Annotated in this window: 60 protein-coding genes (2 of these 60 cut by a window edge); 24 read left to right on the forward strand and 36 right to left on the reverse strand. The window is 66.4% G+C overall.

Annotated elements, in window-relative coordinates:
* From EDE12_RS03925 to moaA, 6 genes are all read right to left on the reverse strand, one after another.
* On the reverse strand, positions 1-745 hold the 5' portion of the coding sequence (locus EDE12_RS03925; RefSeq protein WP_026599621.1) for a DNA-binding domain-containing protein. Its footprint begins 47 nt before the window's first position; only the first 745 of its 792 coding nucleotides appear in the window; the start codon lies at positions 743-745; its stop codon lies off the left edge, out of view.
* Positions 742-1587, reverse strand: a complete 846-nt coding sequence (locus EDE12_RS03930; protein ID WP_024881443.1) for a DUF692 domain-containing protein — start codon at positions 1585-1587, stop codon at positions 742-744. Before EDE12_RS03930 ends, EDE12_RS03925 begins: the two co-directional genes overlap by 4 nt.
* 89 nt (positions 1588-1676) lie before the next feature.
* Complete coding sequence (locus EDE12_RS03935; RefSeq protein ID WP_018267602.1) at positions 1677-1907, reverse strand: hypothetical protein; 231 nt, start codon at positions 1905-1907, stop codon at positions 1677-1679.
* Between the two features lie 173 nt (positions 1908-2080).
* Positions 2081-2956, reverse strand: coding sequence for an NAD(P)-dependent oxidoreductase (locus EDE12_RS03940; RefSeq protein ID WP_026599620.1), 876 nt, complete (start codon positions 2954-2956; stop codon positions 2081-2083).
* 65 nt (positions 2957-3021) lie between these two features.
* The gene (locus tag EDE12_RS03945) at positions 3022-3789 is read right to left on the reverse strand and encodes a transporter substrate-binding domain-containing protein (RefSeq protein WP_026599619.1); all 768 of its coding nucleotides are present in this window, start codon (positions 3787-3789) and stop codon (positions 3022-3024) included.
* Positions 3786-4826 carry a GTP 3',8-cyclase MoaA gene (moaA, locus tag EDE12_RS03950; protein ID WP_051592582.1) on the reverse strand — a complete coding sequence of 347 codons (1041 nt, stop codon included), beginning with the start codon at positions 4824-4826 and terminating at the stop codon, positions 3786-3788. Before moaA ends, EDE12_RS03945 begins: the two co-directional genes overlap by 4 nt.
* 140 nt (positions 4827-4966) lie before the next feature.
* Here moaA and EDE12_RS03955 point away from each other — a divergent pair, with 140 nt between their 5' ends.
* Positions 4967-5344 (forward strand): DUF971 domain-containing protein, encoded by a 378-nt coding sequence (locus EDE12_RS03955; protein ID WP_026599617.1) that lies wholly within the window; start codon positions 4967-4969, stop codon positions 5342-5344.
* A 56-nt stretch (positions 5345-5400) separates the two neighbouring features.
* Here EDE12_RS03955 and EDE12_RS03960 read toward each other — a convergent pair whose 3' ends face one another.
* The 4 genes from EDE12_RS03960 to EDE12_RS03980 form a co-directional block, all read right to left on the reverse strand.
* Positions 5401-5985, reverse strand: a complete 585-nt coding sequence (locus EDE12_RS03960; protein ID WP_024881438.1) for a L,D-transpeptidase — start codon at positions 5983-5985, stop codon at positions 5401-5403.
* 229 nt (positions 5986-6214) lie between these two features.
* Positions 6215-6625, reverse strand: a complete 411-nt coding sequence (locus EDE12_RS03970; protein WP_024881437.1) for a MucR family transcriptional regulator — start codon at positions 6623-6625, stop codon at positions 6215-6217.
* Positions 6626-7003: 378 nt separating this feature from the next.
* The gene (locus tag EDE12_RS03975; RefSeq protein ID WP_026599616.1) at positions 7004-8533 is read right to left on the reverse strand and encodes an FAD-dependent oxidoreductase; all 1530 of its coding nucleotides are present in this window, start codon (positions 8531-8533) and stop codon (positions 7004-7006) included.
* A 94-nt stretch (positions 8534-8627) separates the two neighbouring features.
* Entirely contained in the window at positions 8628-8828 is a 201-nt protein-coding gene (locus tag EDE12_RS03980; RefSeq protein ID WP_026599615.1) for a hypothetical protein, read from the reverse strand.
* A gap of 196 nt (positions 8829-9024) precedes the next feature.
* Between EDE12_RS03980 and EDE12_RS03985 the strand changes: the two genes are divergently transcribed.
* Positions 9025-9513: a CDP-archaeol synthase gene (locus EDE12_RS03985; RefSeq protein WP_026599614.1), complete on the forward strand. Its 489-nt coding sequence runs from the start codon at positions 9025-9027 to the stop codon at positions 9511-9513.
* 100 nt (positions 9514-9613) lie between these two features.
* Positions 9614-10492, forward strand: a complete 879-nt coding sequence (locus EDE12_RS03990) for a c-type cytochrome (RefSeq protein ID WP_245267417.1) — start codon at positions 9614-9616, stop codon at positions 10490-10492.
* Positions 10493-10510: 18 nt separating this feature from the next.
* Here EDE12_RS03990 and EDE12_RS03995 read toward each other — a convergent pair whose 3' ends face one another.
* Together EDE12_RS03995 and EDE12_RS04000 are read right to left on the reverse strand one after the other, a co-directional pair.
* Complete coding sequence (locus tag EDE12_RS03995) at positions 10511-11332, reverse strand: serine protease (RefSeq protein ID WP_024881432.1); 822 nt, start codon at positions 11330-11332, stop codon at positions 10511-10513.
* 81 nt (positions 11333-11413) lie between these two features.
* Positions 11414-12373: a metallophosphoesterase gene (locus tag EDE12_RS04000; RefSeq protein ID WP_036291940.1), complete on the reverse strand. Its 960-nt coding sequence runs from the start codon at positions 12371-12373 to the stop codon at positions 11414-11416.
* 225 nt (positions 12374-12598) lie between these two features.
* Between EDE12_RS04000 and EDE12_RS04005 the strand changes: the two genes are divergently transcribed.
* Both EDE12_RS04005 and EDE12_RS04010 read left to right on the forward strand, forming a co-directional pair.
* Positions 12599-13120, forward strand: a complete 522-nt coding sequence (locus EDE12_RS04005) for an Hsp20/alpha crystallin family protein (RefSeq protein WP_024881430.1) — start codon at positions 12599-12601, stop codon at positions 13118-13120.
* 64 nt (positions 13121-13184) lie between these two features.
* Entirely contained in the window at positions 13185-14135 is a 951-nt protein-coding gene (locus tag EDE12_RS04010; protein ID WP_026599612.1) for an endonuclease/exonuclease/phosphatase family protein, read from the forward strand.
* 2 nt (positions 14136-14137) lie between these two features.
* Here the strand turns inward: EDE12_RS04010 and EDE12_RS04015 are convergent, their stop codons facing one another.
* On the reverse strand, positions 14138-14539 hold the full coding sequence (locus EDE12_RS04015; RefSeq protein ID WP_026599611.1) for a DUF3775 domain-containing protein: 402 nt from the start codon (positions 14537-14539) through the stop codon (positions 14138-14140).
* Positions 14540-14542: 3 nt separating this feature from the next.
* The gene (locus EDE12_RS04020; protein ID WP_026599610.1) at positions 14543-15154 is read right to left on the reverse strand and encodes a nicotinamidase; all 612 of its coding nucleotides are present in this window, start codon (positions 15152-15154) and stop codon (positions 14543-14545) included.
* A 26-nt stretch (positions 15155-15180) separates the two neighbouring features.
* Here EDE12_RS04020 and EDE12_RS04025 point away from each other — a divergent pair, with 26 nt between their 5' ends.
* Positions 15181-16194: a hypothetical protein gene (locus EDE12_RS04025; protein WP_036291937.1), complete on the forward strand. Its 1014-nt coding sequence runs from the start codon at positions 15181-15183 to the stop codon at positions 16192-16194.
* Here EDE12_RS04025 and EDE12_RS04030 read toward each other — a convergent pair.
* From EDE12_RS04030 to EDE12_RS04040, 3 genes are read right to left on the reverse strand one after another with little or no spacing between them, the layout of a single operon-like run.
* Positions 16178-17548, reverse strand: coding sequence for a nicotinate phosphoribosyltransferase (locus EDE12_RS04030; protein WP_026599608.1), 1371 nt, complete (start codon positions 17546-17548; stop codon positions 16178-16180). The two genes, EDE12_RS04025 and EDE12_RS04030, sit on opposite strands and share 17 nt — an antisense overlap.
* Positions 17545-19062 carry a ribose-phosphate diphosphokinase gene (gene prs / locus EDE12_RS04035; protein ID WP_084768589.1) on the reverse strand — a complete coding sequence of 506 codons (1518 nt, stop codon included), beginning with the start codon at positions 19060-19062 and terminating at the stop codon, positions 17545-17547. Before prs ends, EDE12_RS04030 begins: the two co-directional genes overlap by 4 nt.
* Positions 19059-19724, reverse strand: coding sequence for a dienelactone hydrolase family protein (locus EDE12_RS04040; RefSeq protein ID WP_348630675.1), 666 nt, complete (start codon positions 19722-19724; stop codon positions 19059-19061). The genes prs and EDE12_RS04040 overlap by 4 nt, the downstream gene beginning before the upstream one ends.
* A gap of 111 nt (positions 19725-19835) precedes the next feature.
* Between EDE12_RS04040 and EDE12_RS04045 the strand changes: the two genes are divergently transcribed.
* From EDE12_RS04045 to EDE12_RS04060, 4 genes are all read left to right on the forward strand, one after another.
* Entirely contained in the window at positions 19836-20402 is a 567-nt protein-coding gene (locus tag EDE12_RS04045) for a cold shock domain-containing protein (protein ID WP_024881422.1), read from the forward strand.
* Positions 20403-20474: 72 nt separating this feature from the next.
* Positions 20475-21122 carry a phosphoribosyltransferase family protein gene (locus EDE12_RS04050; protein WP_024881421.1) on the forward strand — a complete coding sequence of 216 codons (648 nt, stop codon included), beginning with the start codon at positions 20475-20477 and terminating at the stop codon, positions 21120-21122.
* A 12-nt stretch (positions 21123-21134) separates the two neighbouring features.
* Positions 21135-22253: an alanine dehydrogenase gene (gene ald / locus EDE12_RS04055; protein WP_024881420.1), complete on the forward strand. Its 1119-nt coding sequence runs from the start codon at positions 21135-21137 to the stop codon at positions 22251-22253.
* 1 nt (position 22254) lies between these two features.
* Positions 22255-22716 (forward strand): YbhB/YbcL family Raf kinase inhibitor-like protein, encoded by a 462-nt coding sequence (locus EDE12_RS04060; RefSeq protein ID WP_024881419.1) that lies wholly within the window; start codon positions 22255-22257, stop codon positions 22714-22716.
* Between the two features lie 6 nt (positions 22717-22722).
* Here the strand turns inward: EDE12_RS04060 and EDE12_RS04065 are convergent, their stop codons facing one another.
* The 5 genes from EDE12_RS04065 to EDE12_RS04085 all read right to left on the reverse strand — a co-directional run bounded on the left by EDE12_RS04065 (position 22723) and on the right by EDE12_RS04085 (position 26004).
* The gene (locus tag EDE12_RS04065) at positions 22723-23343 is read right to left on the reverse strand and encodes an LptA/OstA family protein (protein ID WP_051592581.1); all 621 of its coding nucleotides are present in this window, start codon (positions 23341-23343) and stop codon (positions 22723-22725) included.
* Entirely contained in the window at positions 23340-24038 is a 699-nt protein-coding gene (gene lptC / locus EDE12_RS04070) for an LPS export ABC transporter periplasmic protein LptC (RefSeq protein ID WP_024881417.1), read from the reverse strand. Before lptC ends, EDE12_RS04065 begins: the two co-directional genes overlap by 4 nt.
* A 187-nt stretch (positions 24039-24225) precedes the next feature.
* The gene (locus tag EDE12_RS04075) at positions 24226-24840 is read right to left on the reverse strand and encodes a ribonuclease D (protein ID WP_024881416.1); all 615 of its coding nucleotides are present in this window, start codon (positions 24838-24840) and stop codon (positions 24226-24228) included.
* Between the two features lie 80 nt (positions 24841-24920).
* Complete coding sequence (locus EDE12_RS04080) at positions 24921-25394, reverse strand: CYTH domain-containing protein (protein ID WP_024881415.1); 474 nt, start codon at positions 25392-25394, stop codon at positions 24921-24923.
* A gap of 16 nt (positions 25395-25410) precedes the next feature.
* Positions 25411-26004, reverse strand: a complete 594-nt coding sequence (locus EDE12_RS04085; protein WP_024881414.1) for a hypothetical protein — start codon at positions 26002-26004, stop codon at positions 25411-25413.
* 227 nt (positions 26005-26231) lie between these two features.
* Between EDE12_RS04085 and EDE12_RS04090 the strand changes: the two genes are divergently transcribed.
* Positions 26232-28451, forward strand: a complete 2220-nt coding sequence (locus tag EDE12_RS04090; RefSeq protein ID WP_026599604.1) for a tetratricopeptide repeat protein — start codon at positions 26232-26234, stop codon at positions 28449-28451.
* A gap of 33 nt (positions 28452-28484) precedes the next feature.
* On the opposite strand, the gene EDE12_RS04095 is transcribed toward EDE12_RS04090, so the two are convergent.
* Entirely contained in the window at positions 28485-28763 is a 279-nt protein-coding gene (locus EDE12_RS04095) for a hypothetical protein (RefSeq protein ID WP_051592580.1), read from the reverse strand.
* A gap of 293 nt (positions 28764-29056) precedes the next feature.
* Here EDE12_RS04095 and EDE12_RS04100 point away from each other — a divergent pair, with 293 nt between their 5' ends.
* From EDE12_RS04100 to EDE12_RS04110, 3 genes are all read left to right on the forward strand, one after another.
* Entirely contained in the window at positions 29057-29743 is a 687-nt protein-coding gene (locus EDE12_RS04100; protein WP_024881411.1) for a TetR/AcrR family transcriptional regulator, read from the forward strand.
* Between the two features lie 248 nt (positions 29744-29991).
* Positions 29992-31887: an ATP-dependent zinc metalloprotease FtsH gene (gene ftsH, locus EDE12_RS04105; RefSeq protein WP_026599603.1), complete on the forward strand. Its 1896-nt coding sequence runs from the start codon at positions 29992-29994 to the stop codon at positions 31885-31887.
* A gap of 223 nt (positions 31888-32110) precedes the next feature.
* Positions 32111-32305 carry a type II toxin-antitoxin system HicA family toxin gene (locus EDE12_RS04110; protein WP_024881409.1) on the forward strand — a complete coding sequence of 65 codons (195 nt, stop codon included), beginning with the start codon at positions 32111-32113 and terminating at the stop codon, positions 32303-32305.
* Here the strand turns inward: EDE12_RS04110 and EDE12_RS04115 are convergent, their stop codons facing one another.
* On the reverse strand, positions 32306-32602 hold the full coding sequence (locus EDE12_RS04115; protein WP_026599602.1) for a type II toxin-antitoxin system HicB family antitoxin: 297 nt from the start codon (positions 32600-32602) through the stop codon (positions 32306-32308).
* 136 nt (positions 32603-32738) lie between these two features.
* On the reverse strand, positions 32739-33851 hold the full coding sequence (leuB, locus tag EDE12_RS04120; RefSeq protein WP_026599601.1) for a 3-isopropylmalate dehydrogenase: 1113 nt from the start codon (positions 33849-33851) through the stop codon (positions 32739-32741).
* Positions 33852-34084: 233 nt separating this feature from the next.
* Between leuB and EDE12_RS04125 the strand changes: the two genes are divergently transcribed.
* The 3 genes from EDE12_RS04125 to EDE12_RS04135 all read left to right on the forward strand — a co-directional run bounded on the left by EDE12_RS04125 (position 34085) and on the right by EDE12_RS04135 (position 36916).
* On the forward strand, positions 34085-34552 hold the full coding sequence (locus EDE12_RS04125) for a hypothetical protein (protein WP_026599600.1): 468 nt from the start codon (positions 34085-34087) through the stop codon (positions 34550-34552).
* 117 nt (positions 34553-34669) lie between these two features.
* Positions 34670-35164 carry a preprotein translocase subunit SecG gene (gene secG, locus EDE12_RS04130; protein ID WP_026599599.1) on the forward strand — a complete coding sequence of 165 codons (495 nt, stop codon included), beginning with the start codon at positions 34670-34672 and terminating at the stop codon, positions 35162-35164.
* Positions 35165-35287: 123 nt separating this feature from the next.
* Positions 35288-36916, forward strand: a complete 1629-nt coding sequence (locus EDE12_RS04135) for a CTP synthase (RefSeq protein WP_026599598.1) — start codon at positions 35288-35290, stop codon at positions 36914-36916.
* 86 nt (positions 36917-37002) lie between these two features.
* Here EDE12_RS04135 and EDE12_RS04140 read toward each other — a convergent pair whose 3' ends face one another.
* Positions 37003-37512, reverse strand: coding sequence for a hypothetical protein (locus tag EDE12_RS04140; protein WP_026599597.1), 510 nt, complete (start codon positions 37510-37512; stop codon positions 37003-37005).
* A gap of 204 nt (positions 37513-37716) precedes the next feature.
* Here EDE12_RS04140 and EDE12_RS04145 point away from each other — a divergent pair, with 204 nt between their 5' ends.
* Together EDE12_RS04145 and EDE12_RS04150 are read left to right on the forward strand one after the other, a co-directional pair.
* Entirely contained in the window at positions 37717-39117 is a 1401-nt protein-coding gene (locus EDE12_RS04145; protein WP_024881401.1) for an ATP-binding protein, read from the forward strand.
* Positions 39114-39767, forward strand: coding sequence for a response regulator transcription factor (locus EDE12_RS04150; protein WP_026599596.1), 654 nt, complete (start codon positions 39114-39116; stop codon positions 39765-39767). The genes EDE12_RS04145 and EDE12_RS04150 overlap by 4 nt, the downstream gene beginning before the upstream one ends.
* Before the next feature lie 90 nt (positions 39768-39857).
* On the opposite strand, the gene EDE12_RS04155 is transcribed toward EDE12_RS04150, so the two are convergent.
* Positions 39858-40514 (reverse strand): DsbA family protein, encoded by a 657-nt coding sequence (locus tag EDE12_RS04155; protein ID WP_024881399.1) that lies wholly within the window; start codon positions 40512-40514, stop codon positions 39858-39860.
* A gap of 98 nt (positions 40515-40612) precedes the next feature.
* Positions 40613-41302, reverse strand: a complete 690-nt coding sequence (locus tag EDE12_RS04160) for a fumarylacetoacetate hydrolase family protein (RefSeq protein WP_024881398.1) — start codon at positions 41300-41302, stop codon at positions 40613-40615.
* Positions 41303-41430: 128 nt separating this feature from the next.
* On the opposite strand from EDE12_RS04160, the gene EDE12_RS04165 reads away from it, so the two are divergent.
* Positions 41431-42681 carry a glycerophosphodiester phosphodiesterase gene (locus EDE12_RS04165; protein WP_083967181.1) on the forward strand — a complete coding sequence of 417 codons (1251 nt, stop codon included), beginning with the start codon at positions 41431-41433 and terminating at the stop codon, positions 42679-42681.
* Positions 42682-42720: 39 nt separating this feature from the next.
* Here the strand turns inward: EDE12_RS04165 and EDE12_RS04170 are convergent, their stop codons facing one another.
* The 4 genes from EDE12_RS04170 to EDE12_RS04185 all read right to left on the reverse strand — a co-directional run bounded on the left by EDE12_RS04170 (position 42721) and on the right by EDE12_RS04185 (position 47198).
* On the reverse strand, positions 42721-43914 hold the full coding sequence (locus tag EDE12_RS04170) for a heparan-alpha-glucosaminide N-acetyltransferase domain-containing protein (protein ID WP_026599594.1): 1194 nt from the start codon (positions 43912-43914) through the stop codon (positions 42721-42723).
* A gap of 147 nt (positions 43915-44061) precedes the next feature.
* Positions 44062-45027, reverse strand: coding sequence for an Hsp33 family molecular chaperone (locus EDE12_RS04175; RefSeq protein WP_026599593.1), 966 nt, complete (start codon positions 45025-45027; stop codon positions 44062-44064).
* A gap of 36 nt (positions 45028-45063) precedes the next feature.
* Positions 45064-46014, reverse strand: coding sequence for an ornithine carbamoyltransferase (gene argF / locus EDE12_RS04180; protein ID WP_026599592.1), 951 nt, complete (start codon positions 46012-46014; stop codon positions 45064-45066).
* On the reverse strand, positions 46011-47198 hold the full coding sequence (locus tag EDE12_RS04185) for an aspartate aminotransferase family protein (RefSeq protein ID WP_026599591.1): 1188 nt from the start codon (positions 47196-47198) through the stop codon (positions 46011-46013). Before EDE12_RS04185 ends, argF begins: the two co-directional genes overlap by 4 nt.
* Positions 47199-47801: 603 nt before the next feature.
* On the opposite strand from EDE12_RS04185, the gene EDE12_RS04190 reads away from it, so the two are divergent.
* Entirely contained in the window at positions 47802-48341 is a 540-nt protein-coding gene (locus EDE12_RS04190; RefSeq protein WP_024881391.1) for a GcrA family cell cycle regulator, read from the forward strand.
* Positions 48342-48389: 48 nt separating this feature from the next.
* Here the strand turns inward: EDE12_RS04190 and EDE12_RS04195 are convergent, their stop codons facing one another.
* From EDE12_RS04195 to pdxH, 4 genes are all read right to left on the reverse strand, one after another.
* Complete coding sequence (locus tag EDE12_RS04195) at positions 48390-48896, reverse strand: hypothetical protein (RefSeq protein ID WP_245275817.1); 507 nt, start codon at positions 48894-48896, stop codon at positions 48390-48392.
* Between the two features lie 22 nt (positions 48897-48918).
* Positions 48919-49176: a hypothetical protein gene (locus EDE12_RS04200; protein WP_024881389.1), complete on the reverse strand. Its 258-nt coding sequence runs from the start codon at positions 49174-49176 to the stop codon at positions 48919-48921.
* Between the two features lie 80 nt (positions 49177-49256).
* On the reverse strand, positions 49257-49769 hold the full coding sequence (locus EDE12_RS04205; protein ID WP_036291918.1) for a TIGR02301 family protein: 513 nt from the start codon (positions 49767-49769) through the stop codon (positions 49257-49259).
* A gap of 290 nt (positions 49770-50059) precedes the next feature.
* Positions 50060-50668 carry a pyridoxamine 5'-phosphate oxidase gene (gene pdxH / locus EDE12_RS04210; RefSeq protein ID WP_024881387.1) on the reverse strand — a complete coding sequence of 203 codons (609 nt, stop codon included), beginning with the start codon at positions 50666-50668 and terminating at the stop codon, positions 50060-50062.
* 59 nt (positions 50669-50727) lie between these two features.
* On the opposite strand from pdxH, the gene EDE12_RS04215 reads away from it, so the two are divergent.
* The 3 genes from EDE12_RS04215 to EDE12_RS04225 form a co-directional block, all read left to right on the forward strand.
* Positions 50728-51222, forward strand: coding sequence for an RT0821/Lpp0805 family surface protein (locus EDE12_RS04215; RefSeq protein WP_026599588.1), 495 nt, complete (start codon positions 50728-50730; stop codon positions 51220-51222).
* 144 nt (positions 51223-51366) lie between these two features.
* Positions 51367-52338: a J domain-containing protein gene (locus tag EDE12_RS04220; protein ID WP_026599587.1), complete on the forward strand. Its 972-nt coding sequence runs from the start codon at positions 51367-51369 to the stop codon at positions 52336-52338.
* Positions 52339-52454: 116 nt separating this feature from the next.
* Positions 52455-53627: the 5' portion of a cation:proton antiporter gene (locus tag EDE12_RS04225; protein ID WP_134187991.1), read on the forward strand. The gene runs 675 nt beyond the window's last position; 1173 of the gene's 1848 nt are visible here — the first part of the coding sequence; it begins with the start codon at positions 52455-52457; the stop codon falls past the right edge of the window.

The raw sequence follows: 53627 nt of genomic DNA on the forward strand, positions 1-53627 counted from the left end.
ACCAGCCGGTGAGCATTTGCGCCAGGCGCTCGGGCGAGGCGTCGGAGTGATCGCGGAAGGCGGCCATTTGGCAAATGTCGCCGAAAGCGTGACCCTCCATCGCCAGAGACAGCGCCATGAACTCGTCCGCCTCCAATTCGCAATGAACGGAGTCGAGATCGGCGCGCCATAGGGCGACATGGCCGCGGCCTTCGCCGCGCGGCGGCAGCTCTTGCTGCTCCATCGCCGCCTCATGCGTCGCGATCGTGCCGGTCTCGAGCTCCAGCAATATGAGGCTCGGGTGAAAGGCGAAGGAGAGGCGCGGCCATTGCTCGGGCGCGAAGGCGGCCAGCTCCTCGATCGGCAGAGCTTCGGCGTCGGGCGCGTCGAAAGCGTCGGTGAGCGCGCGCTCGAACAGCGCGAGGTCGATCGCGCGCGCATCGTCGCGCCACGCTTCGCTCTCGCGCAGAAAATCCGGCAGGCGCGTCGTGTACCAGCGGGCGTTGCGCTCGCGCGAGGGCTGCGCGCCGATATAGGCGTCGGCGAGCGCGTCGAAGGCTTCCTCGCCGATGAGCGCGCGCAGGGCGGGGAAGTCCGCCGCCAGGAACTCCGCGAGCCGCGCGTGATAGGCGTTCACATAGACGCCGAAGAGCGTGGTGCGGTCGGCTTGGCGCGAATTCTTCACCGATTCGAGAATTTGCGCGCCATCCTCGGCGCCGGCGAGCACGCCGGCCTGGAACATGGCCTGCAGCTCTGCGAGCCTCATGCGGCGCTCCGTGCGCTCTCGGCGTCTATGTGCGCGGCGATCTCGCGCATATGGCCGAGCTCGGCGAGCAATTCCTCGAAGGGCGGGAAATTATCGTCGCGCTCGATCATGGTCGAGACCGCGCCGAAGCGCCGCCGCGCGCGCTCATAGAGCGCCCACACCTCGTCGCAGACCGGCTGGTCATGCGTGTCGATGCGATGCGTGCCATTGTCGGTATGGCCGGCCATATGGAATTGCGCCACGCGATCCGGGTCTATGGCGTCGATGAACGCATTGGCGTCGAAGCCGTGATTGAAGCTGGAGACGAAGACATTGTTGACGTCGAGCAGCAGCAGGCAGTCGGCGCGCCGCGCCAGCTCATTGACGAAGGCCCATTCGCTCATCTCAGATTCGCGAAAGGCGACATAGGTGGAGGCGTTCTCGACGACGAGGCGCCGGCCGAGAAAATCCTGCACACGCATCACGCGCTCGGCGACATGGGCGAGCGCTTCCTCCGTATAGGGAATCGGCAAGAGATCGTGCAGCGTCACGCCATGCACGCCGGTCCAGGCGAGATGGTCGGAGACGAAGGCCGGCTCCACGCGCTCGGCCAGCGTCTTCAGCTCGCGCAGATAATCGAAGTCGAGCGGATCGGTGGAGGCGAGCGACATTGCGACGCCATGCATCACGATCGGATAATCGGCGCGCACGCGCTCCAGCATGGCGGTGGGTCGGCCGCCGCCGGTCATGTAATTTTCCGAGATGATCTCGAACCAGTCGACGGCAGGGCGCGTCGAGAGAATTTCATCATAATAGATCGGCCTCAGTCCGAGGCCGTGTCCCAATGGGGCGGGTCTGCTCATCTCTCGCGCTCCAAATGCTCTTTCGCGTCGCCCCCGCCGCGAGAATCGATCGCGCCCCGAATGGCGCGCGATCGACGGCTTCGATCGGCTCAGCGGCCGGCGCAGGAACCCTTGGCGCTGCAGGAGGCCTTATGCCCCTTATGATGCTTGCAGACGCCCTTTTTGGTCATGCACTTCGTCTTGCCGCCGCACTGGCCTTTTTCCATATTGCAGACATGTTTGGAATGCTTGGCGGAGGCCTGCGTCGAAACGCCGCCCGCGAGCGCCAGAGCGATCGCCGCCGCGGCGATGGTCGAGCCCGAAACGATCTTGGCTTTCATTTTTTTCTCCCATCATCGCTCTCCGCCCCAGGGGACTAAAGAGCGCGACCTGGACCTCCCCAGGCCCGGCGCGACCATAACACTCACCGAACGATTTGAAAGCGCGCTCCGATTCGCGCATCCGCCTCCGGTTGGCAGCCGCGCTCGCGCTTTCCATTCTCGCCGTCTGCGCCCTATCTGCGCAGGCGCGCCATGAGGCTCGACGTGTCCCAGCGTCGGCCTCCCATATTCTCCACCTCGGCGTAGAATTGATCGACCAGCGCGGCGACCGGCAGGCTCGCGCCATTGCGGCGGGCCTCGGCGAAGCATATGCCGAGGTCCTTGCGCATCCATTCGACCGCGAAGCCGAAATCATATTCGCCGGCGAGCATGGTCTTGTGGCGATTCTCCATCTGCCAGGATTGCGCCGCGCCATTCTTGATGAGATCGACGACCGCGGCGCCGTCCAGCCCGGCGCGGCTGGCGAAATCCAGCGCCTCGGCGAGGCCCTGGACGAGGCCGGCGATGCAGATCTGATTGACCATTTTGGTGAGCTGCCCGGCGCCGGACGGCCCCATCAGCCGGCTGGCGCGCGCATAGGCCGCGAGCACGGGCTCGACGCGGGCGAAATCCTCCGCGTCGCCGCCGCACATCACCGTGAGCGCGCCATTCTCGGCGCCGGACTGGCCGCCGGAGATCGGCGCGTCGAGAAAGCCGAAGCCGCCCTTTTTCGCATGCGCGTAGAGCTCGCGCGCGACCTCCGCCGAGGCGGTGGTGTGATCGACGAAGACCGCGCCGGCTTTCAGCGCGCGAAAGGCGCCGTCCTCGCCGATCGTCACCTGGCGCAGATCATCGTCATTGCCGACGCAGGAGAAGACGAAATCCGCGCCTTCGGCGGCGAGGCGCGGCGTCGGCGCCGTCTTCGCGGAAAATTGCGCGGCGAAGCGCTCGGCTTTCTCCGGCGTGCGATTGTAGACGACGACTTTGTGCGCGCCGCGCGTGACGAGATGGCCGGCCATCGGATAGCCCATCACGCCCAATCCGATGAAGGCGACGGTCAGCTCGGTCATTGGTCGGTCCTCTGCGGGTGAGATGCGAGAGCGAGGAAGCAAGGCCGAGGCCGGCCGTCCCCGTTTCAGCGTATGTCAAAATCGAAATATTTGCTGCGGATCGTGCGATAGGTTCCGTCGGCGACGATCGCGTCGATCGCCGCGTCGATCGCGCTCTTCAGCGCCGTGGCGCCTTTGCGCAGGCCATAGCCGAAGCCGCCGCCGAAATAGGCCGCGTCCTGCGGCAGATCGGCGATGATGCGGCAGCAGCGCCCTTCCTTGCGCTCGCGCAGAAAATCCATGGCCGCGAGCTTTTCCTCCGCGACGACGTCCACGCGGCCCTCGGCGAGGTCCAGCATGGCGGCCTCGAGCGTCGCATAGCGCTGCACTTCGCTCTCCTTGAGCTTGTCCTCCGCATAGGCCTGCTGCGGCCCATCCGCGACGACGCCGATGCGCGCGCCCTGCAGCGTTTTCGGATCGGCGTTCGCGAGCGCCGATTGCCGCTGTGCGATCAGCGCTGAGGGCGTATGCGCATAGGGCTTGGAGAAGTCGATTTTGCGCAGCCGCTCCTCGTTTATCTCCATGGCCGAGACGACGAGATCATATTGCCGATTCTCGAGCCCGAAGACGAGGCTCTCCCATTCCTGGGTGATGAAGACGCAATCGGCCTCGATGCGGCGGCATATCTCGCGCGTCAGATCGATCTCGAATCCGGCGAGCTGATTATTGGCGTCGAGATAGTTGAAGGGCGGCCGCGCGCCTTCGCTGGCGATGCGCAAATGGCGTGGCTCGGCGGCGGCCGGGCAGAGAAGAAGGGCGATGGTCGCCGCGACGGTGGCGAGGCGCCGGATCATCCCCCGGTCGTGCTCATATGCCGCGCGACGGCCGGCGCTCGCGTCGAGCGGTCGATGATGAAATCATGGCCCTTGGGCTTACGGGCGATCGCCTCGTCTATAGCGGCGTTGAGCGAGGCGTCGGTCGGATCGGCGCGCAGCGGCGCGCGCAGATCGGCGGCGTCCTCCTGGCCGAGGCACATGAACAGAGTGCCGGTGCAGGTGACGCGCACGCGATTGCAGGATTCGCAGAAATTATGCGAGAGCGGCGTGATGAAGCCGACACGCCCGCCGGTCTCGGCGACGCGCATGTAGCGGGCAGGCCCGCCGCTGCGATAGTCGATCTCCTCGAGCGTGAAGCGCTCGGCCAGACGCTCGCGGACCAAAGTCAGCGGGATATATTGATCGACGCGCTCGCCGCCGTCGATCTCGCCGAGCGGCATCACCTCGATGAAGGTCATATCCATGCCGCGCTCATGGGCGAAGCGCGTCAGCGCGACGAACTCGTCCTCATTGACGCCTTTCAGCGCCACGGCGTTGAGCTTCACCTCGAGGCCGGCGCGTAGCGCCGCGTCGACGCCGGCGAGAACGCGCTCATGGTCGCCGGTGCGCGTCAATTGTCGGAAACGCTCCCGATCCAGCGTGTCGAGCGAGACATTGACGCGCTTGACGCCGCAATCGACCAGCGCCTGCGCGAAGCGCTCGAGCTGCGAGCCATTCGTGGTGAGCGTCAGCTCCTCCAGCCGGCCGGAAATCAGATGACGCGAGAGACGCTCGAACAGCGAGAGAATATCGCGGCGCATCAAGGGCTCACCGCCGGTGATGCGCAGCTTGCGCGTGCCCCGCTCGATGAAGGCCGTGCAGAGCCGGTCGAGCTCCTCCAGCGTCAGCAGATCGCGGCGGGGCAAAAATTGCATGTGCTCGGACATGCAGTAGACGCAGCGGAAATCGCAACGATCCGTCACCGAGACGCGCAGGTAGGAAACGGCCCGTCCGAACGGGTCGACGAGCGGCGCGGGGGCCGTGGGATCATAGGCGATTTTCGGATGCGGATTCATATAGTCGACCGTTTGCGGCGTCCCGTCCTGCGTATAGGCTCCAAAGGAGGTTCCTATATATTGACGGAATGGCCGCGCGTGAAGCCCCAAGCAATGGGTGCGCCGGGGCGGACGGCCGACCAGACGATCGGGAGAAGACCATGGCCGACGCGGATATTTGGCCGAGCGAAATACGCCTGATGGAAGAGGGGCGGAAGCTCAAAGTGAGCTTCGAGAATGGGGCGAGCTATGATCTTTCGGCCGAGCATTTGCGGGTGCGCAGCCCCTCGGCCGAGGTGCAGGGCCATTCGCCGGAGGAGCGCAAGACCGTGGGCGGCAAGCGCAATGTCGCCATAATCGGCGTCGCGCCGGTCGGCCATTACGCCGTGCGGTTGGATTTCGACGATCTCCACAACACCGGCATCTACACCTGGGGCTATCTCCATGAGCTCGGCGCCGGCGGCGCGGCGGATTTCGCCGCCTATGAGCAGGAGCTCGCGGAAAAGGGCCTGGATCGGGACCGTCCGGGCGAGCGATAAAAAAAGCGCGCCGAACCCTTTCGGGCGCTCGGCGCGCGTTGTCGCGGATTTGGAGATCAGCGGTTGACGATGACCCGCGCGCCGACGCGCACACGCTCGTAGAGGTCGACGACATCCTCATTGGTCATGCGGATGCAGCCGGAGGAAACCGCCTGGCCGATGGTCTCGGGCTCGTTGGAGCCGTGGATGCGGTAGAGCGAGCCGCCGAGATACATGGCCCGCGCGCCGAGCGGATTGGTGAGCCCGCCCTGCATATGGCGCGGCAGATCGGGGCGGCGGCGCAGCATTTGCGTGGGCGGCGTCCAATCCGGCCATTCGCGCTTGCTGGAGACGACGCGCGTGCCGGTCCATTCGAAGCCCGGCCGGCCGACGCCGACGCCATAGCGGATCGCCTGATTATTGCCGAGAACATAATAGAGCCGCCGCTCATTGGTCGAGACGACGATGGTGCCGGGCGAGTAGCCGCCGGGATAGGACACGATCTCGCGGGCGACTGCGGTCGCCTGCGGCCGGCCGTCGGCCGGCTGCTGCTGTCCACGCGGACTCAAATCGAACAATCCGGCCAAGCCCCCTGTTTCGTACGCAGACCCGGCCGAGCAACCCATGAATGAAATGCACAGAGCAACTGCGATACGCCGCATGAGCTTCCCCCATTCGCCTCAAGTGACAACAATCGAGCGGCCACGGCCGCCGAAGCGACCGTGTTGCGAGCCGGACGCGGGTCCGGCGTCGTTTCCTCGCACACCCTCGCTCTAGGCGAAAGCGGGCGGAAAGAATTTAAAAAAATACGATGTGACGAAGCGGCTGCGGCGTGGCCTGCAACCTATGGGCGCGCCGAGCTCGCGGCGCGCCTTCGTCGGTCGTTCGGGATCAGCGGCTGCCGCGGCGGCGGCGCTGCTGGCCGAGGCCCATCTGCTTGGCGAGGGTTGAGCGCGCTTTGGCGTAATTCGGAGCGACCATCGGATAATCGGCGGCGAGACCCCACTTCTCGCGATATTCTTCCGGCGAAAGACCGTATTGCGTGCGCAGATGGCGCTTGAGAGACTTGAACTTCTTGCCGTCTTCCAGGCAGATGATGAAGTCGTTGGTCACCGACTTGCGCACCGAAATGGCGGGCTTGGGCGCTTCCGCCGGCTCGACGACGACGCCGGAGCCGACCCGCATGAGCGCGCCATAGACTTCGTTGATGAGGCCCGGGAGATCGCCGGCCGGAACCGAATTATTGCTCACATAGGCGGAAACGATGTCGGCCGCGAGTTCGATGTTGTTCGTCGATGTCATCTCTTCACTCTTCACTTTCTCGTTTCGGCGCCGGAAGTCCTGACACGGCGCGGTCGACGGGGCAAAGCCCAGCAAGCTCGGGGCGGGCAAGTCAGCGCCGTTTCGACCGCAAAGACATTTGCGGGTATACATCAATGCTCTACCCCTCGCAACTAATTCCTAACCAAGCATCACTAAATCTGGGCATAAATATTTGGCGCGACTGCTACGTAGAACTACGCTCGAAAATCGAGCGGCCATCGACGTCGCCGTTTGACTTGCTCGGCCAGGCTGTGGGCGCGTCCACGAAAGAACCGGCTATGGCCCGCTAGAAGAATGGGCCGAGCCCATATCTCGAATCGAAGTCGAATGTGTCGTCCGCGCGCAGACTATGCTCGCTCAACCGCCGGTCGACGCTTCCAGCTCGGCTTCCACGCGTAGATTGTCCAGATCGCGGCCGATCGTGGCTGTCGCCATTCTGTGATCGCGGCAGAAATAGGTGACGATGCAATCCCTTTTCTCGAGGTCGCCGGCGATCTCGACGCGATCCCAGGCGCCGGCGTGTCCGACATAGGCGATGGTCATGTCGTAATGACGGCTCCAGAAGAAGGGCGGCGCCTCGAAGGGCTCCTTTGCGCCGAGTATATTGCGCGCCGCCGTCTGCCCTTGGCGTTCGGCGGTGACGAAATGCTCGATCCTGATCCGCTCGCCGCTGTGGCGATCCGGCCAGCGCGCGATATCGCCGGCGGCGAAGACGCGCGGAGCGCTGGTTTCGAGATATTCATCGACGAGGACGCCGTGATCGACGGCGAGGCCGGCCTCCTCGGCGAGCGTCGTGAGCGGGCGCACGCCGACGCCGACGACGACGAGATCGGCCGGAACGCGCGCGCCACTCGCCAGAGCGACATGATCCTCGCCGATGGCGACGACGCTCTCGCAAAGATGAAAGACGACGCCATGCGCCTCATGCGTCGCGCGCACCAGCCGGCCTATGTCCTCGCCCAGCGTCTTCTGCATCGGCGTCGAATCCGGCGCCACGACATGGACCTCGAGCCCGCGCTCGCGCAGCGCGGCGGCGGTCTCGAGGCCGATGAAGCTCGCGCCGATCACTGCGACGCGCGAGGCGCGCGCCGCCGCGGCGATGAGCGCGCGGCTGTCGGCGAGGCTGCGCAGATAATGCACATGCGGCAGCTCGGCGCCGGGAATTGTCAGGCGCACCGGCTCGGCGCCGGTCGCCAGCAGCAGCGCGTCATAGCGTAGCGGCTCGCCATGCTCGAGGCAGACCAGCCGCGCCCTGGGGTCGATCGCGCGGACGTTTGTCGCCAGCAGCAGCTCGATGCGCCGCTCCTCGTAATAAGCGCGTGGGCGCAGCGGCAGCCAGTCTTCCGGCGCTGAGCCGGCGAGATAATCTTTCGACAGATTGGGGCGGTCATAGGGGGCGGCGGCGTCGGCGCTGACCATGACCAGCGAGCCGGAATAGCCTTCCTCGCGCAGCTCATGGGCGGCGGCGAGCCCGGCCGCTCCGCCGCCGATGATGACGACGCGCCCGAGCGTCGGCGGCGCGGGCGCGCGCTCGCGCGTCGAGGGGTCGATCTTCTCCATGGCGAAGAGGAGATCGCCGCGCTTTTCGGCGCGCCAGCAGGGAATGGGGTCGAGGGCCGGGGCGCGCAGCGCTCGTCCGTCGCGCAGGCTGAAGCAGGCGTGATGCCAGGGGCAGCGGATCGTGTCGGCGACCACCAGCCCCTCGCCGAGCGGACCCTGATAATGGGTGCAGGCGGAGCCGATGATGGAGAATTCGTCGCCGCGGCGGATGAGCAACGCCGGCTCGGCGCCGACGCGACCGGAGAGAATGGCGCCGTCGGCCATATCGGCGACGCTGACGCCGAGCGAGAAATCGGGGCCATCGGCCGCTGCTGCGCCCTCGCCCATGACCGGCCTCGAGGAATACAGGCTCCCGCGCGGCGGGATATCGCAGCTCATGTAGAGAGGCGCGCCTGCTCCGACAAGGATGCGCCGCGCGAAACTAACCGGCGCAGCTGTGCTCGCCGCGGCTGCGCAAATGCCGCGCGACGATCTTTTCGGCCTCCTCGAGATCAGCGAATACGGCGCCCTCGAGCGCGGCCAGCGCCCATGAGGCGCCGCAAAATCTCTTGCATTCGCCCTCGGTCACCAAAAGCCCGACGGCGATCTGATCGACGAAGACGAAATCGACATTGCTCGGCATGGGCGTCCTCGAGAGCCTTCTGAGCGAATCCTGTAGCGTGAATGCTAGGAGTACAAGTCCATAAGTCAACAAGATTAGTCGAATATTGGGCCGCATGACGCCGCGTCCGCCTCCGCTATATTGCCGAGGGAGCCCTGAGCCCTGGCGTGTTCGGCGAGGAAGGGACATGGCGAGGATGAGACATGGTGAGGATGGGATGGATGGAGCCCTGATTCTCCGCTTGCTGCTTCTGCTGATCGTCGCCAATGGCGCGCCGGTGCTCGGCAAAAGGCTGCTCGGCGACCTCTTCGCCCGCCCTGTGGACGGCGGCGCCCGCTTCTTCGACGGACGGCCGCTGCTCGGCCCCGCCAAGACTTGGCGCGGGCTGCTTCTCGCCGTGCTCGCCGCCGCTTGCTGCGCGCCGCTCGTCGGCTTTCCCGTTCATCTCGGCGCATTGCTCGGCGCTTTCGCCATGGCGGGCGATCTTTTCTCGAGCTTCGTCAAGCGCCGGCTCGGCCTTCCCTCCAGCAGCCGCGCGCCGGGGCTCGATCAAATTCCGGAAGCGCTGCTCCCGCTGCTCGCCATCGCCGCCCCGGCGCGCCTCGGGGCAGGGGAGATCGTCATCGTCACCGGCCTGTTCTTCTTCGGCTCGCAGGCGCTCTCGCGGCTCATGTTCGATCTGCGCGTCCGCGAGCGGCCGTTCTGACGACGGGACAAATCGCCCGCGCAATCGAGACTTTTTTGAAATGAAGCGCGCCTCGGCGCCGCCTATGTTGGCGAGACATTCTCGAGCTATCGGATAGGCTGTGCTCTCCAATTCTGCTCTCGCATGGGCGCGTTCTCTGGCGTGCCGCGCCTTGCTGCCGCTCTGCCTCGCCGCCCCGGCCGCCGCCGCGGATATCGATCGCGGCCGTTATCTCGTCGAGGCGCTGACCGCCTGCGACAATTGCCATACGCCGCGCGGCCCCGACGGCTATCGGCTCGACAAGCGCTTTTCCGGCGGCTCGCAGACTTTCAATGGCGAGACTTACAGCGTGCGCGGCCCGAATATTTCATCGGACGCCGCGACCGGAATCGGGTCCTGGAGCGATGAGCGGCTGACGGCGGCGATCGTCGCCGGCGTCGGGCCGGAGGGGCGTCTCGCGCCGGCCATGCCGTCGGAATATTATCGCATATTGACCGCGCGGGATCTCGAGGCGGTCGTCGCCTTTCTGCGCACATCGGCGCCGGTGGAGTCCGCGCGGCCGGCGCAGCGCCGCGACGGCGAGCAGAAGGCCGACACCTTTCCCGGCGCCGAGGCGCCATTCGAGGAGAGCGCGCTCGACAATCCGCTGCGGCGCGGATTTTATGTCGCGACCCTGGCGCGCTGCATGGAATGCCACAGCGGCGAGACAAATGGCGCGCTCGACCATAAGGAAAAGCTCGGCGCCGGCGGCAAGCTGTTCCGCACGCCGGCGGGAACGGCGGTCGGCGCCAATATCACCCAGCATCCGACGGCCGGGATCGGCGCCTGGAGCGACGAGGAGATCAAGGCCGCCATTGTCGCCGGCGTCGGCCGCGACGCCAAGCCGCTCAAGCCGACCATGGCCAATCTCTCCAAGGCGCATTTCTCGAAGATGACGCCACGCGATCTCGATGCGCTCATCCTCTGGCTGCGCACGATTCCGCCACGCGCGGGGCCGTGAGCCTTTTCCCGAAGCGCTCTAGCGCGCGTCTGCCCGAAGATTGGCCCGAATAGCGTCCAGCAATTCGCCCTCGAACAGCAGCGCCATGCCGAAATGGCGTTCCATGTCGAAATCTCGGCGCGAATTCATGTCCAGCGAGGCGCTGTGCATGGCGATGAGCCGTCCATCGTCGCCGAAAATCCCCGAGCCCGAGCCGCCATAGCCGTCGTTGCAATCATGCCGAGCGCGGCGAATTCCCGCCTCCGTCGGCGCGTCGATCTGATGAATCTGGCACTCTTCTATGCTGGTCGCGCGGCGGAAATTGGAGTGGCCGGCAGGCGACACCATCACCACGCGCAGCTTCTCGACGCCGGTCGGCAGCGCCGGCCCGTCGGGGATCGGCTGCGGCGTTATATCGGCGTCCACGGGATCGCGCAGGCGCACCAGCGCCCAATCATCGGTGATGTTCAGCGATTTGGCGTCGCGGGCGAAGCCGAAGCGCAGGCTGTCCGTGTCGAAGGCGTATTCCTTCTCGCCGATGGAGAAAGCGCAATCGTCTATGGGATGCGTCGGCCGCAGCTTGCGATCGACGAAATTATGCGCGTTGAGCACGACGAGGCCGCGGTCGCCGATCAGCCAGGCGGCGGCCGCGCGCTCCGGCACGCCCTCCTCCGTGCGACACGTCAGCACGCCGGCGCCCGGATAGCGGCGAAAATCCTCCTCCGCCATGAAGCGCCGCGCCTCCCGCGGATAGAGCGCCGCCAAGGCCGCGGCGGCGCTGGCCGCGAGCAGCAGGGCCGCGCCGATCGTCGTCCGAAAGCCTCGAAGGCCCGCGCCCGCAATTCGCCAGCCGCCCTGCATCCCACGCCCTTTCCTTCACGTCTCCGTCATATTCTAGCGGCGGACGCGAAGCTCGACCAGATGCGCGGGCGATTTCACCGCTCAGGCGGCCCGCAGCCGATGCAAGGTGATCTCCGGCGGACAATTGAAGCGCACCGGCAGCACGGAGGAGCCGGCGCCGACCGACGTATAGCCTTGCATGTCGTGATATCGCCAAGCGCCGGCGCCATAGGCGCGCGGCAGCACGGAGTCGAGCGTGAGCGCGACGCCGCCCGGCAGGCAGATCTGGCCGCCATGCGTATGGCCGGCGAGCAGAACATTGAAGCCCGCATGCGCCGCCTGACGGAAAATCTCCGGCGTATGCGAAAGCAGCAGAGAGAATTCGCCTTGCGGAATCCCCTCGCCGGCCTTGGCGATATTGTCGACGCGAAAATAATGCGCATCATCGACTCCGGCGACATGAATGCGCGCGCCGTCACGGACGAATGTCTCGCACTCATTGAGCAGAACGCGCATTCCCATCTGCTCGAGGCCCGGCGTCATCAATATCGTGTCGTGATTGCCGAGCACGGCGAGGATCGGCGCGCGCAAAGCCTCGCGCAGCTCCGCCATGCCGTCCAGCGCCGCCGCGTGGGACCCATGCGTCGCGCCACGATAATCGCCGGTGAGCACGCAGAGATCATAGGCGAGATCGGCGACCATCTCGCGCAGCCGCGCCATAGCGCGCGGACACATATCGACGTGCAGATCGCTCAAATGGAGAATGGCGAAGCCGTCGAAGGCGCGCGGCAGCCGCGCGCTGACGATCTCATTCTCGCGCAGCAGAAGCTTCTCCGCATTGGCGAGACCGCGGCGGTAGAGTCCGATGGCGGTGAGCGCGGCGCGGATCAGCAGCGGCGAGGCGGCGAGATTCTCCGGGTGAAAGAAATTGAGGCCCTGGCCAAAGATCTGCGCCTCATGGTCGCGCTCTATGCCGAGCCTCTGGCGCGCATGCAGTCGTCCGAGCCGCGCCTCCAGCGCGCGCATGATGTCGTCCTCGGTCAGCGTCGGCTCGTTGGACATGTCGCAGCGCTCCATTAAAGAGCAATATAACCGGCCGCGACACTTTGCCTATGGCGTCGCCCCGCAGCGAAAGCCTTCGCTTTCGATCGCTTCTCATCCTATCCGCCCTTCGCCGACGCAATGCGCCGATTGTCTTTTCGCGCGGCGCTCCTACGTCACAGGCGTCGTGCGAGCGCGCCGACGCGCGTGCCACGCCGATCGTCCATTTTGATAGAGGAGGCGGAAATGGCGGAAGCGCAGACGAGAGTTCCGGTGAAAGAATCGAAGGAGACGCTGCCGAACTCTGGATTGTTCGACTGGCATCCTCTGGAGACGCTGCGGCGGCAGATCGATCGCTTGTTCGAGGATGCGCCCTTCCAAAAAGGCGCGACGCCAGATCTCGAGCCTTTCGGACGCTTCGGCATCGGCTGGGCGGCGACGCCCGCGGTCGATCTCGTCGAGAAGGACAAGGAATATCAGATCACCGCGGAGCTTCCCGGCATAGACGAGAAGAATGTCGAGGTGAAGCTCTCCAACGGCTCGCTCATCATCTGCGGCGAGAAGAAGGAGCAGCGCGAGGAGAAGGACAAGGGCTATTTCCTCTCCGAGCGTCGCTATGGCTCCTTCCGTCGCGCCTTTCGCGTGCCGGAGAATGTCGAGGCTGACAAGATCGACGCGACCTTCGCCAAAGGCGTGCTGACCGTGCATCTGCCCAAATCGGCGCAGGCGCAGAAATCCGAGAAGAATATCGATATAAAGGCAGCGTGAGCGGCGACGGCAATCTCCCTCTCCCGCCGCGCGCGGGAGAGGGCGCGAGACGGATTTTCGACGAATGGCGGGCCATTTTCGCCTCGCGACCTTCAACATAGAGAATTTGGACTGGTCGCCATCGGCGCAGGACGAATTCGATCGGCGCCTCGCCGTGCTGCGTCCGCAGCTCGCGGCGATCGACGCCGATATTCTCTGCCTTCAGGAGGTCGATGCGCAGCGCGAGACCGCGCATGCGCCGCGACGCTTCATCGCGCTCGATCGTCTCGTCGAAGGCGGCGGCTATGCGAATTTCTTCCGCGCGACGACTTCGCGTCCAGGCGCCGACGCGCCCGCCGATATCCACAATCTCGCGCTGCTCTCGCGCTGGCCGATCGTCGAGCGCCGCCAGCTCTATCACGACATAATCGCGCCCTGGCGCTGGATTCCGCCGCCGGAAACGAGCGCCCCGCAGCCGATCGACATTCTATTCGAGCGGCCCATCCTCTATGCGCGCATCATGCTCCCCGATGGCGCAACGCTACATGTGCTGAACTTGCATTTACGCGCGCCGCGCGCCGTGCCGCTGCCGGGCGAGGCGGATCGCAAATCGAGCCGCGCCTTCGCGGAAGGCCAATGGCTCGCCGCGCAAAAGCGCGAAGGCCAGGCGCTGGAGGCGCGGCTCTTCGTCGATCGCATCTTCGATGTGGAGAATGCGCCGCTCATCGCCGTCTGCGGCGATCTCAATTGCGACGCCTATGATGCGCCCGCGCGCATTCTCTGGGGCGCGGAAGAGGCCGCGGCGGGGCCGCGCAGTCTCGCCCCGCTCGCGCTGCGCATTGCGGAGCGAGAGCGTTTCACAGTGATTCACGCCGGCCGCAAGACGCTCATCGACCAGATATTGGCGTCGCCCGCTCTCGCGTCGCGATGCGAGGAGGTCGTGATATCGAATGACGGCCTCGCAGACGAGGCGACGGCGCAAGATCCGATTCTCGGCTCGCTCCATGCGCCGCTCGTCGCGCGCTTTCGTCTTTGAGATTATTGCCGATCGTCCTCGAAGCCTTCGCAGCTCTCGTCGAACTCGTCGAGCCCCGCCTCCAGATAGCTCGCCAGCAGCGGAATGCCGAGCAGATATTTCGAGGTCGGCCCTTTGCGTCGCTCCTTCGCCTGAATGACGGCGGAATCCCAATCATCGGCGATGAAATCGCCGCGTCCGACCCAGACGAGCGCGACCAGTTCCGCCTGCTCATCATCGTCCATCGCTTCGATGAACTCGACGAGCTCGCGGCGATTTGGCGACCATCCCTCCTCCGTCAGCACGCTCACGAATTTATCGTCGGAAGGATTGGAGGCGTCGGGCCGCATGCCTTCGTCCTCGGCCTCCAGCTCGCGCGCCTTGACGATGACGAAGCAGACTTTATCCGTATTGATTTCCGGCATGGCTCACGTCCTCGAGATGTGATCGACGTCATATGGGGCGCGGGACGGCTCGATCACCGTCACGCCAGCGGCGCGCATTTCCGCGCGCGCCTTCTCGCCGCCCTCGCGTGTCACTGGGCGCGTGGCCGCGCGCAGCACATGAGTCTCGAAGCCGAGACGCGCAGCGTCGATCGCGCTGCATTTCACGCAGAAATCTTCGGCGAGACCGACGACGAAAATGCGATCTATGGCGCGCCGGCGCAGCTCCTCCGCGAGGCTGGTGCCGTCGAAATCGGAATATTGCTCGCGCTCCGCGCGCTTGGCCTTGGAGACGAACAAAGCGCCCGGCGGCAGGCGCAGCTCAGGGTGAAACTCCGCGCCTCTGCTGCCGCGCACGCAATGCTGCGGCCATTCTCCGCCCTGCGCGGCAAAGCTCACATGGTCCGGCGGATGCCAGTCGCGCGAGACGATGATCTGAGTCCCGGAGCGGCGCGCCTCGTCGATGACCTCATTGACGACCGGGAGAATCTCCTCGGCCTTTGGAACAGCGAGCTTGCCGCCCGAAAAAAAGTCGAGCTGAAGATCGACGATCAGGAGAGCGTCGGTCGAGCGCAGCCCTATCTTCTTTCTCGTCATCGCGACCTCCTCCAATGAAGCCGCCTATGTCTTCGCCGCAAGACCGAGCGCCATCCGATCGCCTCGCCGAGGAGCTGAAGCGTCGCCTCGCGCGCGCGCCCGCCGGCGTCGATGTCGTCGAGACACATATGTCTCGCCTGTTCCTTGCGGGAGACCGCGTCTATAAATTGAAGAAGCCCGTGCGCTTCGCCTTCCTGGATTTTTCGACGCCGCGCGCGCGTGAGGCCGATTGTCGCGCAGAGCTTCGGCTCAATCGTCGCCTCGCGCCGAATGTCTATCTCGATGTGGTTCCGGTCACGTTCGCCGATGGACGATTGGCGATCGGCGGCGCGGGCGAGATCGTCGATTGGCTCGTCGAGATGAAGCGTTTGCCGGCCGAGCTGATGCTCGATCGTCTGCTGGCTGCCGGCGCTGTCGACGCGCGCCGGATCGAGGCGCTCGCAATGCGTCTTGCCGCCTTTTATGCGGGCGCCGATCGCTCCACCATCTCCGCGTCCGAATATGTCGCGCGCTTCTTTCGCGAGCAGGCGGAAAATCGACGCATCATCACCCTGCGCGATTTCGCGCTCGATCATTACGACGCCGTGGCTCTGCTCGATCGCGTCGATCGCCTGCTGGTAGCGCAGACGCCGGCGCTGGAGGCGCGCGTGCGCGAAGGGCGCATCGTCGATGGACATGGCGATTTGCGACCCGAGCATATCTGCTTTTGCGAGCCGCTGGCGATTTTCGATTGTCTCGAGTTCAATGATGAATTGCGGCAGGTCGATCCTTTCGACGAGCTCGCTTTTCTCGATCTCGAATGCGCTCTGCTCGGCGCGCCGCAAATCGGCGCGGCCATTGTCGAGGCCACGGCGCGGCGTTTGCCAACTCCGCCGCCGCCCGCGCTCTTTGCGCTCTATGGCGCTTGTCGCGCGCTGCTGCGTGTGCGTCTCTCGCTCGCTCATCTGCTCGATCCCGCGCCGCGTCACAAGGACAAATGGGAGCCGCTCGCGCGCCGCTATCTCGCGCTCGCGCGTGAGCGCCTCACGCGCATCGGGTGAGATGCGGCTGTCGCGTCCGCGGAGCCTTGCGCGTGAGAGACGCTTCCACCTCGCGCTCATATTCGGCGAGGCTCACGCTGATCGTCACCGGATAGGGACCGGCGCAAGGCGAAAGGCCGCGGGCGTCGGACGGCAGCGCCGCCATCGCCGCGCGCGCATGCTCGCGAATGTCGGGCAGGCTCGGATGCGGCTTCACCAGCTCGCCGTCGCGCATCACCGGCTCGAGCAATGGAACGCCGGAGTAGCGCTCGTCCTCGCGCGCGATGACGTCGCGCAGCGCGACGCCATCGTGGAATTGGCGGAAGATCTGCTTGCGGCCCGGTAGATTGCGCTTGCCGGGCGACAGCTTCATGCGCCCCTCGCCAGCGAATTCCACGAGCTTATAGGCGATATCGAGCGCCGGCGCATCGGTGGAAGCCGCCATTTCCGTGCCGACGCCGAATGCGTCGATCGGCGCATGCGAGGCGGCGAGGCGATCGATGAGCGTTTCGTCGAGCCCGCCGCTCGCGACGATCTCGACGCGCGTGAGCCCGCCTTCGTCCAATATGCGCCGCGCCTGCCGCGACAGCGCATCGAGGTCGCCGGAGTCGAGCCTTATCGCATGCACGTCGAAATCGGCGCCCATCTCCTGCGCCAGCGCGACGATCTTGCGCACGCCTTCCAGCGTATCATAGGTGTCGACCAGCAGCGTCGCGCCGGGAAACATGCGCGCATAGGCCTCGAAGGCGGCGGCCTCCGAAGGGCAGGCCTCGATGAAGCTGTGCGCCATGGTTCCGGCGACGGCGATGTCATGCGCTCTGCCCGCGGCGAGATCGGAGGTGGCGGCGACGCCGGCGATATGAAAAGCGCGCGCGCCTTTCAGCGCGGCGTCGAAGCCTTGCGCGCGGCGCGCGCCGAAATCGACGATGGCGCGTCCGCGCGCGGCGAAGACCATGCGCGCCGCCTTGGAGGCGAGCATGGTCTGCAGGCCGATCTGATTGAGGATCAGCGTCTCGACGATCTGCGCCTCGCCGATCGGCGCCGTCACTTCGAGAATGGGCTCATTGGCGAAGAAGGGCGTGCCCTCCGGCAGCGCGCGAATGTCGCCGGTGAAGCGAAATCGCGCGAGCCAGTCGAGAAACTCGCGCCCGAAGCCGAGCGAGGAGAGATAGCGCAAATCGTCTTCCGAAAAGCGCAGCTCGTGCAGCTCTCTCAGCACATCGGCGAGGCCGCAGGCGAGCAGGAAATTGCGCGCTGGCGGCAGACGCCGCACGAAGAGGCCGAATGTGGCGCGGCGCTCCGCCATGCCGAGCTCGAAATAGGCGCGGAGCATGGCGATCTCATAGAGATCGACGAAGAGAGCATTTGCGGTCATGGGGCGCCTTTCGGACCTGTGTCGAGCAATTCGTCGATGGAGCCGCCGCTGTGGAGGCGCGCGATCGCCTCGGCGAGCAGCGGCGCGACGCCGAGCGTCACCAGGCGCCCGCGCAAGCGTTGCGCGACGGCTTCGCTCAGCGCGACCGTGTCGGTGACGACGATCTCCTCGATCGGCGCCTCGCGCAGCGCGCTGTCGGCGTCGCGCGCGAAGAGTCCATGCGTCGCGGCGAGGAAGATGCGCGTCGCGCCATTGGCGCGGCAGGCGCGCGCGGCGCGCGCCATCGTGCCGCCGCTGCTGATGAGATCGTCGAGAATGACGACCGCGCGGCCAGCCACATCGCCGGCGAAAATCTCGCCGGCGATCTCGCCCATGCTGCGATGCTTGTCCATGAAGCCCTTCGCCACCGGATGCGCGAGGATGGTCTCGAGGCGCTGGCGGAACAGCTCGGCGCGCTTCTCGCCGCCGAGATCGGGAGAGACGATCGCTGCAGGCTCGGCGCCGAGCCGATGCGCGAAATAGCGCGCGAACAGCGCCTGCGCGTCGAGCGCGACGGCCTCTATACGAAAGGCGTTCTCGAAGGCCGCGATATTATGCGCGTCTATGGCGACGATGCGATCGGCGCCGATCGCCTCCAGCAATTGCGCGACATAGCGCGTGGCCACAGGGTCCAGCGGCTTGGTGCGGCGATCCTTGCGCGCGTAGCAGAGATAGGGCGTGACGGCGGTGACGCGCGCGGCGCCGGCGTCGCGCAGCGCGCCGATGAAGAAGAGAAGGCGCAAAAGCTTGTCGGCGCCGCTGTCGCCCGTCTCGCCCTCGAGGCTCGCGAGGACATAGACATCCTTGTCGCGCACGCCGACGAGCGGCCGCGTCTTGCGCTCCTCATCCTCGAAGCGGCGCTCCTCATGCGGCGAAAGCGTGATCGCGAGCTCGCGCGCGACGCGCTCGCCGAGCGCGCGGCTGGAGCCGAGCGCGAACAGCGCGATCGGCTCGTCCGTCGCCGGCGGCGGCTCATGCGCCGGCGCCGGCGCCTCATAGCGCTGAATGTTCAGCGCGCCGAGCACGGCGCCGAGCGCGCCATCGGCGAGCGCGAGCGGAGCAGCGAGCAGCTCGACGCCGGCGCGGTCGCGGCCTTTCTCGACCAGGGTGAACTCCACGAGCGCAGGCTCGCCGGCGCGCAAGGCTTCATCGAAGAGGCGGCGCAGGCGCACGGCGCCGCGGCGGTTGGGCGCCTCGCTCAAGCGCGCGCCTTCCGCGACGGCGCCGAGCAGCGGCGCCACCGCTTTGGCGCCGATCACGATCTCATAATCGCGCGCTTCCGGCACGGCGCGAAAGGCGAAGCCGCCATGACGCAGATCGGCGACGACATCGGCGAAAGTCGGCGCAACGCCGCGGCGTGAGGCGCGCCAATGCTCGAGCGCGCGGCTCGTCTCGACGCCGATCGGCCGCGGCGCGAGATCGATGCGCTCGAAGAGACGCTTCAGATAAGGTTGCGTCTGGGCCAGCGTGGTCATGCGAATCTCTCGCTTCGATCGCGCCGCGCCAATTTCTCGGCCAGCCATTCCGCCGCGAGCGCGGCCGCCTGCTCCAGAGTTCCAGTCTCCTCGAACAAATGTGTCGCGCCTGGCACGACGTCGAGCCGTGCGTCGGCCAAGCGTCTCGCCGCGATGCGATTGAGATTAAGAACTTCGAAATCGAGTCCGCCGACGATGAGCAGAGTCGGCGCGCGCACATGCTCTAGCGCATGGCCCGCGAGATCGGGGCGTCCGCCGCGCGAGACGATCGCTTTCACCTTTTGCGGCCGTTCCACCGCCGCGACGAGAGCTGCGGCCGCGCCCGTGCTGGCGCCGAAGAGGCCGATCGGCAGATTGCGGAGCAGAGGCTCGATCGCGGCCCAGTCGATCGCCTCGACGACGCGGCTGGCCAGCAAGGGAATGTCGAAGACATTGCGGCGGTCCTCGGCTTCTTCCTCGCTCAGCAGATCCATCAGCAATGTCGCGAGGCGCCTCTCGCGCAGCGCGGCCGCGACGAAGCGATTGCGTGGGCTGAAGCGCGACGAGCCCGAGCCATGCGCGAAGATTATCGAGCCCTGCGCATCTTCTGGAACTGCGAGCGAGCCGCCGAGCCGGCGCGGCCCGACGGCAACCTCGAACTCGGCGATCGGCGTCGTCATCATGATGCGCATCCTTCCGCCGGCGGCGCGACTTCCTCCGCACGCCCTATCTATCTATCGCGCTGCTCGCACGAGCGGCGGCGAAATTCGCGTCACGAAAACGGAGGCTCGGCCATGCAGACGACGCCGGAAATCGATTTTCAAGGCATGGAGGCTTCGCCGCAGGCGCAGGCGCGCATCGCGCGTCAGATCGACGAGCTCGAGACTCGCTTCGGCCGCGTCACCGCTTGCCGCATCGTGGTCAAGGCGCCGAGCGCGCGTCATCACACGGGCGGGCAATATGAGATCAACATACGGCTCGCTCTGCCGGATGGGCGCGAGGCGATCGTCGAGCGCACGCCGCCGCAGGACGAGCGCTATCAGGATTTCGATTTCGCGCTGAACGACGCTTTCAAACGCGCGCGCCGCCGGCTGCAGGATCAGGTGCGTCGCCTCGAGGGTCATGTGAAGCAGCATGCCGAGCCCGCGCTCGGCGTCGTGCGCCGGCTGATGCGCGAGGACGGCTATGGATTCCTAGAAGGCGAGGATGGGCAGGAACTCTATTTTCACCGTAATAGCGTCGAAGGCGCGGGTTTCGATGCGCTCGAGCGCGGCGATCGTGTGCGCTATGTGCCTGAAGACGCCGAGGATGGCCCTCAGGCCAGCGCGGTGCGGCCGCTCGGCGAGCGGGCGCCTTCGTGAGCGGCCTCTCGCATCGCGGCGGCTCCCGACTATATCGATGGCGTCGCGCATCCGCGCCGGAGCTGGATCGCCATGCCGTTTCGAGACCGTGACGACGCAGGTCGCCGCCTCGCCGATGCGCTCGCCGCGCATGCCGGCCAAGCTTGTGTCGTCTATGCATTGCCGCGCGGCGGCGTTCCCGTCGCCGCGCATATCGCCGAGAGGCTGAAGGCGCCTCTCGATCTCGTGCTGGTGCGCAAGATCGGCGTTCCCTATCAGCCGGAGCTGGCCATGGGCGCGATCGCCAATGGCGGCGCGCCGATCATTGTGCGCAATGAGGATGTGATCGATGCGGCGGAGGTGACGGAGTCCGTTTTCGATTCCGTCTGTGCGCGCGAGCGGGCGGAGCTAGAGAGACGACGCGGGGCCTATCTGCGCGGCAGGACGCGGCCCGATGTCGGCGGCAAGCTCGCTGTCGTCGTCGATGACGGCGTCGCGACCGGCGCGACGACGCGCGCGGCGCTGCGCGCGGTTCGTGCGCTGCATCCGCGCAAGCTCATTCTCGCTATTCCCGTCGCGCCCACCGATGCGCTCGCAGCGCTTCGCCACGAGGCCGATGAGATCGTCTGCCTCGAGGATTATCGGAGCTTCGGCGCGATCGGCTTCTTCTACGAGAATTTTCGCCAGATCGAGGATGCGGAGGTGATCGAGATTCTCGATCGCTTCTCGCCGCTCGCGTGATCGGAGAGCATGATGCGCGTCGGCGCGCCCAAGGAAATCAAGGACAATGAGTTTCGCGTCGCGCTGACGCCGGCCGGAGTCTACGAGCTCGTGCAGCGCGGGCATTTCGTCATGGTGGAGAGCGGCGCCGGCGTCGGCGCGGGGATTTCGGACGGCGATTTTCAGACGGCGGGCGCCGCGCTGGTGGAAGGGCCGGAAGCGATCTTCGCCTCCGCCGATCTCATCGTGAAGGTGAAGGAGCCGCTCGCGCAGGAGCGCGCGCGATTGCGGCCGGGGCAGCTGCTGTTCGCCTATCTGCATCTCGCCGCCGATCGTGCGCTGGCGCTCGATCTCATGCGCTCCGGCGCGATCTGCATCGCTTACGAGACCGTGACTTCGCCCTTCGGCGGTCTGCCGCTGCTGACGCCCATGTCGGAGATCGCTGGGCGGCTCGCGCCGCAGGCGGGCGCGCGCTGTCTCGAGAAATCCATGGGCGGGCGCGGCGTTCTGCTCGCTGGCGCGCCGGGGGCGCCGCCGGCCGAGGTGATGATTCTCGGCGCCGGGACAGTCGGAACGCAGGCGACGATGATCGCGCTCGGCATGGGCGCGAGCGTCATCGTCGCCGATCGCGGCGCCGAGCCGCTGCGGCGCCTCTCCGCGCGCTTCGGCAATGCGCCGCGCACCATTTTCTCGACGCCGACGGCGATAGCGGAGCTGGTGCGGCGCGCCGATCTCGTCATAGGCGCGGCGCTGGTTCCGGGCGCGGCGGCGCCCAAGCTCGTCAGCCGCGGCATGGTCGCGGGCATGAAGGCGGGCGCGGTCATCGTCGATGTCGCGATCGATCAAGGCGGCTGCTGCGAGACCTCGCGGCCGACGACTCATTCCGATCCCACCTATGTCGTCGATGGCGTCGTGCATTATTGCGTCACCAACATGCCGGGCGCCGTGCCGCGCACCTCCACATTCGCGCTCGCCAGCGCGACCTTGCCTTTCGTGCTGGCGCTCGCCGACAAAGGGCTCGGCGCCTTGCGTGAGGATCCGCATCTTTCCGCCGGCCTCTCAGTGGCCCGCGGCGAGATCGTCAACGCAGCCGTCGCCGCGGCGCTCGGTCTCGCTGTCGCGGCGGCGGAGAAATTCACGACAGGAGCGTAATATGCGGCTGCTATCGTCGGCCTTCGCCCATGGGGAGGAGATACCGCGCAAATACACATGCGACGGCGCCAATGTCTCGCCGCCGCTGCGCTGGAGCGACGCGCCTGCGCAGACGAAGAGCTTCGTGCTGCTCTGCGACGATCCAGACGCGCCGGCCGGCGTCTGGCGCCATTGGGCGGTCTATGATCTATCGCGCGACGCCACGGGATTGCCGGAAGGCGCCGGGCGTCCGGGGCCGCAGCGCGGCTTCTCGCAGGGGATCAATGATTTCGAGGGCTCCGGCTATGGCGGGCCATGTCCGCCGCCGCGCCATGGCGCGCATCGCTATCGTTTCCGGCTGATGGCGCTTTCCACAGCCTCGCTCGCCGTGGCGCGCAAGGAGCCGAGCTGTCTCGAGGTGGAGCGCGCCGCCAATGAGGTCCTGCTCGAGGAGACGGCGCTGGTCGGCGTCTATCAGCGCTGAGCGCCCTCAGTCGGCGCGGCGTTCCGCGGCGGGAGCGGGCTCCTTCTTCTCCTTATTGTCTCCCTTGACCTCGCCGGGCGTGAAAATGCTGCGCACGCGCTGGCCGGGCTTCTCGATCACGGTCGCTTGGCCCGTCGCCGTGTCGTAGGTAAGCTTCTCTCCCCTCACGACTCCATTGTCTTTGGTCAGGGTCACATTGCCGATGAGATAGACCTTGTTCTCGCCGCGCTCATAGCTGCCGTGATCGCCGGTGCCGATCTGATCCTTGGAAACGAGCGTCACCGGGCCTTCCGCGTCTATGTGGCGAACGCGGTCGCTGCCGCCGTTGCTCTCCTGGCCCGGCTGCGCCTTGTCGAGGAAGATGATGAGGCGCGAGGCCTTCAGCGTGGAGGGGCCGTTCACGACGATGACGCCGCCCGAATAGACGAGCTTCTGCTCCTTGTCGAAATAGTCGAGCTTGCCCGCGTCTATGTCGACCGGGTCCTTGGCGCTGGCGCCGGGGAGAATGCCGCTGGAGCGGCCTTTGGCGGCGAGCGGCGCGGCGGTCATAAGCGCGGCCGTGAAGACGGGAATGGTCAGGAAAGCAATGATTTTCGTCGTGATCATTTTCATCGTGATCATTTTCATGGAGACGATCCTTCCGCCGCGCCAGCGTCGTCGTCGTCGCCGGGCAGCGTCGTATGCACTGCGCCGGAGAATGTCGCGCGGCGCTCGTTCTGCGAGAATTCGACCGATTGCGACGTCACCACCGATCTGTCCAGCGTCAGCCTGGTCGGATGGTCGGAGGTGACGATATTGCCGCGAAAATCGATGATGGCCGCTTCGGTGCGCAAATCATAATGCTTGCCGTCGAAGACGCGGGCGCCGCGGGAGAGATCGGCGCGGTCGTTCTTGGCGTCATAGAGGCCATGTTCCGCCGTCAGCACGACATTCGATTCATTGTCGCTCTGAATATGCACCTCGAGCTGCTCCAGCTCGAACACATCGGGCTTGGCGATATCCTGAATGCCGGTGCGGGCGCGTAGCTCATAGGGGCGGCCATCCTTGCGATAGCCGACGAGCTTGGGGCTCTCTATGGTGATGCGCGTGCCCTGCATGGCGATGCGGGAGAAGCGCAGATCCGCCGGCAGAAAGCGCAGCGAATGAAGCGCCACGCCCACGGCCACGGCGGCGACGATCGCGCCGCTGCCCCACAGCAGCCAGCGTCGCAGCCGGGCGACGCGCTGGGAATGGCGCCGCGCCTGCGGAATGGCGTCGCGGCGCGGCGCGACGATGGAGGCGAGCCGATCGCGTCTGTCGCTCGGCGGCGAGGCGTCGTTCATTCTGATTCTGCCCGCCAATTCTGCTCGTCATCCTTGTTCTAGCGTCATTCCGGTTCAGATCGAGCCGGAGCGAATCTAGATCACCTTGTTCGGTCGTGTTTTCTTCACGCGAACCGGTTCCCATTTCGCTCGAAAACACTCTAGCGCCGCCGCGAGATAACGCCGGCCGCATGGCGAATTCGAGGCGTCATTCATGCGAGAAAATATCGGTCTCCGGCCAGCCAGCGAGATCGAGCCGCGCGCGCGTCGGCAGAAACTCGAAGCAGGGAGCCGCGAGATCGGCGCGGCCCTCGCGCGCCAGCATGGCGTCGAGCTTCTCGCGCAGCGCGTGGAGATAGAGCACGTCCGAGGCCGCATAGGCGAGCTGCGCGTCCGAGAGTGTCGCCGCGCCCCAGTCGGAGGATTGCTGCTGCTTGGAGATTTCCACGCCGAGCAATTCGCGCACGAGATCCTTCAGCCCATGGCGATCCGTGTAGGTGCGGATGAGCTTGGAGGCGATCTTGGTGCAATAGACGGGCTCCGCCATCACGCCGAAGGTCTTCGCCAGAATGGCGATGTCGAAGCGCGCGAAATGGAAGAGCTTCAGCACCTTCGGATCGGCGAGCATGCGCGTCAGATTGGGCGCCGCGGTCTGGCCCGGCGCGATGCGCACGAGATCGGCGTCGCCATTGCCGCCGGAGAGCTGGACGAGGCAGAGCCGGTCGCGATGCGGATTGAGGCCGAGCGTTTCCGTGTCGATGGCGACGACGGGGCCGAGATCGGCGCCGTCCGGCAGGTCGCCCGTATGCAGGCGGATGGTCATGGGCTTTTGATTCGCTTTCTCGAGGGAGAGCGATCTTTAGCCGATTTCCGGGGGCTTTGTCGAAGCGGGGCTCGGAACCGCTATGGCGTGTTCCAATAGCCGAAGGGCCGCTTCGACAATTCAGAGTTGAAATAGCGCGGATCGCCCGAGACCTCGCGGCCGAGCCAGCCCGGACGGTCGAAGCTCTCCTCCTCGGAGCCGAGCTCGATCTCGGCGATAATCAGCCCGTCATTCTCGCCCAGGAACACGTCGACGGTCCAGAAATGGCCGCCGAACACCTCCTCATAGCGCGTCTTCTCGATCAGCGGCCGCTCGCACAGGCGATCGAGCATGATCTGCGCATCCTCGACGGGAATGGGATATTCGAACTCCGAGCGGGTGACGTTGGAGGTTCGGCCCTTGATCGTCAGAAAGGCGGCGCCGCCGGCGATGCGCACGCGCACCACGCGATCCTCGGCGCGCGAGAGATAGCCCTGGCGAAAGGCCACGCCGTCGTTGCGCGGCCGCCACAGCTCACGCGTGACCAGAAACTTCCGCTCGATCTCCACGCCCATTCCTTCCTCCTCCTGCTCAGATCGCCAGAGCGGCGGCGCGCTCGACGCCTTTGGGAAAATTAACATTGAGCCGCGGATCGGCGTCGAGCGCGTCGAGCGCCTCGGCGAGGCGGCGCTCGTCCTCGCTCTCCAGAGCGACGCTCTCCATTGGCGCGGGGCCGATCTGCAGCCGAACGAATTCCGCCGCGCAGCCGCGAAAGGAGAAGCGCAGCCGCGACTTTCGCACCGCGACGCCGCGCAGCGCGGGGCAGGGCGCGACGATCTCCGCAAGAAAACGCGCCTCGTCATAGGCGGCGCGATCGAGCCGGCTCAGCGGCAGCGCCAGGGCCGCGGCGGCGGCGGCGAGACGCTCCGCCGTCACCGGAAAGGGCGCCCGAAAGGCGGGCTCCCATAATTCCAGCCCATCATCGACGCGCAGCAGACGCTTCACCTCCAGCGCTTCGTCGCGGATCTTCGCGGAGTGCGGCGTCAGCGCGTTCAGCAGATAGATCTCGTCGCTGCGGCGCGGCAGGCTCGTTGGCGAGCCGAGCTTGGCCTCCAGCGCCGCGAGATCGGCGCCGAAGATGCGCCATTCCCAACGTGGCGTCGCATTCGGCTGGAGCGCGTCCATGGGACCTCTCACTCTCACGGCGAGCGCCGCTGGCATGCAGCCTACCGAGGCTTGCAATCGGCGTCGTGACGAAAGACGCATCGACACGACATTTAGCGCGGCGGCGGCCGGAGAGGATGGCGCGATCGTTCGCCGTTCAGAAACACGGCGAATAAGATGGCGCAACATCGGCGTCCGAGATAGAGCACAGTTGTGGCTCGGCCCGATTCGTGGATCACTCGCGAAGCATGAACGACATCACGCCGGATTCGGCTTTTCGACAGGCGCGCGCGCGCCATGAGGCGGGAGAGATCGACGAGGCCGCGGCGCTCTATCGCGGCGTTCTCGATTGCTGGCCGGAGCATGCCGACAGCCTGCATCTTCTCGGCCTGCTCGAGGCGGAGCGCGGCGCGCCGGAGACGGGCCTCGCGCTGATCGCCAAGGCGATGGCCATCGCGCCCGGACAGGCGATCCATCACAACAGCCGCGCGCTCGCTCTGCGCGCGCTGGGGCGGCTCGAGGAGGCGGTCGAGGATTATCGCGCCGCCGTCGCGCTGCGGCCCGGCTCCGGCGCGCTGCATTGCAATCTCGCCAGCGCGCTGATGGATCTCGGCCATGGCGCCGCCGCCGCCGCCCATTACGCCGAGGCCGCGCAATGCGCGCCGGATCAGCCGGCGATCTGGTACAATCTCGCCAATGCGCTGGCCGAGATCGGCCCCGCCGCACAGGCGGAGGCGGCCTTTCTGCGCGCCATAGAGCTCGAGCCGCGGCTCGTCGAGGCGCAGGGCAATTTCGGCCGCTGGCTGATGCGGCGCGGCCGCTGGAGCGAGGCCGCCGCGCGTCTCACCATCGCCGTGCGTCTCGCGCCCGGCGACGCCAATTATTGGAACAATCTCGCCGTCGTGCTGCAAGAGCTCGGCCGCCACGCCGAGGCGATCGTCTGCTATGAGAGCGCGCTGGCGCTGAAGCCCGATCTCTCCGACGCGCATTATAATCTCGGCTGCCTGCTGCATCTCGAGGGACGCACCGATGACGCGGTGGCGCGCCATCGCGCGGCCATCGCGGCCGATCCCGGCCAGGGCGGCGCGCGCATCGCGCTCTGCATGGCGGAGCTGCCGATCCTCTATGACACGCAGGAGGAGATCGCCATTCGCCGCGCGCGCTATGCGCAGGCGCTCGCAGCGCTCGCCGCTTCCGCGCAGGATGCGGAGATCGCCGCCGCGCTCGCGCCGGCGATCTCCGCGACGCAGCCCTTCTTCCTTCCCTATCAGGGCGAGGACGATCGCCAATTGCAGACGCTTTATGGCGAATTCGCCTGCCGCACTCTCGCGCAGGCGCATCCCGCCGCGCCGCTCGCGCCGCCGCCGGCGGCGAGCGAGCGCATACGCGTTGGAATCGTCAGCGGCTTCTTCTGCCGCCATACCGTGTTCCGTCTTTTTCTCGAGAGCTGGATCGAGAAGCTCGATCGCGCGCGTTTCGAGATCATCGGCTTCCATACGGGCAAGATCGAGGACGCCGAGACGATTCGCGCCGCGCAGGCCTGCGACCAATTTCCGCGCGAGCCTTCGACGCCGGAAGGTTGGCGCGAGGCCATTGTCGCCGCGGCGCCGCATGTTCTGCTCTATCCAGAGATCGGCATGGATCCCGTGTCCGGCTGGCTCGCGGCGCAGCGTCTCGCGCCCGTGCAATGCATGGCCTGGGGCCAGCCAGAGACGAGCGGCATGCCGACGATCGACCATTTTCTGTCGAGCGAGCTGATGGAGCCCGAAGGCGCCGAGCGCTTCTATACCGAGCGTCTCGCGCTTCTGCCCAATCTCGGCCTGCATTACACAGCGGAGACGCTCGCGCTGCAAAAGCTCGATCGCTCGCTCTTCGACGCCGAGCCGCACGCGCCGATCTTCTTCTCGGGACAAGCGCTCTACAAATATCTGCCCTGCTATGATTCCGTCTTTCCGCGCATCGCCGCGACGATCGGGCCGTGCAAATTCCTCTTCATCGCCTTCGCCAAGAGCGAGGAGGTGACTGCTGTCTTCCGCGCGCGGATGCAGCGCGTCTTCGCCGCCGCGGGACTCTCCGCTGAAGATCATTGCGTGATCCTGCCGCAAATGCCGCAAGAGCTGTTCATCGCCACCGCGGCCGCGTCGGATGTCATTCTCGACACGCCCGGCTGGTCCGGCGGCCGCTCGACGCTCGATCTGCTCGGCGCCGATCGTCCGATCGTGACCTTGCCGGGCGCGTTCATGCGCGGGCGCCATACCGCCGCGATTCTGCGCCGCATCGGCTGCGAGGAGACGATCGCCTCCTCGCTCGATCATTATGTCGAGATCGCCGTGCGGCTGGGGCGCGACCGCGCTTTTCGCGCCGGGCTCGCCGCTCGCGTCGCCGCCGAGAAGCACAGAGCCTTCGAGGATATGGATTATATTCGCGCGCTCGAGGATTTTCTCGAGACGGCCGTGCGCGGCGGTTGAAGGACCGCGCCGGCTACAGCCGATTTCGCCGGCTCAAATCTTCTGGAGCGTTCGCTTTTTGGCGACGACGCCTGTCGGCGCTTCGCGCGGCTGCGCCGGCGAACGGCGACGCGCGGGAGGGGGAGTGAAAACGAAGCTGCGTCCGCCGAGCACGCCGCGATAGGGCGCGCTCGTGTCGTAGCGCATGAGATCGAAGCTGACGTAAGTGTTCGGCACGCCGACCGAAAGCACAGATTCGTCATGGGTGATGATGTCGACCTCGAGCGCCTCGTCCGGTCGATCGGGGTCGAGAAGGTGAATGCGTCCTTTCATCTCATCCTTCTTCTTCGTATCGACGCTCGACAGAAAAATCGATGGTCCAGACGATAGCGGCTGCGCCGAAGCCTTGCGGAATCGGCTGCGCTCTCATCTGGCGTGCTGCAATGACGGCTCTCGGAAATGACGGCCTATCGAAATGTCTTCGCGCTCGTTCCAGCAGCGCCTGAGACCGAAAATACGTGAGTCTCAGAAAAAGTCAACGACGTTGAGTCTGCTGTCCGCATGTCCGATTGACCGCCGCGGGCGGGCGCATATCTTGCCCGCGCACAGGCGGGAGGGATATCGAGATGCAGGCGAAGCCGAAAGAAAGCCGCGGCGGCGAGAAAACGCGCGGGCGTATTCTCGCGGCGGCGCTCGCGCGTTTCGGCTCGGCCTCCTATGAGGACGTCAAGCTTCGCGACATAGCGGCGGATGTCGGCGTGGATGTCGCGCTCGTCCACCGCGCTTTCGGCTCCAAGGAGCAGCTCTATGCGGCGGCGCTGACGGCCTCGCGGGCGAAGGAGCGGCCGGTCGTCTCGGAAGGGCGCAGCCTCAGCGCGCAATATGCCGAGGGCCTGTTCGGCGAGCGCGAGAATGAGACGTTGCAGATCGTCGTGCGCTCCATGACCAATCCGCAAGCGCGCGAGCTGTTGCGTATGCGCAGCGTCCCGGAATTCATCGGCCCTATCGCCGCGACGCTCGAGGGGCCGGCGGCGCTGGAGCGGGCCACTCTCTTCAACGCCTGCCTCTTCGGAATCTCGATATTGCGCCAAGTCCTCGGCGTGGAGACGCTCCAGGACGCCAATGAAGCGACGATGCGTCCTCTGATCGAGCGCCTGCTCGCCGCCTGCCTCGCGCCAGAAGGCGCAGTCGCGGAAGGCGTGGCGGAGACAGTGAGCGTCCCGCCGGCGCTCGAAGCGCGCCGAGCCGAAGCTCGCCCCAAAAAAAAGACGGCGGCAAGAGCGGCGCGAAAACGCCCCGCCGAGCGCAAGTAGCCGCGAGCGAGCCGCGCCGGCCCATCGGCCTGCGACATGCGCGCCGATGGATAAGCTCGCGGCGGCGCCTATATTCCACCAGCGCGACTCGTCTCTCGAGTGCGCGCGGACGCTCGGCTTACCATTAGAGTGTTTTCGAGCGAAGTGGGAACCGGTTCGCGTGAAGAAAACCGGCAGAACAAGGAGATCGAGGGTCATTCCGGTTCGATCTGAACCGGAATCACTCTAGCGACGATGAGGCGCGACTCATGGAGCAGCCCCCGAAGGACAAGGCCTGGTCTTTTCATCTCGCCTATTTTCTGCTGGCGCTGATCGGCGTGCTCATACTGCAGCAGATGTGGACGGTCTATCGTCAGACCGAGGTCGTTCCCTATAGCGAGTTTCAGAACCTCCTGCGCGACAACAAGATCGCCTCGGTCGAGGTCGGCGCCGATGTGATGCGCGCGACGCTCAAGGAGCCGATGAAGGATGGGCGCAAGCAGCTCGTCGCAGTGCGCGTGCCGACCGATGTCGCCGCCGAGCTCGAGGCGGCCAAGGTCAAATATTCCGGAATCGTCGAAAACACCTGGGTCTCGACGCTGCTCTCCTGGGTCGTGCCGATCGCCCTGTTCTTCCTCGTCTGGAGCTTTTTGTCGCGCCGCATGACGCAGGGCTTGGGCTCGGTCATGCAGATCGGACAGAGCCGCGCCAAGATTTTCGTCGAGACGGATGTGAAGGTCGGCTTCGCCGATGTCGCCGGAGTCGACGAGGCCAAAGAGGAATTGCAGGAGATCGTCGCCTTTCTGAAGGACCCCAAGACCTATGGGCGCCTCGGCGCGCGCGTTCCCAAAGGCATTCTTCTCGTCGGCCCGCCCGGCACCGGCAAGACTCTGCTCGCCCGCGCGGTGGCGGGCGAGGCGGGCGTGCCCTTCTTCTCCATCACCGGCTCGGAGTTCGTGGAGATGTTCGTCGGCGTCGGCGCCGCGCGCGTGCGCGATCTGTTCACGCAGGCGCGCGCCTCGGCGCCCTGTATCATCTTCATCGACGAATTGGATGCGCTCGGCCGCGCGCGCGGAATCTCGGGCCTTTCCGGCGGCCATGACGAGAAGGAGCAGACGCTCAATCAATTGCTCGCCGAATTGGACGGATTCGATCCGAGCGCCGGCGTCGTGCTGCTCGCCGCCACCAATCGGCCCGAGGTGCTCGATCCGGCGCTGCTGCGCGCCGGGCGCTTCGATCGGCAGATTTCGGTCGATCGGCCGGACAAGATCGGCCGCGCCGCGATTCTCCAGGTGCATTTGCGCAAGATCAAGCTCGGCGCCGATATCGATCCCGCGCAGATTGCGGCGATGACGCCGGGCTTCACCGGCGCCGATCTCGCCAATCTCGTCAATGAGGCCGCGACATTGGCGACGCGCCGGCGCGCGGTCTCGGTGACGTTGGATGATTTCACTTCCGCGATCGAGCGTGTGATCGCCGGGCCGGAGAAGCGCAATCGCCTGCTGCATCCGCGCGAGCGGCGCATCGTCGCCTATCACGAGATGGGCCATGCGATCGTCGCCATGGCGCTGCCGGATATGGATCCGATCAAGAAGGTCTCGATCATTCCGCGCGGCATGGGCGCGCTCGGCTATACGATGCAAATGCCGACCGAGGACCGCTATCTGATGACGCGCACCGAGCTGATGAATCGCATGACGGTTCTGCTCGGCGGCCGCGCGGCGGAGATGAACGTGTTCCATGAGGCGACCACCGGCGCCGCCGACGATCTGCAACGCGCCACCGAAATGGCCCGCTCCATGGCGACGCGCTATGGCATGGAGCCTGCGGTCGGCCAAGCCTCCTATATCGCCGAGCGGCCGCGCTATCTCGACATCGGCGATCTCGGCCAGCGCTCGCAGGCGAGCGAGGAGACCAGCGCGCGCATCGACCGCGCCGTGCGGGAGCTGGTGAACGACGCTTTCATCCGCGCCACTGGGATTTTGAAAGCCTGCGCGAGCATTCACGAGGAGACGGCGAAGCGGCTGCTCGATAAGGAGACGTTCACAGAGGAGGAGCTGGAGCCGATCCGCGCGGAGGTGGAGGCGAGCCTGAAGGCTCGCGGTCCAGGGAGCGCGCCGAACGCCGAGCCTTCAGGCTCGCATTCCGCGACGAGTGGCGGTTGATAGCTGCGCCGCCCGTCCGCGCGCTTTTTCCCGCATGTGGTCGAGGGGCGACCCGCGACTCGCTTTAAAGATCACAATAGCGAGGAAGAAATACGGGGATATCGGGGATATCGGGGATATTGGGGATATGAAGAATATCGGCGCCGCCAACGCATCGACGGATGGGCGCGTTTCTCCGTAGCCGTGTAGATAGATAGGCGTCACCGAATCCTGAAGGCGCCTCATGCTCACCAACAGTCGCGATATTATCCGCCGCCTGGAGCGTGAAGGCTGGCGACTCGTGCGCATCAATGGATCGCATCATCACTTTGCGAAGGACGGCCGACGCAATCTCGTGACGGTTCCGCATCCTAGGTCCGATATTCCGCTCGGCACGGCGCGGAATATCTATAAGCAGGCTGGCTGGGCAAAGGAGTAATCAGGCCGCCTGTTGCGTCGATCGGGCGCGCGGCGGCGGCAGGGCTATGACGAGAACGGCGTCGGCGAAGCTCTCCGCCCATTCCGGGTCGCTCATTATCTCGGACAAATCGCGGGTCGGCGGGATCGGAAGACCTTCCTCGATCATCCCCTCGGTCCAGCCTTCCAACGCCTCCGTCGCCATGGCGAACAGATCGTCGAGCTCGTCGGCGGCCGAGAAGCAGCCGGGCGCGTCGGGAAAGCTCACGCCATAGGCGCTGTCGCCTTCCTGGTGGATGATGGCGATATAGGGTTTCATGCGACGCTCGTTCTCATAGACGAGCAATCATAGCGCATTTCATTCATATTGCCATGCGGGACGAGGCGAGCGAGACGAGGAGCGGCGCGGCCGACGCCCGACGGCTCCGCGAACGGAGCCGCCGGGCCGGATGGCCTCACCCCAGCGTCTTCTTCAGCTCCGCCAGAATCGCGTCGCCCATCTGGCTCGTCGAGACCGGCTTGTCGGTCGGCCCGGCGATGTCGGCCGTGCGCAGGCCGGCGGCCAGCACGTCGGCGATCGCCTTGTCGATCGCATCGGCGACCGGGGTCAGGCCGAAGGAATAGCGCAGCGCCATCACCAAAGAGCCGATCATGGCGATCGGATTGGCGAGCGCCTTGCCGGCGATATCCGGCGCGGAGCCGTGGCAGGGCTCATAGAGCGCCTTGCGCTTGCCGGTCGCCGCGTCTTCCCCGCCGAGCGAGGCGGAGGGCAGCATGCCGAGCGAGCCGGTCAGCATGGAGGCGACGTCCGACAAAAGATCGCCGAAGAGATTGTCGGTGACGATGACGTCGAACTGCTTGGGCCGGCGCACCAGCTGCATGCCCAGCGCATCGGCGAGCATATGCTCGAGCTGCACATCGGCATATTCGCGGGCGTGCAGGGCCGTCACCACCTCGCGCCACAAAAGGCCGGACTTCATCACATTGGCCTTCTCGGACGATGTGACCTTGTTGGTGCGCTTGCGGGCGAGCTCGAAGGCGATGCGGGCGATGCGCTCGATCTCATAGGTCTCATAGACCTGCGTATCGACGCCGCGCTTCTGGCCATTGCCGAGATCGGTGATTTCCTTGGGCTCGCCGAAATAGACGCCGCCGGTCAATTCGCGCACGATCATAATGTCGAGGCCGTCGACGAGATCGGGCTTCAGCGAGGAGGCGTCCACCAGCGCCGGATAGCAGATGGCGGGGCGCAGATTGGCGAAGAGGCCGAGATCCTTGCGCAGCCGCAACAGGCCGGCCTCGGGGCGCACGTCATAGGGAACGCCGTCCCATTTCGGCCCGCCGACGGCGGCCAGCAGCACGGCGTCGGCGCTCTGGGCCATGGCCATGTCGGATTCGCTGATCGCCTGACCGTGGGCGTCATAGGCGGAGCCGCCGACGAGGCCCTTCTCCGTCTCGAAAGAGGCGACGCCGGAGGCGCTCAGAAACGCGATGAGCTTTTCGGCCTCGGCCATGATTTCCGGGCCGATGCCGTCGCCCGGCAGGAGAAGGAGCTTGTAGGCGGCCATGAAATCCTCTCTATCTCTGGTTCTCGGGGTTGCGCCGTCAATAAGGCGCGCGCTGCCGCAAGGCAACATCGCGGAGAAATCCATCGTGATGCGACAATCTGTCCGCGGCGGCCGGCTTGCCGGGATCGCGACGGCCGTGCAGCCTGCGTTCCGAGCCCCATAAGGAGCCCCGCTTCGCGCCCGTCCCATTTGGCGGGCGTGAAGGATAAAAACGAAAAGAGGAGACGCGTTTCATGTCGAAATCGAAGATCGTGGCGGCCGCCCTGCTCGCGACCGCGCTCACCGCCGGCCGCGCCGAGGCCTTCTGCCTGTTCTCCTGCGATCCGACCACAGACAACGCCCGCTCGGTTTTCGAGAATCGGCTGAAGCAGAAGTTCGATCCGGACGTCAAGGTGGTCAAATTCGAGGTGTCGCGTTTCTGGCAGCTGGATGTCGAGGGCGCGGGCCATAAGGCCGTCGAATTCTACTTCACCGGCACGGCGGAGTTCCCCAAGGGCGCCAATCTCGATTGCAAGCCGGATGAGGCCGGGGCCGTGAAGGAGGGCTGCTCGGCCAGCAAATATTATTCGACGACTGTCTCCAATCAGGAGATCAAGGGCCGGCAATATATCGAGCCGGGCGCCACGATCGAATTCAAGGACGAGACGCGCTTCGATCAAGCCCCGAGCGGCTGGAAGGGCCAGGACGGCAAGTCCTATTGATCGGGCGATCGGCGCCGCCCCTTCCCTAGGCCCGCGCAATTGGTGTAGAAGGCCCGCGACAAGAACATGCGCGGGCCGCGGGGCGGGCGGAAACCGGGCGTCGGGAGACAGCGGTTCATGCAGCAGGTTATCATCGTCATCCACCTGATGGTGGTGGTCGCTCTCGTCGTTCTGATTCTCTATCAGAAGTCGGAGGGCGGCGCGCTCGGCATCGGCGGCGGCGGCGGCCTGTTCACGGGCCGCGGCCAGGCCAACGCCGTCACCCGCGCCACCGGCATTCTCGGCGCCATCTTCTTTCTGACGAGCATCGTGCTCACTGTTCTCCCGGCCTGGGAGCGCGGTAGCGAGGGGGTCGATCCCGGCAAGCTGGAGCTCAAGGAGATCCCGCCGGCCGGCGCGCCGGCGACGGGCGCCTCGACGCCGGCTCCGACGGACAAGAAAGAAAGCATCTTCGACCAGCTGCAGCGCGTCCAGCAGCAGCGCCAGGGCGCGACGCCGCCGGCGGCCGAGCCGCCTGCTGCCGCCGCTCCGGCGACGGAAGGCGCGAAGGAGCCCGAGGCGAAAGCCCCCGAGGGCGCAGACGCAGACAAGGCTCCGGCCGAGCAGAAGTGAGGCGCGGGCGGCTCGCGAGGGCCGCCCTTCGCAGCTTCGGCCAGCGAACGGCCGGTGGAATTCCGCCGGCCGACGAAAAAAGTCTTTTCCGAATCGATCCAGAGGCGATAAGCGTAAGGCCCCATGGCGCGGTACATCTTCATCACCGGCGGCGTGGTCTCCTCACTCGGCAAGGGCTTGGCGTCGGCGGTGCTCGGAGCATTGCTTCAGGCGCGCGGCTACACCGTGAGGCTGCGCAAGCTCGATCCCTATCTCAACGTCGATCCTGGCACGATGAGTCCGTACCAGCACGGCGAGGTCTTCGTGACCGACGACGGCGCCGAGACCGATCTCGATCTCGGCCACTATGAGCGTTTCACCGGACGTCCCGCTTGTCGCCAAGACAATGTGACGACCGGGCGCATCTATCAGGACATTATCGCCAAGGAGCGGCGCGGCGACTATCTCGGCGCGACGATCCAGGTGATTCCTCATGTCACCAACGCCATCAAGGAATTTGCCCTCGAGGGCAATGACCACGTCGATTTCGTCCTGATCGAGATCGGCGGCACGGTGGGCGACATAGAGGGCCAGCCTTTCTTCGAGGCGATCCGCCAGCTCGGCAATGAGCTGCCGGAGAAGCATTGCATCTATATCCATCTGACGCTGCTGCCCTTCATCCCCAGCGCCGGCGAGCTGAAGACCAAGCCGACGCAGCATTCGGTGAAGGAGCTGCGCTCGATCGGCATTCAGCCGGATATTCTGCTCTGCCGCACCGATCGCGAGATCCCGCGCGAGGAGCGCCGCAAGCTCGGCCTCTTCTGCAATGTCCGCGAGAATGCGGTGATCGAGGCGCGCGACGCCGCCCATATCTATGACGTGCCGCGCGCCTATCACGCGGCAGGGCTCGACGCGCAGGTGCTCGCCGCCTTCGGCATAGACCCCGCGCCCAAGCCGGATATGAGCCGCTGGAATGCGGTGACGCAGCGCGTGAACAATCCCGAGGGCGAGGTCACGATCGCCGTCGTCGGCAAATATACCGGCATGAAGGACGCCTATAAGAGCCTCATCGAGGCTCTGGCGCATGGCGGCATCGCCAATCGCGTGAAGGTCAATCTCGACTGGATCGAATCGGAGGTGTTCGAGAGCTCCGATCCGGCCGCCCATCTCGAGCATGTGAACGGCATTCTCGTGCCGGGCGGCTTCGGCCAGCGCGGCGCGGAGGGCAAGATTCTCGCGGCCCGCTTCGCCCGCGAGCGCGGCGTTCCCTATTTCGGCATTTGCTTCGGCATGCAGATGGCGGTCATAGAGGCGGCGCGCGCCCTCGCCGGCATAGACAAGGCCAATTCGACCGAATTCGGCCCCTGCGAGGAGCCCGTCGTCGGCCTGATGACCGAGTGGCTGCGCGGCAATGCGCTGGAGCAGCGCTCCGCGAGCGGCGATCTCGGCGGCACGATGCGCCTCGGCGCCTATCCCGCCCATCTGAAGCCCGGCTCGCGCATCGCCGCCATCTACGGCCGCTGCGATATATCGGAGCGCCATCGCCACCGCTATGAGGTGAACGACGCCTATCGCGAGCGGCTGGAGGCGCATGGCCTCTCCTTCGCCGGCTCCTCGCCGGATGGCGTGCTGCCGGAGACGGTCGAAATTCCCGACCATCCCTGGTTCATCGGGGTGCAATATCACCCGGAGCTGAAGTCCCGCCCCTTCGAGCCGCATCCGCTCTTCGCCAGCTTCATCGAGGCGGCGAAGGCGCAGAGCCGGCTGGTCTGACAAAGCATAGGCGCGAGCGAGCCTGAAGGCTCGCGGTCCAAAGCGCATCCTGGACCGCGAGCCGTCAGGCTCGCTCGCGCTCGGAGTTACTCCGCTCGCTCGAGGCTCCGAGCGATCGTCGGCGCCGCGGCTTCGCCGGCGCGCCAAGCCGCGCGCGCCGCGAGGAAGGCCGCCGTCAGAAATCCCACCGTCGTCAGAGTGAAGCTCACGCCCGCAATCAGGGGAAAATGCGGCTCGACCGGCGGCAGCGTCGCCGGATCGATCTTCGGCGTCAGCGCGCGCAGCGCGAAGGACAGCGGATTGTTGAAGGTTCCGAAGCAGATAGAGACGATCATCCAGATCGGCGGCCGTAGGGCGTATTGGCGGAACAGCAGCGCGAAGACAAAGACGAACTGCGCCATCATCAGATAATCGATATGGGCGCGGATGAGATCGTCGCGCCGGGGAATGGCCTGGGCGAGCGCGCTGTCCGGGTAGAACAGAGTGACGCCCAAGATCCAGGCGATGGCGAGCGCCATGCCCAGCAGCAGCGTCGCAAAGGCGAGCAGAAAGGCGTTGCGCGACGGCAGGCGCGCCGCGATCGATCGCTGTCTCATCGTAAATCTCCGAAAACCCCGACAGGGGAGAGGGGCGATCCTGCCTGCTCGCCGCCTCTCGTCCTAGGGCGCCCGGACCCGCGTCGCCCGGGCATTTTGCCCGATCTTCCCGAGGTAAAGCAGAGCGGCGGCCGGATCGCATTGGCGGTCAAGGCGATTCCTGCTTTACTCGGCGATGCTGGGAGAAAGCCGGAGCGAAGCCCGATGCAATTGATCATTCGCCTCATCATGCGACTCGTCGCCATTGTGGGCTTTTGCCTGGCGCTCGCCATCGGCTGGGTGATGGACGACGCCAATCGCTCCATTCGCGCGGAAACGCGAGGCTCTGCCGAGCGCGTCGCCCATGAGCTCGAGCATCTCTTCTGGCGCGAGATTCTCTGGCGCGGCTCCATGCGGCGCGACAACATATTGCCCATTCCCAATTGGGAATCGCTGGCGACTTTGAAGCTGGTCTCCCCCGGCGTCTGCATCACTTTCGCGCCGGGGACGGAGGAGCCGCGCGTTCTGTGCAGCCAGATGGATGGCGTCGGCGTCGAGGCGCCGCAATGGTTCACCCGCGCTTTCGATCTTCTGTTCGGCGCGCCGGCGCCGGTGTCGCGGCCGCTCACCGTGCGCCAGCCGGAGACGGGCGCCGTGGTGGCGCGCGCCGATCAGGGCGCCGCCGTGCGGCAGGCCTGGCGCGAAATCTCCATCGTCGCCGGCGTCGCCGCATCCATGGCGGTCGGCGTCTGCCTGCTGGCGGCGCTCGCCATCTTCCACGCGCTGGCGCCGACGCAGATCATCGTCGATGGGCTGCGCCGGCTCGAGAATGGCAATTACCGCCATCGCATCAAATCCTTCACCAGCGGCGAGTTCGGCCTCATCGCCCGCGCCGTCAACGACCTCGCCGAGCGATTGGCGCAAACGACGGCGGAGCGGGTCGCGCTGACCAAGCGGCTGTTCGAGGTGCAGGAGGAGGAGCGCCGCGCTCTGGCGCGCGATCTCCATGACGAGTTCGGCCAATGCCTGACGGCGACCAGCGCCTTCGCTGCGGCGATAGAGGCGGGGGCGTCCGACCGGCCCGATCTCGCGGCCGACGCGCGCTCCATCGGCAAGGTGGCGCGGCGCATGACGATGACCCTGCGCGAGGCGCTGGCGCGGCTGCGCTCGCAGGATCTCGACGAGCTGGGCCTCGAGGCCTGCCTCGTTCAGCTCGTCGCCGGCTGGAACGCGCAGACGGCGCCTCGTGCAGTCGTGCATCTCGATCTGATGGGCGATCTCGCCGGCGTGCCGCCCGCGGTCTCCACCAGCGTCTTCCGCATCGCGCAGGAATGCCTCACCAACGCCATGCGCCACGGCCGGCCGAGCGAGGTTTTTCTCCGCGTGGAGCGGCTCGCCTCCAATGATGGTTTCGTCGCCCTCACCGTGGAGGACGATGGCGAGGGCGATCCAACGCGCATCGACTTTTCCGCCGGCCATGGCCTGCTCGGCATGCGCGAGCGCGTTTCCGCCTTCGGCGGCAGCCTCTCCATCGATCGCGCCGCGCGCGGCGTCTGCGTCGCGGCGCGCATTCCGCTGGCGCCGGCCAATTCCAACGCCGCCGGCGCATTCGGGCGGGCGGCGTGAGCGGCGTCTCGGTGCTGCTCGTCGACGATCATCCGATCGTGCGGGAGGGCTATCGCCGCCTGCTCGAGCGCCAGCCGGGCTTTCGCGTCGTCGGCGAGGCGGACAGCGCCGCCGCGGCCTATCAGGCCTATCGCAAATTCTCGCCCGATGTGGTGGTGATGGATCTCCAGCTCACCGGCGGCGCCGGCGGGCTGGAGGCGGTGCGCCATATAAGGCAATGGGACAAAAGGGCGCGCATTCTCGTCGTCACCATGCATGACGCCGCGGCCTATGCGTTGAAGGCGTTCGAGGCCGGCGCCAGCGGCTTCGTCACAAAGGGCGGCGAGGCGGCGGAACTGGTCCGCGCGGTGGAGACGGTCGCCCATGGCGGCCGCGCGCTCGGCGACGACATAGCGCGGGAGATCGCGGCGGAGCGCCTCGCCGAGGGGCGTTCGCCCATTGACGATCTCGGGCCGCGCGAGACGGAGATTCTCCGCCTCGTCGCCTCCGGCCGCACCACGGACGAGATCGCCGGGGCGCTCAACCTCAGCGCCAAGACGGTGCAGAATTACCACTATCAGATCAAATCCAAGATGGGCGCCCGCACGGATGCGCATCTCGTCTGGCTCGCCATCGGCGCCGGCCTGGTCGGCGGCGAGGGGGCGGTGTGAGAAGATGCGAGCCTGAAGGCTCGCGGTCCAAGGGCGGGATCGGACCGCGAGCCTTCAGGCTCGCCTCGTGAAGCCTCGCGCCGATGCGCTTTACGACTTCGTCTTCTCGGTCAGAATCCTCTCGAGGTCGGCCTCGGAAATCTCGCCGCTGTATTTGTCGCCATTGATGAAGAAGGTCGGCGTCGAATTAATGCCGAATTTCTCCGCCGCGCGGTCGCGCACCTTGCTCACATTCTCGAAGAGCTGCTGATCCTTCAGCGTCGCCTCGAATTTCTCCTGGCCGAGCCCGGTCTGCTTCAGCACGCCGGCGAGGCCGTCCAGCGGCTTGTCGACGAAGGCCCAGTTCTTCTGCTGGGCGAAGAGCAGATCGACCACCGCGTCGCGCTTGTCGCCGGCGTTGCGCGCCAGCATGAAGGCCGCCGTGGCCAGCGGATCGAGCGGGAACTCGCGCAGGATGAACTTCACCCTGCCGGTGTCGATGAAATTCTTCTTCAGCGTCGGATAGACGTCCTTGTGGAAGGCCGCGCAATGGCTGCAGGTCATGGAGGCGTATTCGACGATGGTGATCGGCGCGTCGGCCTTGCCCTCGACGATATCCGGCAGGGCGTTTGGCCCCATCAGCTCCTCGACCGGGATCTTGCCGCTCGGCGCCTTCTGGGCGAGGGCGGGCGCGGCGAGGCCAAAGACGGCGAAAGCCGCCGCGGCGAGCGCGGCGCGACGGGAAAATCGAAGGTCGAAGCTGGGCATGGACGCTCCATAGGGTCGCGGAACCGGCGGACCATAGAGCATTTTCGGCCCGCGGGGAATCGGCGGAAAGAGCGGTCTTTCCGCCGTCGCGCGAATCGCTACCCAACCGTCAGCGCGACGCCGCCCACGCCCTCGATCTCGCCCGTCACATGGTCCCCGGAAACGATCGGCCCGACGCCGGCCGGCGTGCCGGTGAAGATGAGATCGCCCGCCTCCAGCCGCACGAATTGCGACAGGATCGCCACGATCTCCGCGACGCTCCAGATCATGTCGGAGAGATCGGCGTCCTGCCGTATCGCGCCATTGACGGCGAGGCTGATGCGTCCCTTGCCCGGATGGCCGACGCGCGTCGCCGGCGCCAGCGCCCCCAGCGGCGCGGAATTGTCGAAGCCCTTGGAGAGGTCCCAAGGCCGCCCGGCCTTGCGCGCCTCGCTCTGCAGGTCGCGGCGGGTGAGGTCGATCCCGGCGCCATAGCCGAACACATGCGCGAGCGCGTCGGCGCGGGCGATATCCGCTCCGCCGCTTCCGATCGCCGCCACCAGCTCGATCTCGTGGTGCAGGTCCGTGGTGCGGGGCGGGTAGGGGATGGTCGCGCCGCTGGCGACCACGGCGTCGGCGGGCTTGGAGAAGAAGCAGGGCTGCTCGCGGCTCGGGTCCTTGCCCATCTCGCGCGCATGGGCGGCGTAATTCTGCCCGACGCAGAAGATGCGCCGCACGGGAAAGCGCCGGGTCTCGCCGGCAATGGCGAGCGCGGCCGGTTCCGGCGGCGGAAACAAAAATGCGCTCACTGCGAAACCTCTCGTTTCTGCGCGGAACAAGGGCGGCGGCAGCGCGAATGTCGCGCCGCCGTCATGCGCTCGAGAGACTGACCATCTATCGGAGCGATGTCAAAAGCACATCGTTTCGAGGTTATTTCATGATCGAGCTTCTGTCCCGCGCATCACGCGCGCTGATTTGCGCCGCTCTTCTCGCGCCGCTGTCCGCCGTCGCCTCCGAAGAAGGTCCCCAACGTCCCATCGTCATCGGCCATCGCGGCGCCGGCGGCTATGTCCCCGAGCATACGCTCGAATCCTACGCTCTCGCGATCGAGCTCGGCGCCGATTTCATCGAGCCCGATCTCGTCTCCACCAAGGACGGCGTGCTGATCGCCCGTCACGAGCCGAACATCATCGCCACCACAAATGTGAAGAGCCTGCCGCAATTCGCCAACCGCAAGCGCAAGGCCGTCGTCGACGGCGTCGAGCAGGAAGGCTATTTCGTCAGCGACTTCACCTGGAGCGAGATCAAGCAGATCGGCGCCGTGCAGGCCTTCGCCGAGCGCGACCCGGACTTCAACGGCCGCTTCCACATTCCGAGCTTCGACGAGATCATCGAGCTCGCCAAGCGCAAGGGCCGCGAAGAGGGCCGCGTCATCGGCGTCTATCCCGAGACCAAGCATCCGACCTATCATCAAATGATCAACCTCCCGCTCGAGGATCGCCTGCTCGCCGTGCTGACGCGCCATGGCTGGAACCATCATAGCGCTCCGGTCTTCATCCAGAGCTTCGAGCAGGCCAATCTGAAATATCTGCGCAAGAAGACGACGGTGCGGCTCATCCAGCTCATCGACGCCAATGACGTCAATCCCGACGGCTCGCTGGATTTCACGCCGCCCTATGATCGTCCTTATGATTGGACCGTCGCCGGCCGCCAGGGCAAATTCGCCGATCTCTTGAAGCCCGCCGGCCTCGCCGAGGTCCGCACCTATGCCGATGGCGTCGGGCCGTGGAAGACCTATCTCATCAGTTCCGCCTGCATAAAGATCGTCAACAACGCCTGCGCCGACGCCAATGGCGACGGCTCTGTCGATGAGGCGGATCGCAAGCTGCTGGCGCCGACCTCCGTCGTCGCCGACGCCCATGCGGCCGGCCTGCTCGTGCATCCCTATACGTTCCGCAATGAGCAGCGCCGTCTCGCCAGCGATTACAAAGGCGTTCCGGTCAATGAATATCTGACCTTCTACAAGCTCGGCGTCGATGGATTGTTCAGCGACTTCGCCGATACGGCGGTGACGGCGCGCTCGCTATGGGCGCTGAAAACCGACCCCGATGCGGCGAAATGTCTGGTCAAAGGCCTCTATGGCCATGACTCCGCGTGCCGCGGGCTGCGCTGGCTCAACGCCAATTGAGATGCATGACGGACGGCGGCGGACGACGCCGCCGTTCCTTTACAAATAGCTCAGCCACCAATCGCGCCGCCGCCGCTTGACGCGTGCGAACCAGGCGCAGGCCGGATAGATGGCGGCCATGACCAAAATCCAAATGACATAGGCGCCGGCGAGGCCGAGCCCGTAATTCTCTGGCGGCGGCCCGCCGCTCTCGAGGCCTTTGATATCGACGCCCTTCGCTATGGCGACGAGCACGGCCGCCGCCAGAATGGCGTAGAGATGCAGCACATAGGCGAAGAGCGGAACCCGCCCGAATGTGGCGAGCACGCGCCCCACGGCGCCGCCCGCCCGCTCCAGCGCCGGCAGCAGCAGAAGCCCGACGCCGAGCGTCACCAGCACGTAATGCAGCGAGGGCGGATATTTGGTGACGTTGAGGAAGGACAGCGCCGTTCTGACGCCTTCCGGATAAGTCAGCCAGAGCCGCACGTCGCCATAGACGCCAGCGAAGCGCAACACGACAAATCCCGCGAGAAAGGCGAGGCCGAGCGTGACGAGCGCCCGCATCCGACGTTCATGCGGCCATAGGAAGATCGGCGCGAGCCCATAGCCGAGCGCGATGACGCCGATCCAGGGCAGCACGGGATAATAGACCTGGCCGCGCAGGCCGAAGGGCAGCGGCCCTTTCTCGTGCAGCACATTCCACAAGGGCGCGAAGCCGCCCAATTGCGCCGCGTGAACGCCGTCGAAGAGATTGTGCGAAAGCAGGATCGCCGCGCCGATCGCCAGCACGACGCGCGTCGGCAGATGGATGAGCGCCGAAAGCGCGATCATGCCGCAGCCGATCGCCCAGAGCGTCCCCAGCTCGATCGCGCCCGAGCCCACCGTCCACACCGGGCTGATGATGAAAATGTCGAGCAGGATCAGCCACAGCCCGCGCGTCCGCAGGAAGCGAGAGAGCGCGCCGCGATCCTCGAGCGAGAGCCCGTGCAGATAGGCCGAGACGCCTGCGAGAAAGGTGAAGGTCGGCGCGCAGAAATGGGTGACGAAGCGCGTGAGGAACAAAGCGGGATAGGTGCGTTCGAGATCGGTCGGATCGAAGCGCAGCGCATCGGCGTCGAAGAAATCGCGTACATGGTCCAGCGCCATGACGATGATGACGAGCCCGCGCAGGCGATCGACGGAGAGGAGCCGCGTTCCGGCGGTGAGCGCGGCGTCGTGCGGGACGCTCGGGATTTTCTCCATTGTCTTCGTCATGACGTCTCTCCGCCGGCTATCGAAAATTCAATGAATGAAACTGCAGCCCTCACCCTCCCCTTCAGGGGGAGGGTCGGCCTGCGAAGCAGGACGGGGTGGGGTGAAACTCCCCGAGACTCGAAGATCACCCCCTCCCGAGCGCCCGCGCTACTCGAAATCCGCCGGGGCGAATTCGCGCAGCGTGCGGCAGAATTCGCAGGTCACGCCGATGCGGCCATTGTCGCCGATCATGTCGCTGCGGTCCTGCGGCGCGAAGCTGCGCAGGAGATTGGCGATGCGCTCCGTCGAGCAGCGGCAGGATTCGACGATTCTGCGCGTCGGATAGACGGTGACGCCGCGCTCGTGGAACAGCGAATAGAGCAGCCGCTCGCCCGAGAGCCCCGGATCGACCAGCTCGTGATCCTGTGTCGTCGCCGCCAGCGACAGGCCTTCGACCCAGGCGTCCTCTTCGCTATCGTTCGAAAGAGCGGAGCTGGCGGGCGCGTCGCCGGGATCGAGATCGCGCGGGCGCAGGGGCGTCCCCGGCAGATATTGCAGCAGCAGGCCGCCGACGCGCCAGCTGCGCCCGGCGGGCGTCACGCTCTCGGCCACGGCGAGGCGCACATAGCTCGGAATCTGCTCGGACTGGCGGAAATAGCGATGCGCCGCCTCGGCGAAGCCGTCGCCCTCCAGCGGCACCACGCCCTGATAGCGCGCGGCGTCGCGGTCGTGCTCCATCGTCAGCGCCAGATGGCCGCGGCCGAGCAGATCGCCCGGAGCCATGCCGGCGACGATGCGGCTCTCGTCATAGCGCGCGAAGCCGCGCAGCTTTCCGGGCGCGTCGAAATCGACGACGATCATATCGACCGGACCGTCGCTGCGCGTCTGCAATTGAAAGCGGCCGTGCGACTCGATCAGCGAGCCGAGCAGCGTCGTCAGCGCGGCGGCCTCGCCGAGCAGGCGCGCGACGGCCGGCGGATAATCGTAATGGGTGAGGATGGAATGCGCCGCCGGCCCGAGCCGCGTCAGACGTCCGCGCAGATCGAGCGGCTCGACCGCGAAGGGCAGCAGGCTGTCGTCCTCGGCGAAGGGCGACGCCGGCCGGGCGATGGCCTCATCCGCCCGTCGCGTCATTTGCGCGCCCGCCGCGTCATTTGCTCGCCTGTCGCGTCATGGCCCGTTCGCTCCGAAAACCCAGGCGAGCACGCCCTTTTGCGCGTGAAGGCGGTTTTCCGCCTCGTCGAAGACCACCGATTGCGGGCCGTCGATCACCTCGTCGGTCACTTCCTCGCCGCGATGCGCCGGCAGGCAATGCATGAAGATCGCGTCCTTATTGGCCGCGGCCATCAGCTTGGCGTTCACCTGGAAGGGCGAGAGCAGCGCATGGCGGCGCGCCTCCTCCTGCTCGTCGCCCATGGACACCCAGCAGTCGGAGATGACGGCGTCGGCGCCGGCGACGGCCGCGAAAGGATCGGCGGTGAGATTGAGCCGCACGCCATTGGCGCGCGCCCATTCGACCAGCTCGTCGCCGGGCGCGAGCTCCGGCGGCGTCGCGACATTGATCGTGAAGTCGAAGGGCTTCGCCGCATGGACCCAGCTCGCCAGCACATTATTGGCGTCGCCGGTCCAGGCCACGGTGCGGCCCTTTATCGGGCCGCGATGCTCCTCGAAGGTGAGCACGTCCGCCATCACCTGGCAGGGATGCGAGAGCTTGGTGAGTCCGTTCACCACAGGCACGCTGGCGTAGCGAGCGAGCTCGGTGAGATCGTCATGCGAGAGAATGCGGATGACGATGGCGTCGACGAAGCGCGACAGCACGCGGGCTGTGTCCGCAATCGTCTCGCCGCGGCCGAGCTGCATCTCATGGCCCGTCAGCATGATCGTCTCGCCGCCGAGCTCGCGCATGCCGAGATCGAAGGAGACGCGCGTGCGGGTCGACGGCTTGTCGAAGATCATCGCCAGCGTCTTGCCGGCCAGAGGCTGGTAGCTCGAGCGCGCGCCGCGCACGCGCGCGGCCTTTATCGCCGCGGCGATATCGAGAATGCGTCGCAGCTCCGTCGGCGGAAGCTCGGAAATATCGAGGAAGTGACGGACGCCCGTCAGCGGCGTATGGGCGGTCATCGCGCGGCTCCGGCGCTCTCCAGCTTCACACAGGCGGCGTCGAGCCGCCGCGCGGCTTCGGCCAGCTCATTCTCGCCGACGATCAGCGGCGGCAGCAGCCGCACCACATTGTCGCTCGCAGGAATGGTCAGCAGCTTGGCCTCGCGCGCCGCGGCGGCGAAGTCGCCATTGGGCACGCGCGTCTTCAGGCCGAACATCAGGCCCTCGCCGCGCACGCTCTCGATGATCGACGAATGACGATCCTCGAGCTCGGCGAGCTTTTGGCGGAACAGCACGCCGAGGCCGGCGACGCGCTCCACGAAGCCGGGCTCCAGCACCACATCGAGCACGGCGTTGCCCACAGCGGTGGCGAGCGGATTGCCGCCATAGGTGGAGCCATGCGCGCCGACGGTCATGCCCTTGCCGGCCTCCGCCGTGGCGAGACAGGCGCCGAGCGGAAAGCCGCCGCCTATGCCTTTGGCCAGAGCGGCGATGTCCGGCGTCACGCCGGAATGCTCGACCGCGAGGAAACGCCCGGTGCGGCCAATGCCCGTCTGCACCTCGTCGACGATGAGCAGCAGCCCATGGGCATCGCAGAGCTCGCGCAGGCCGGCCAGGAAGCGCGGCGGAGCCGCGCGCACGCCGCCTTCGCCTTGAATAGGCTCCAGCAGCACGCCGGCCGTCTGCGGGCCGACGAGCGCGCGCACGGCCTCGAGATCGCCATAGGGAGCCTGGTCGAAGCCGTCGGTCGGCGGGCCGAAGCCGTCGAGATATTTGGGATTGCCGCCGGCGGCGATGGTCGCCAGCGTGCGGCCGTGGAAGGCGCCCTCGAAAGTGATGAGCCGATAGCGCTCCGGCCGACCTTCCACAGCATGGAACTTGCGCGCGGTCTTGATCGCGCATTCGACCGCCTCGGCGCCCGAATTGGTGAAGAAGACCAGATCCGCGAATGTCGCCTGCGCGAGCCTGCGGGCGAGGCGCTCGGCCTCTGGAATCTGAAAGAGATTGGAGACGTGCCAGGGCTTCGCCGCGGCGGCCGTCAGCGCGCCGACGAGATGCGGATGGCCATGGCCGAGCGAATTGACCGCGACGCCGGCGCCGAAGTCGAGATAGCGCTCGCCATCGCTGGCGGTGAGCCAGGCGCCCTCGCCCCGCTCGAAGGCGAGATCGGCCCGCGCATAGGTCGGAAACAGCGCCGAAACCACTTGGCGACTCCTTCGGAGAGACCTTAGCTCGCCGGCGCCCGTCGGGTCCCGCCGCCATGCAGCGGCCGCCATGCAGCGAGGGTCTGAAAATCAAAGTGCCGCCCTTCTGGGGCGGCATCTTTCTCGTGGAAACATTCTAGGTCCTCCCCTTGCGCGGGTCAAATCCCATTCCCCCGCCTCATTCTCCATGGCGACGCGGCGCCGGGACTGCGGCGAAACGACGGCGCCGGCGCCGCCGCGATCGACCGCGCGACAAAGCCGCCGCGCGCCGATGACGCATATAGAGACGTTCGTGCGCGGCGAAATGCGCCGCCAGATGCGCCGCCATGCGTGAAATCCCATGCGTTTCGACGCCCATAGTGAGTCTTTCGCGCAACACCCGCGGGGAATGAGCGGCATTACCTTGTGGGGAACGCTGTTTCGCTTGCCAGGGACTCTTGCGCGTGATTCAACTGGTAGAGTAGCGTTCGCGTCATCGCCCACGACATCTCGTGTGGCGCCTTCATTCGAGTGTGTGCGCGTCTTGTCGACTCCGGCGTCGCCGGTTGCGCGAGCGTTCGCCGATTCTCTCGGCTGAAGCCGGCTTAATCGAGGAGGACCTTAATGTCCTGGACCGACGAGCGCGTCGAGATGCTACGCAAGCTCTGGAACGACGGCCTCAGCGCCAGTCAGGTGGCTGCCGAGATCGGCGCAGGCATCACGCGCAACGCCGTTATTGGTAAGATTCATCGTCTCGGACTCGCGCAGCGCGCCAAGACGCCCATAGCGGCGCGTCCGCGCGTCGCGAAACCACAACGCCCGCAGGCCGCTGCGCCGCGTGTGCATCACGGACATGCGCCCGCTGTCGTCGGCAATGTCGCGTTGGCATTCGCGCCGCGCGCGCTGGTGATGCCGGACGCCCGCCCGCAAGAGGAAGTCGTCATTCCAATGTCCGAACGCGTCACGCTGATGGAGCTCAGAGAGTCGATGTGCCGTTGGCCGATCGGCGATCCGACATCGGCCGAGTTTCGCTTCTGCGGCGCGCGCTCGCCGGGCGGCGGCGGCAGCCCTTATTGCGGCTATCATTCGCAGATCGCCTATCAGCCTGTGCAGGATCGTCGCCGCGCGCGCGATCAGCTTCGCTCCGCCGCGCGTCTCGCCTGAGACGCGTTCGTCTCGGGCGCCGAGCGTCCCGAGATCATTACGGCGAGCTTACTCCGCGTTCCAGAAATAGTGCCAGACGCCATCCGCGCCGACGCCGATCCGCATCACTTTCGGGCGGCCGTCGGCATTGGATGCGGCGAGATCGGCGAAGCGCACGCAGGCCCAGAGCGCGCGCGTCTCTTCCTCGCTCGCCGGCGGCGCGGGACGTCGCGCGAAAGCCGGCCATTCATAGCTCTCGAACGGCCCGCGCGTGATGCGCAGAAAAGGCTGCGACAATACGGCGCGCGCGAGTGAGAGCATCTCGCGTCCCGCGCGATCGAATGAGAGCGATTTCAAGGTCTCGATCGGATCGGCGCCCGCCGGCCGCCGCGCGCCGCGCTCGAACAAGGGGCGCACCTCGTTCCAGTCGATCGGAATGCGCAGCGCTTCTATGTCGCCCGTCTCGCAAGCGGCGAGGATCTTCTCGCGCAGCGCGCGCACCGGCGCGGGCAGAGCGGCGAGATCGCGCAGCGGCTCGGAGATCGTCTCGACAACTGGTTTTATCGGCTTTTTCACGCGCGTAAGCGGAAAAGCGCGCTCAATGGCGCAGGCCGCTCGAGAATTCGCCGTCGCGCAAGCGCCGCGGCAAACGTTCCACGAAAGCCGCGACCTCCTCCTCGCCATAAGTGGCGACGAGCTCGTGCAGCGCCGCCGAGAGCGCGACATGGGCGAAGGAATCCCCTTCGATCCCGGCGAGCGCGGCTTCCGCGAAAGCCTCGGCGAGATAAGCGAGCGCGACTCGCCGCTGCTCGGAGCCGGCGGCGTCGTCCAATGTGGAGGAAGGAAAGCCCGTCATGCGATCACTCTAATCAACGGCGGCGCGCCGCGCGAGACGGGTCCTTGCCGGAGGGTTAACGCACATCCGCGTTTGCGACGTCAGGAATTCCCGTAACGATACGCGATGTCGTGCGCGATGCGGCCGCCTTCGTCCAGATAGCGCGAGATGGCCAGGCGCGCATTGGGCGTGCAGGAGCGATAGGTGGTCTCATAGCCGCGAAAGCCGCGGTTGAAGGCGCCCGTCAGCTTCAGCCGGCGCTGGCCCGTCTTGGCTTCCGCCTCCAGCAGCGAGCTCATCTTGCCGCGCCAATCCTCGCCATCTTCGGAGCCGCAGAGATCGCGCAGGTAGGAGAGCGCGCCGAGTATCTCGGAGAGTCGCAGCAATTGCGGCTCGTAGGGCGGCGGCGGCCCTTCGGCGGCGGGCTGCTGCGCGGCGCCGTTGGGCTGCGCCTGCTGCTTGCCTCCCGGCGGCGTTTTCGCGGCGTTCTTCTTCTTCGGCTTGGCCTTGCCCTGCGGCGGCGCCCGCTCGATCACGCGCGGCGCCGAATGCTGCTGGCCCCAGCCGAACAGGTTCTGCAGAAAATCCTGCGCGCGCGCCGGCTGCGCGAACAAGGCGCAAGAAAGCGCGAGGGCGCCGGCGAGCCCGATGGCTCGCGGTCCAGAGCGCGGCCAGGACCGCGAGCCTTCAGGCTCGCTCTTCGTCGCGATCGTTCTGTTTGACGAGAATGGCATCGCTTCGCCGCTTTCTTTCGAGCTTCGACGTATCTCCCTCTCCCCGCGCGCGGGGAGAGGGTCGGGGTGAGGGGCTCGGGGCGTTGGCCACAGACGGGAAACGCCCCGAGCCCCTCATCGGCGCCTTCTCCCCGCATGTGGGGAGAAGGCGCCGACGCCTCGCGAACGCGTCAAGGATAGAGCCGCGCCTTGGTCCAGCCCGCGCCCTCGCGGGAAAATTGCACGCGATCATGCAGGCGGAAGGGCCGATCCGCCCAGAACTCGATCGCGACCGGAAGGATCCGATAGCCGCGCCAATGCGGCGGCCGCGGCACCTCGCCGAGCCCGAAGCGCGCGGCCTGATAAGCGACCGCTTTCTCGAGCGCGAATCGGCTCTCCAGCGGTTGCGACTGGCGGCTCGCCCAGGCGCCGATGCGGCTGTCGCGCGGGCGGCTGGCGAAATAAGCGTCGGCCTCGGCGTCCGATACGGGCTCCACCGGACCGCGCAGCCGCACCTGGCGGCGCAGCGATTTCCAGTGGAAAAGCGCCGCCGCCTTCATCGTGGCCGCGAGCTCGCGGCCCTTGGCGCTCTCGGCGTTGGTATAGAAGGTGAAGCCGGATTCGCCCCAATCCTTCATCAAAACCATGCGGGAATCCGGCAAGCCGGTTTCGTCCACGGTGGAGAGCGCCATCGCTTCGGGAACGTCGGGCTCGCTCGTCCTCGCCTCCTCGAACCACTCGCCGAATAATGCGTAAGGTTCGGAGGCCTCGCAGAAGTCACTCTGTTTTAACCCCTTCACGGGAAAATCCTCAGCTGCCGCCGAAACGAGGGCGGTGGTCATGGTGGTAAGGCAGCGCATTGCACGACCCGCGAGACACACATAACGCCGCCGCAGCCGCTTCTCAAATCGGTCTCGCCGCCGCGCGTCTTCTCGCAGCCACGCTGATGGCGGCGGCGCTCGGCGGCTGTTCTTTCGCCATTCCCGGCGGCGAGCCGGCCCCGGCCTGGAAGAATGTCAGCGACGATGTGACCGGCTCCATTCCGCATAAGACCACGCCGACTCTCTCCCATTCGCTCGACCAGGAGGATTGGCGGCGCGCCAATGCGGCCCTTGGCGTCGCGCTCGATCCTCAGGGCGCCGGCGCGACGGTCAATTGGGACAATCCCGAAAGCCATGCGCGCGGCTCCTTCACGCCGGTCGGCCAGCCCTATCCTTCGGAGGGCAAGGTCTGCCGCGCCTTTCTGGCGGAAGTCGGGACGAAAGAGAGCCACGAGCAATTGCAGGGCACGGCCTGCCGCGACAAATCCGCCGATTGGGCGCTGATCGATGTGCGGCCCTGGCGCAAGGCCTGAGAAATCCGGCCTGAAAAATCAGCGGTCTCGTCCTCCGACCTTCGCCGCATCCTTGCGCGCGGCCGCCTCTTCTCCCAAATAGACATGTCAGACATGCGCGTCCGCGCCGCATGAGGCGGGCGCCACTATGGGCTTTTGAAGAAAATGCGCGATCCATATGATGTCCTGGGCGTCGCCAAGACGGCGAGCGCCGCCGAGATCAAGAAGGCGTTTCGCAATCTCGCGAAAAAATACCACCCGGATCAGAACAAGAACGACCCCAAGGCCAAGGAGAAATTCGCCGAGGCCAATTCCGCCTATGAGATTCTCGGCGACGAGAAGAAAAAGGCGCAATTCGACCGCGGCGAGATCGACGCCGAGGGCAAGCCGCGCTTCACCGGCTTCGAGGGATTCGGCGCGGGACCGGGCGGCGGCTATCGCGGACAGCGCGGCCCTGGCGGCCCTGGCGGTGCCGAGCATTTCGAGTTCCATTTCGGCGGCGACGCTCCGGGCGGCGGCGGCCGCGCCGGCTTCGACCCTTCTGATCTTTTCGCCGATCTCTTCGGCGCCGGGGCGGGCGGACGCCGCGGAGGCCGCGCGCCGCGCCGCGGCGAGGATGTCGCGCTGCAAGTGACCATCTCGCTGGCCGAGGCGGTGACGGGCGGCAGCACGCGCGTCTTTCTGCCCACCGGCCGCACGCTCGATGTGAATATTCCGATCGGCATAGAGGACGGCAAGCAGATCCGCCTGCGCGGCCAGGGCCACGCCGCCCCACCCGGCGGCGAGCCCGGCGACGCCATCGTCACCATCCATGTCGCGCCGGACCCGCTGTTCGCCATCTCCGGCCGCGATTTGAAGCTCGATCTGCCGATCGCCTTCTACGAGGCGGTTCTGGGCGCCAAGGTCGCGGCGCCGACGCTCTCCGGCAAGGTGGAGCTGACCATCCCCGCCGGCTCCAACGGCGGCCGCGTGCTGCGCCTGCGCGGCAAGGGACTGCCCGCCGCGGAGGGCAAGCCGGCTGGCGATCTCTATGTGACGCTGCGCGTGCTGTTGCCCGAAGGCGCCGACGCCGAGCTCGAGGCCTTCGCTCAAAAATGCCGCACGGCCAAGCCCTACGATCCGCGCAAGGGAATGTGAGACGGGCGCGTCGCCTTCTCCGCCGGCAGGAGAAGGCGGAGCCCCAGAAACGGCTTCGTGACCGGCTGCCCGCTCCCTTATGCTGAAGCCCGAATCGGTGACGGGAAAGGACGGCGATGTCGGGGGCTGCGGCGTTTCAGTGGGGCGAATATCGTGAGGCGCTGCTGTTTCTGGGCACGGCGGGAGTCGTCGCGCCTTTGTTTCATCGGCTGCGCATCAGCCCCATTCTCGGCTTTCTGCTCGCCGGCGCGGCGCTCGGCCCTTTCGGCCTCGGCAAGCTCGCCGAGCGCCATGCGCTTCTCTCGGCGATCGCGCTGAGCGATCTCGAGGGCGTCGCCAAGATCGCCGAATTCGGCCTCGTCTTCCTCTTGTTCATGATCGGCCTCGAGCTCTCCTGGGAGCGCCTCGCGCGCATGCGCACGCTCGTCTTCGGGCTCGGCCTCTCGCAGGTTCTTCTCTGCGGCGGGGCGCTGACGGCGGCGGGCGTGTTCTGGGCCGGGCTCGGCCCCGCGCCGGCGGCGCTGCTCGGCGCGGCGCTCGCAATGTCCTCCACGGCGATCGTCATTCCGCTGCTCGCCGAGCGCCGGCGCCTCAATCGCGCCGCCGGCCGCGCCGCCTTCTCGGTGCTGCTGCTGCAGGATCTGATGGTGGCGCCGCTGCTCTTCCTCATCTCCTTCCTCTCCGATCCGCAAGTGGAGAGCGAAGGGCTGAAAGCGCTGCTCGCCTTTCTGCCGGCGCTCGCCGCCATGGGCGGACTGATCATCGCCGGACGGCTGCTGCTGCGGCCGCTGTTCCATCTGGTGGCGGCGGCGCAATCCATCGAGCTGTTCACCGCGGCGAGCCTGCTGGTCATCATCGGCGCCGGCGTCGCCAGCGCGGCGGCGGGCTTTTCGATGGGGCTCGGCGCCTTCATCGCCGGCCTGCTGCTCGCCGAGACCGAATTTCGCCGCGAGATCGAGGTGACGATCGAGCCGTTCAAAGGCCTGCTGCTCGGCCTCTTCTTCGTGTCGGTGGGCGCCGGGCTCGATTTCGACCGCGTGATCGAGGATCTGCGTCAGGTGCTGGTCATCGCCATCGGCCTCATCGTGACCAAGACCCTCATCGTCTTCCTGCTCGGCCGCGCCTTTCGCCTGCGCCCGCGCATAGCGGCGGAAGTGGCGCTGCTGCTCGCGCCCGGCGGCGAGTTCGCCTTCATTCTCGTCGGCGCCGCCATCGCCTCCGGCGTGCTGCCGAAAAATCTCGGCGCCGACGCCATGCTGGCGGTGACGCTCGGCCTCTTCGTGCTGCCG

This window comes from Methylosinus sp. sav-2 (assembly GCF_004366495.1).
Classification (GTDB): Bacteria; Pseudomonadota; Alphaproteobacteria; order Rhizobiales; family Beijerinckiaceae; genus Methylosinus.

Bases quoted from the DNA above. Each gene is read 5' to 3' on its own strand.
- EDE12_RS03930 (WP_024881443.1), bottom strand. From the start codon at position 1,587: ATGAGCAGACCCGCCCCATTGGGACACGGCCTCGGACTGAGGCCGATC.
- EDE12_RS03935 (WP_018267602.1), bottom strand. From the start codon at position 1,907: ATGAAAGCCAAGATCGTTTCGGGCTCGACCATCGCCGCGGCGGCGATC.
- EDE12_RS03940 (WP_026599620.1), bottom strand. From the start codon at position 2,956: ATGACCGAGCTGACCGTCGCCTTCATCGGATTGGGCGTGATGGGCTAT.
- EDE12_RS03945 (WP_026599619.1), bottom strand. From the start codon at position 3,789: ATGATCCGGCGCCTCGCCACCGTCGCGGCGACCATCGCCCTTCTTCTC.
- moaA (WP_051592582.1), bottom strand. From the start codon at position 4,826: ATGAATCCGCATCCGAAAATCGCCTATGATCCCACGGCCCCCGCGCCG.
- EDE12_RS03955 (WP_026599617.1), top strand. From the start codon at position 4,967: ATGGCCGACGCGGATATTTGGCCGAGCGAAATACGCCTGATGGAAGAG.
- EDE12_RS03960 (WP_024881438.1), bottom strand. From the start codon at position 5,985: ATGCGGCGTATCGCAGTTGCTCTGTGCATTTCATTCATGGGTTGCTCG.
- EDE12_RS03970 (WP_024881437.1), bottom strand. From the start codon at position 6,625: ATGACATCGACGAACAACATCGAACTCGCGGCCGACATCGTTTCCGCC.
- EDE12_RS03975 (WP_026599616.1), bottom strand. From the start codon at position 8,533: ATGGGCGAGGGCGCAGCAGCGGCCGATGGCCCCGATTTCTCGCTCGGC.
- EDE12_RS03980 (WP_026599615.1), bottom strand. From the start codon at position 8,828: ATGCCGAGCAATGTCGATTTCGTCTTCGTCGATCAGATCGCCGTCGGG.
- EDE12_RS03985 (WP_026599614.1), top strand. From the start codon at position 9,025: ATGGATGGAGCCCTGATTCTCCGCTTGCTGCTTCTGCTGATCGTCGCC.
- EDE12_RS03995 (WP_024881432.1), bottom strand. From the start codon at position 11,332: ATGCAGGGCGGCTGGCGAATTGCGGGCGCGGGCCTTCGAGGCTTTCGG.
- EDE12_RS04000 (WP_036291940.1), bottom strand. From the start codon at position 12,373: ATGTCCAACGAGCCGACGCTGACCGAGGACGACATCATGCGCGCGCTG.
- EDE12_RS04005 (WP_024881430.1), top strand. From the start codon at position 12,599: ATGGCGGAAGCGCAGACGAGAGTTCCGGTGAAAGAATCGAAGGAGACG.
- EDE12_RS04010 (WP_026599612.1), top strand. From the start codon at position 13,185: ATGGCGGGCCATTTTCGCCTCGCGACCTTCAACATAGAGAATTTGGAC.
- EDE12_RS04015 (WP_026599611.1), bottom strand. From the start codon at position 14,539: ATGCCGGAAATCAATACGGATAAAGTCTGCTTCGTCATCGTCAAGGCG.
- EDE12_RS04020 (WP_026599610.1), bottom strand. From the start codon at position 15,154: ATGACGAGAAAGAAGATAGGGCTGCGCTCGACCGACGCTCTCCTGATC.
- EDE12_RS04025 (WP_036291937.1), top strand. From the start codon at position 15,181: ATGTCTTCGCCGCAAGACCGAGCGCCATCCGATCGCCTCGCCGAGGAG.
- EDE12_RS04030 (WP_026599608.1), bottom strand. From the start codon at position 17,548: ATGACCGCAAATGCTCTCTTCGTCGATCTCTATGAGATCGCCATGCTC.
- prs (WP_084768589.1), bottom strand. From the start codon at position 19,062: ATGACCACGCTGGCCCAGACGCAACCTTATCTGAAGCGTCTCTTCGAG.
- EDE12_RS04040 (WP_348630675.1), bottom strand. From the start codon at position 19,724: ATGATGACGACGCCGATCGCCGAGTTCGAGGTTGCCGTCGGGCCGCGC.
- EDE12_RS04045 (WP_024881422.1), top strand. From the start codon at position 19,836: ATGCAGACGACGCCGGAAATCGATTTTCAAGGCATGGAGGCTTCGCCG.
- EDE12_RS04050 (WP_024881421.1), top strand. From the start codon at position 20,475: ATGCCGTTTCGAGACCGTGACGACGCAGGTCGCCGCCTCGCCGATGCG.
- ald (WP_024881420.1), top strand. From the start codon at position 21,135: ATGCGCGTCGGCGCGCCCAAGGAAATCAAGGACAATGAGTTTCGCGTC.
- EDE12_RS04060 (WP_024881419.1), top strand. From the start codon at position 22,255: ATGCGGCTGCTATCGTCGGCCTTCGCCCATGGGGAGGAGATACCGCGC.
- EDE12_RS04065 (WP_051592581.1), bottom strand. From the start codon at position 23,343: ATGAAAATGATCACGATGAAAATGATCACGACGAAAATCATTGCTTTC.
- lptC (WP_024881417.1), bottom strand. From the start codon at position 24,038: ATGAACGACGCCTCGCCGCCGAGCGACAGACGCGATCGGCTCGCCTCC.
- EDE12_RS04075 (WP_024881416.1), bottom strand. From the start codon at position 24,840: ATGACCATCCGCCTGCATACGGGCGACCTGCCGGACGGCGCCGATCTC.
- EDE12_RS04080 (WP_024881415.1), bottom strand. From the start codon at position 25,394: ATGGGCGTGGAGATCGAGCGGAAGTTTCTGGTCACGCGTGAGCTGTGG.
- EDE12_RS04085 (WP_024881414.1), bottom strand. From the start codon at position 26,004: ATGGACGCGCTCCAGCCGAATGCGACGCCACGTTGGGAATGGCGCATC.
- EDE12_RS04090 (WP_026599604.1), top strand. From the start codon at position 26,232: ATGAACGACATCACGCCGGATTCGGCTTTTCGACAGGCGCGCGCGCGC.
- EDE12_RS04095 (WP_051592580.1), bottom strand. From the start codon at position 28,763: ATGAAAGGACGCATTCACCTTCTCGACCCCGATCGACCGGACGAGGCG.
- EDE12_RS04100 (WP_024881411.1), top strand. From the start codon at position 29,057: ATGCAGGCGAAGCCGAAAGAAAGCCGCGGCGGCGAGAAAACGCGCGGG.
- ftsH (WP_026599603.1), top strand. From the start codon at position 29,992: ATGGAGCAGCCCCCGAAGGACAAGGCCTGGTCTTTTCATCTCGCCTAT.
- EDE12_RS04110 (WP_024881409.1), top strand. From the start codon at position 32,111: ATGCTCACCAACAGTCGCGATATTATCCGCCGCCTGGAGCGTGAAGGC.
- EDE12_RS04115 (WP_026599602.1), bottom strand. From the start codon at position 32,602: ATGAAACCCTATATCGCCATCATCCACCAGGAAGGCGACAGCGCCTAT.
- leuB (WP_026599601.1), bottom strand. From the start codon at position 33,851: ATGGCCGCCTACAAGCTCCTTCTCCTGCCGGGCGACGGCATCGGCCCG.
- EDE12_RS04125 (WP_026599600.1), top strand. From the start codon at position 34,085: ATGTCGAAATCGAAGATCGTGGCGGCCGCCCTGCTCGCGACCGCGCTC.
- secG (WP_026599599.1), top strand. From the start codon at position 34,670: ATGCAGCAGGTTATCATCGTCATCCACCTGATGGTGGTGGTCGCTCTC.
- EDE12_RS04135 (WP_026599598.1), top strand. From the start codon at position 35,288: ATGGCGCGGTACATCTTCATCACCGGCGGCGTGGTCTCCTCACTCGGC.
- EDE12_RS04140 (WP_026599597.1), bottom strand. From the start codon at position 37,512: ATGAGACAGCGATCGATCGCGGCGCGCCTGCCGTCGCGCAACGCCTTT.
- EDE12_RS04145 (WP_024881401.1), top strand. From the start codon at position 37,717: ATGCAATTGATCATTCGCCTCATCATGCGACTCGTCGCCATTGTGGGC.
- EDE12_RS04155 (WP_024881399.1), bottom strand. From the start codon at position 40,514: ATGCCCAGCTTCGACCTTCGATTTTCCCGTCGCGCCGCGCTCGCCGCG.
- EDE12_RS04165 (WP_083967181.1), top strand. From the start codon at position 41,431: ATGATCGAGCTTCTGTCCCGCGCATCACGCGCGCTGATTTGCGCCGCT.
- EDE12_RS04170 (WP_026599594.1), bottom strand. From the start codon at position 43,914: ATGACGAAGACAATGGAGAAAATCCCGAGCGTCCCGCACGACGCCGCG.
- EDE12_RS04175 (WP_026599593.1), bottom strand. From the start codon at position 45,027: ATGACGCGACGGGCGGATGAGGCCATCGCCCGGCCGGCGTCGCCCTTC.
- argF (WP_026599592.1), bottom strand. From the start codon at position 46,014: ATGACCGCCCATACGCCGCTGACGGGCGTCCGTCACTTCCTCGATATT.
- EDE12_RS04190 (WP_024881391.1), top strand. From the start codon at position 47,802: ATGTCCTGGACCGACGAGCGCGTCGAGATGCTACGCAAGCTCTGGAAC.
- EDE12_RS04200 (WP_024881389.1), bottom strand. From the start codon at position 49,176: ATGACGGGCTTTCCTTCCTCCACATTGGACGACGCCGCCGGCTCCGAG.
- EDE12_RS04220 (WP_026599587.1), top strand. From the start codon at position 51,367: ATGCGCGATCCATATGATGTCCTGGGCGTCGCCAAGACGGCGAGCGCC.